50 protein-coding genes (1 of these 50 cut by a window edge) are annotated in these 57,304 nt (G+C 67.7%); 28 read left to right on the top strand and 22 right to left on the bottom strand.

Translation table 11 applies throughout. From position 1 onward, the window contains the following. Positions 1-230: 230 nt before the first annotated feature. Positions 231-1,571 carry a sigma-54-dependent transcriptional regulator gene (locus tag D1604_RS05070; protein WP_119412750.1) on the bottom strand — a complete coding sequence of 447 codons (1,341 nt, stop codon included), beginning with the start codon at positions 1,569-1,571 and terminating at the stop codon, positions 231-233. 14 nt (positions 1,572-1,585) lie between these two features. Next, positions 1,586-3,406, bottom strand: a complete 1,821-nt coding sequence (locus D1604_RS05075) for a sensor histidine kinase (protein ID WP_119412751.1) — start codon at positions 3,404-3,406, stop codon at positions 1,586-1,588. 250 nt (positions 3,407-3,656) lie between these two features. On the opposite strand from D1604_RS05075, the gene D1604_RS05080 reads away from it, so the two are divergent. From D1604_RS05080 to D1604_RS05120, 9 genes are all read left to right on the top strand, one after another. Continuing rightward, positions 3,657-5,012: a dicarboxylate/amino acid:cation symporter gene (locus D1604_RS05080; protein WP_024355231.1), complete on the top strand. Its 1,356-nt coding sequence runs from the start codon at positions 3,657-3,659 to the stop codon at positions 5,010-5,012. A gap of 56 nt (positions 5,013-5,068) precedes the next feature. Next, on the top strand, positions 5,069-8,104 hold the full coding sequence (locus D1604_RS05085) for a TonB-dependent receptor domain-containing protein (protein ID WP_119412490.1): 3,036 nt from the start codon (positions 5,069-5,071) through the stop codon (positions 8,102-8,104). A gap of 18 nt (positions 8,105-8,122) precedes the next feature. Continuing rightward, the gene (locus D1604_RS05090) at positions 8,123-9,445 is read left to right on the top strand and encodes a hypothetical protein (RefSeq protein WP_119412491.1); all 1,323 of its coding nucleotides are present in this window, start codon (positions 8,123-8,125) and stop codon (positions 9,443-9,445) included. Between the two features lie 122 nt (positions 9,446-9,567). Beyond that, positions 9,568-10,809, top strand: a complete 1,242-nt coding sequence (locus tag D1604_RS05095) for a putative DNA modification/repair radical SAM protein (RefSeq protein ID WP_119412492.1) — start codon at positions 9,568-9,570, stop codon at positions 10,807-10,809. Then, positions 10,809-12,236: a UdgX family uracil-DNA binding protein gene (locus tag D1604_RS05100; protein WP_119412493.1), complete on the top strand. Its 1,428-nt coding sequence runs from the start codon at positions 10,809-10,811 to the stop codon at positions 12,234-12,236. Before D1604_RS05095 ends, D1604_RS05100 begins: the two co-directional genes overlap by 1 nt. Positions 12,237-12,309: 73 nt before the next feature. Next, positions 12,310-13,338, top strand: coding sequence for an Ldh family oxidoreductase (locus tag D1604_RS05105; protein WP_119412494.1), 1,029 nt, complete (start codon positions 12,310-12,312; stop codon positions 13,336-13,338). Between the two features lie 131 nt (positions 13,339-13,469). Then, complete coding sequence (locus D1604_RS05110; RefSeq protein ID WP_119412495.1) at positions 13,470-14,399, top strand: dihydrodipicolinate synthase family protein; 930 nt, start codon at positions 13,470-13,472, stop codon at positions 14,397-14,399. Positions 14,400-14,411: 12 nt separating this feature from the next. Continuing rightward, complete coding sequence (locus D1604_RS05115) at positions 14,412-15,410, top strand: 4-hydroxyproline epimerase (RefSeq protein WP_119412496.1); 999 nt, start codon at positions 14,412-14,414, stop codon at positions 15,408-15,410. Positions 15,411-15,494: 84 nt separating this feature from the next. Next, positions 15,495-16,163 (top strand): GntR family transcriptional regulator, encoded by a 669-nt coding sequence (locus D1604_RS05120; protein WP_035303194.1) that lies wholly within the window; start codon positions 15,495-15,497, stop codon positions 16,161-16,163. A gap of 39 nt (positions 16,164-16,202) precedes the next feature. On the opposite strand, the gene D1604_RS05125 is transcribed toward D1604_RS05120, so the two are convergent. After that, the gene (locus tag D1604_RS05125; protein WP_119412497.1) at positions 16,203-17,081 is read right to left on the bottom strand and encodes a TSUP family transporter; all 879 of its coding nucleotides are present in this window, start codon (positions 17,079-17,081) and stop codon (positions 16,203-16,205) included. A 98-nt stretch (positions 17,082-17,179) separates the two neighbouring features. Between D1604_RS05125 and D1604_RS05130 the strand changes: the two genes are divergently transcribed. From D1604_RS05130 to ligD, 3 genes are all read left to right on the top strand, one after another. Beyond that, entirely contained in the window at positions 17,180-18,349 is a 1,170-nt protein-coding gene (locus D1604_RS05130; protein WP_119412498.1) for a M24 family metallopeptidase, read from the top strand. Then, complete coding sequence (locus D1604_RS05135; RefSeq protein ID WP_119412499.1) at positions 18,346-19,596, top strand: NAD(P)/FAD-dependent oxidoreductase; 1,251 nt, start codon at positions 18,346-18,348, stop codon at positions 19,594-19,596. Before D1604_RS05130 ends, D1604_RS05135 begins: the two co-directional genes overlap by 4 nt. 63 nt (positions 19,597-19,659) lie before the next feature. Beyond that, complete coding sequence (gene ligD / locus D1604_RS05140; RefSeq protein WP_119412500.1) at positions 19,660-22,194, top strand: DNA ligase D; 2,535 nt, start codon at positions 19,660-19,662, stop codon at positions 22,192-22,194. A gap of 3 nt (positions 22,195-22,197) precedes the next feature. On the opposite strand, the gene ku is transcribed toward ligD, so the two are convergent. Further along, positions 22,198-23,043 (bottom strand): non-homologous end joining protein Ku, encoded by an 846-nt coding sequence (gene ku, locus D1604_RS05145; RefSeq protein WP_119412501.1) that lies wholly within the window; start codon positions 23,041-23,043, stop codon positions 22,198-22,200. A gap of 210 nt (positions 23,044-23,253) precedes the next feature. On the opposite strand from ku, the gene D1604_RS05150 reads away from it, so the two are divergent. The 8 genes from D1604_RS05150 to mnhG all read left to right on the top strand — a co-directional run bounded on the left by D1604_RS05150 (position 23,254) and on the right by mnhG (position 33,745). Then, positions 23,254-25,776 carry a TonB-dependent receptor gene (locus tag D1604_RS05150; RefSeq protein WP_119412502.1) on the top strand — a complete coding sequence of 841 codons (2,523 nt, stop codon included), beginning with the start codon at positions 23,254-23,256 and terminating at the stop codon, positions 25,774-25,776. 11 nt (positions 25,777-25,787) lie between these two features. Continuing rightward, on the top strand, positions 25,788-27,467 hold the full coding sequence (locus D1604_RS05155) for an alkaline phosphatase D family protein (protein WP_119412503.1): 1,680 nt from the start codon (positions 25,788-25,790) through the stop codon (positions 27,465-27,467). Positions 27,468-27,657: 190 nt separating this feature from the next. Next, positions 27,658-30,612, top strand: coding sequence for a monovalent cation/H+ antiporter subunit A (locus D1604_RS05160; protein ID WP_119412504.1), 2,955 nt, complete (start codon positions 27,658-27,660; stop codon positions 30,610-30,612). Continuing rightward, a complete protein-coding gene (locus D1604_RS05165; RefSeq protein ID WP_003169848.1) occupies positions 30,609-30,953 on the top strand; it encodes a Na+/H+ antiporter subunit C in 345 nt (114 codons plus the stop codon). Before D1604_RS05160 ends, D1604_RS05165 begins: the two co-directional genes overlap by 4 nt. Then, a complete protein-coding gene (locus tag D1604_RS05170; RefSeq protein WP_119412505.1) occupies positions 30,950-32,545 on the top strand; it encodes a monovalent cation/H+ antiporter subunit D in 1,596 nt (531 codons plus the stop codon). The genes D1604_RS05165 and D1604_RS05170 overlap by 4 nt, the downstream gene beginning before the upstream one ends. Further along, on the top strand, positions 32,542-33,039 hold the full coding sequence (locus D1604_RS05175) for a Na+/H+ antiporter subunit E (RefSeq protein ID WP_029673695.1): 498 nt from the start codon (positions 32,542-32,544) through the stop codon (positions 33,037-33,039). The genes D1604_RS05170 and D1604_RS05175 overlap by 4 nt, the downstream gene beginning before the upstream one ends. Further along, positions 33,036-33,317, top strand: coding sequence for a K+/H+ antiporter subunit F (locus D1604_RS05180; protein ID WP_003169845.1), 282 nt, complete (start codon positions 33,036-33,038; stop codon positions 33,315-33,317). The genes D1604_RS05175 and D1604_RS05180 overlap by 4 nt, the downstream gene beginning before the upstream one ends. Further along, entirely contained in the window at positions 33,314-33,745 is a 432-nt protein-coding gene (mnhG, locus tag D1604_RS05185) for a monovalent cation/H(+) antiporter subunit G (RefSeq protein WP_024355212.1), read from the top strand. The genes D1604_RS05180 and mnhG overlap by 4 nt, the downstream gene beginning before the upstream one ends. Here mnhG and D1604_RS05190 read toward each other — a convergent pair. The 5 genes from D1604_RS05190 to D1604_RS05210 form a co-directional block, all read right to left on the bottom strand. Continuing rightward, entirely contained in the window at positions 33,705-34,001 is a 297-nt protein-coding gene (locus D1604_RS05190; protein WP_024355211.1) for an HPr family phosphocarrier protein, read from the bottom strand. The two genes, mnhG and D1604_RS05190, sit on opposite strands and share 41 nt — an antisense overlap. Then, positions 33,998-34,402: a PTS sugar transporter subunit IIA gene (locus D1604_RS05195; protein ID WP_024355210.1), complete on the bottom strand. Its 405-nt coding sequence runs from the start codon at positions 34,400-34,402 to the stop codon at positions 33,998-34,000. Before D1604_RS05195 ends, D1604_RS05190 begins: the two co-directional genes overlap by 4 nt. A gap of 77 nt (positions 34,403-34,479) precedes the next feature. Further along, positions 34,480-34,929, bottom strand: coding sequence for an HPr kinase/phosphorylase (locus tag D1604_RS05200; protein ID WP_119412506.1), 450 nt, complete (start codon positions 34,927-34,929; stop codon positions 34,480-34,482). Next, entirely contained in the window at positions 34,926-36,536 is a 1,611-nt protein-coding gene (locus tag D1604_RS05205; protein ID WP_119412507.1) for an ATP-binding protein, read from the bottom strand. The genes D1604_RS05200 and D1604_RS05205 overlap by 4 nt, the downstream gene beginning before the upstream one ends. Then, positions 36,505-37,212 (bottom strand): response regulator transcription factor, encoded by a 708-nt coding sequence (locus tag D1604_RS05210; protein ID WP_024355207.1) that lies wholly within the window; start codon positions 37,210-37,212, stop codon positions 36,505-36,507. The genes D1604_RS05205 and D1604_RS05210 overlap by 32 nt, the downstream gene beginning before the upstream one ends. Positions 37,213-37,421: 209 nt before the next feature. On the opposite strand from D1604_RS05210, the gene D1604_RS05215 reads away from it, so the two are divergent. Next, on the top strand, positions 37,422-39,146 hold the full coding sequence (locus tag D1604_RS05215; RefSeq protein WP_119412508.1) for a hypothetical protein: 1,725 nt from the start codon (positions 37,422-37,424) through the stop codon (positions 39,144-39,146). A 12-nt stretch (positions 39,147-39,158) separates the two neighbouring features. Here the strand turns inward: D1604_RS05215 and D1604_RS05220 are convergent, their stop codons facing one another. Next, entirely contained in the window at positions 39,159-40,382 is a 1,224-nt protein-coding gene (locus D1604_RS05220) for an NAD(P)/FAD-dependent oxidoreductase (RefSeq protein ID WP_119412509.1), read from the bottom strand. A 38-nt stretch (positions 40,383-40,420) separates the two neighbouring features. After that, positions 40,421-40,729: a GNAT family N-acetyltransferase gene (locus tag D1604_RS05225; RefSeq protein WP_119412510.1), complete on the bottom strand. Its 309-nt coding sequence runs from the start codon at positions 40,727-40,729 to the stop codon at positions 40,421-40,423. A 76-nt stretch (positions 40,730-40,805) separates the two neighbouring features. On the opposite strand from D1604_RS05225, the gene D1604_RS15725 reads away from it, so the two are divergent. Next, a complete protein-coding gene (locus D1604_RS15725) occupies positions 40,806-41,177 on the top strand; it encodes a hypothetical protein (protein WP_158584916.1) in 372 nt (123 codons plus the stop codon). A 176-nt stretch (positions 41,178-41,353) separates the two neighbouring features. Here D1604_RS15725 and polA read toward each other — a convergent pair whose 3' ends face one another. From polA to nepR, 7 genes are all read right to left on the bottom strand, one after another. Continuing rightward, positions 41,354-44,248, bottom strand: coding sequence for a DNA polymerase I (polA, locus tag D1604_RS05230; protein ID WP_119412511.1), 2,895 nt, complete (start codon positions 44,246-44,248; stop codon positions 41,354-41,356). A 51-nt stretch (positions 44,249-44,299) separates the two neighbouring features. Further along, positions 44,300-45,355, bottom strand: a complete 1,056-nt coding sequence (gene obgE, locus D1604_RS05235) for a GTPase ObgE (protein ID WP_119412512.1) — start codon at positions 45,353-45,355, stop codon at positions 44,300-44,302. Between the two features lie 48 nt (positions 45,356-45,403). Next, the gene (gene ald, locus D1604_RS05240; protein ID WP_119412513.1) at positions 45,404-46,522 is read right to left on the bottom strand and encodes an alanine dehydrogenase; all 1,119 of its coding nucleotides are present in this window, start codon (positions 46,520-46,522) and stop codon (positions 45,404-45,406) included. A gap of 142 nt (positions 46,523-46,664) precedes the next feature. Continuing rightward, positions 46,665-46,802 (bottom strand): entericidin A/B family lipoprotein, encoded by a 138-nt coding sequence (locus D1604_RS05245; protein WP_024355200.1) that lies wholly within the window; start codon positions 46,800-46,802, stop codon positions 46,665-46,667. A 47-nt stretch (positions 46,803-46,849) separates the two neighbouring features. Further along, positions 46,850-48,535: a sensor histidine kinase PhyK gene (phyK, locus tag D1604_RS05250; protein WP_233551906.1), complete on the bottom strand. Its 1,686-nt coding sequence runs from the start codon at positions 48,533-48,535 to the stop codon at positions 46,850-46,852. An 80-nt stretch (positions 48,536-48,615) separates the two neighbouring features. Then, positions 48,616-49,224: a sigma-70 family RNA polymerase sigma factor gene (locus tag D1604_RS05255; RefSeq protein WP_003169827.1), complete on the bottom strand. Its 609-nt coding sequence runs from the start codon at positions 49,222-49,224 to the stop codon at positions 48,616-48,618. Beyond that, the gene (gene nepR / locus D1604_RS05260; RefSeq protein ID WP_024355198.1) at positions 49,221-49,427 is read right to left on the bottom strand and encodes an anti-sigma T factor NepR; all 207 of its coding nucleotides are present in this window, start codon (positions 49,425-49,427) and stop codon (positions 49,221-49,223) included. The genes D1604_RS05255 and nepR overlap by 4 nt, the downstream gene beginning before the upstream one ends. Positions 49,428-49,623: 196 nt before the next feature. Between nepR and phyR the strand changes: the two genes are divergently transcribed. Beyond that, positions 49,624-50,415 (top strand): anti-anti sigma factor/receiver protein PhyR, encoded by a 792-nt coding sequence (gene phyR, locus D1604_RS05265; protein WP_024355197.1) that lies wholly within the window; start codon positions 49,624-49,626, stop codon positions 50,413-50,415. Positions 50,416-50,484: 69 nt separating this feature from the next. Here phyR and D1604_RS05270 read toward each other — a convergent pair whose 3' ends face one another. Next, complete coding sequence (locus D1604_RS05270; RefSeq protein WP_119412515.1) at positions 50,485-50,790, bottom strand: hypothetical protein; 306 nt, start codon at positions 50,788-50,790, stop codon at positions 50,485-50,487. A gap of 348 nt (positions 50,791-51,138) precedes the next feature. Here D1604_RS05270 and D1604_RS05275 point away from each other — a divergent pair, with 348 nt between their 5' ends. Both D1604_RS05275 and D1604_RS05280 read left to right on the top strand, forming a co-directional pair. Beyond that, positions 51,139-52,161 (top strand): NADP-dependent oxidoreductase, encoded by a 1,023-nt coding sequence (locus tag D1604_RS05275; protein WP_119412516.1) that lies wholly within the window; start codon positions 51,139-51,141, stop codon positions 52,159-52,161. Between the two features lie 17 nt (positions 52,162-52,178). Beyond that, positions 52,179-52,586, top strand: coding sequence for a MaoC family dehydratase (locus D1604_RS05280; protein WP_024355194.1), 408 nt, complete (start codon positions 52,179-52,181; stop codon positions 52,584-52,586). 159 nt (positions 52,587-52,745) lie between these two features. Here D1604_RS05280 and D1604_RS05285 read toward each other — a convergent pair whose 3' ends face one another. Next, positions 52,746-53,534 (bottom strand): SapC family protein, encoded by a 789-nt coding sequence (locus tag D1604_RS05285; RefSeq protein WP_119412517.1) that lies wholly within the window; start codon positions 53,532-53,534, stop codon positions 52,746-52,748. Between the two features lie 152 nt (positions 53,535-53,686). On the opposite strand from D1604_RS05285, the gene D1604_RS05290 reads away from it, so the two are divergent. The 3 genes from D1604_RS05290 to D1604_RS05300 are packed head-to-tail and all read left to right on the top strand — an operon-like array spanning position 53,687 to position 55,933. Then, entirely contained in the window at positions 53,687-54,181 is a 495-nt protein-coding gene (locus tag D1604_RS05290; protein WP_024355192.1) for a Fur family transcriptional regulator, read from the top strand. 5 nt (positions 54,182-54,186) lie between these two features. Further along, entirely contained in the window at positions 54,187-55,074 is an 888-nt protein-coding gene (locus D1604_RS05295; RefSeq protein ID WP_199683715.1) for an alpha/beta fold hydrolase, read from the top strand. 34 nt (positions 55,075-55,108) lie between these two features. Beyond that, on the top strand, positions 55,109-55,933 hold the full coding sequence (locus D1604_RS05300) for a hypothetical protein (RefSeq protein ID WP_119412519.1): 825 nt from the start codon (positions 55,109-55,111) through the stop codon (positions 55,931-55,933). Positions 55,934-55,936: 3 nt separating this feature from the next. On the opposite strand, the gene D1604_RS05305 is transcribed toward D1604_RS05300, so the two are convergent. Further along, positions 55,937-57,100 carry a kynureninase/PvdN C-terminal domain-containing protein gene (locus D1604_RS05305; protein ID WP_119412520.1) on the bottom strand — a complete coding sequence of 388 codons (1,164 nt, stop codon included), beginning with the start codon at positions 57,098-57,100 and terminating at the stop codon, positions 55,937-55,939. A 136-nt stretch (positions 57,101-57,236) separates the two neighbouring features. After that, positions 57,237-57,304: the 3' portion of a preprotein translocase subunit SecA gene (gene secA / locus D1604_RS05310; RefSeq protein ID WP_119412521.1), read on the bottom strand. 2,785 nt of this gene lie beyond the right edge of the window; the window shows 68 of its 2,853 coding nt (coding positions 2,786-2,853); the start codon falls outside the window, past its right edge; its stop codon occupies positions 57,237-57,239.

Genomic DNA, 57,304 nt, shown 5'->3' on the forward strand with positions numbered 1-57,304 from the left:
AAGAAAAAATAAACCCCCAAAGCGTAAGCTGCGGGGGTTTTCTGCTGTTGGGTTCCGCTCAGAAGCGCCGAGTTGCCTTGCTGCGATCTGCGCAAGGCGTCATCGGCACCTGACGGATGCAAAATTCCTGACCTGGAGATCGTTGTTCTTCAATAGGTGGCTTCGAATGAGGCGCGGTAACGCAGAGGCCAAGTCTGTCGCGGCGGGCGCGAACCGATGGTGCAGCCTGCTCAGCTCCTGCGGAAATCGGCCGGCTTCAGGTTGTGGCGTTTCAGCTTGTCGTAGAGGGTCTTGCGGGGAATCTTCAGTTGCGCCAACGCCTCGCTGACGTTGCCGCCCAGGGTTTCAAGCGTGTCCTGCAATATGCGTTTCTCGAAATCAGCGACGCGGTCGACAAGGCCGCGCGCGGCGCCGGCGGCTTGGTCTTCGCGGCCTTCAAGGCCAAGGGCGAAGCGTTGGGCGAAGTGCGACAGCTCGCGGATGTTGCCTGGCCAGGGGTGTTCCAGCAGGCGGGAGCGGACTGCGTCCGTGATGACGGGCGGTTCGGCGCCGGGGCCCACCGGGGCGCGCGCCACCAGGCTGGCGAACAGCAGGGGGATGTCGTCGCGGCGTTCGCGCAGAGGCGGCACGCGCAGGCGCACGACATTCAGCCGATAGTAAAGTTCTTCGCGAAGTCGGCCGCTGACGAGGGCCTGATCGAGATCCCCCGTCGCAGAGGCCAGCACGCGAATGTCGACGGCGCGGGGTTCCGATGCGCCGATCGGGTGGATTTCGCGCTCTTCCAGCACGCGCAGCATCTTGACCTGAGCAGCGGTCGGCATGCTTTCGACGGCGTCCAGAAACAGCGACCCGCCGTGTGCGCGCTCGACGTGGCCGACGCGGCGACGCAAGGCCCCGGCGAAGGCGCCCAGCTCATGACCGAACAACTCGCTCTCGATCAGTCCGTCCGGCAGGGCGCCGCAGTTGACCGCCACGAAAGGATGCAATCGGCGGCGGCCGCCGTTGTGCAGGGCGCGGGCCACAGCTTCCTTGCCCACGCCGGTCTCTCCCTCGATCAGCACGTCCATGCGGGCGTCGGCGATCTGGGCGATGGTGGCGCGCAGCGAGCGGATCGCCGGGCTGTCGCCCAGCAGCGGCAACTCCAGCCCCGCCTCGGACGACAGGGCGACAAGGCGTCGGTTGTCCAGCACCAGGGCGCGCTTTTCCAGCGCGCGCGTCAGGCTTTCGGACAGGCGCTCAAAGGCGAACGGCTTGGCGACGAAGTCATAGGCCCCGCCGTGCATGGCGGCGACCGCCTCGGCCACGTCACCGTGCCCGGTGATCAGGATGACGGGCAGGGCGGGATCAAGGGCCTGAAGCCGGTTGAGCGCCTGGCGGCCGTCCAGCCCCGGCATCCGCAGGTCGGTCACCACTACGCCGGGGAAATCGGCGTCGATCTCTGTCAGCGCCGCCTCGGCGGAACGATAGGCGCGCACGCTCAGGCCTTCGACCTCCATCCTTTCGGTCAGGGCGTTGCGGAAGTCGTCGTCGTCCTCGATCAGGGCGACGGTCTCAAGACGCGGGAACTCCATGACGCGCGCCTCCATCACGCGGCTTTCAGGCTGATGACGAAGGCGGCGCCGAGGGTGGCCGGACGCAGGTCCAGCTCGCCCCCGAACCCGGCCACGATGTCGCGGCAGATGACCAGTCCCAGTCCCAGACCATTGGCCTTGCTGGTCACAAAGGGAGTAAAGAGCTGGTCGCGGATGTCGTCGGCCACGCCAGGGCCGTTGTCGGCGACGCGCAGTTCGACATGGTCTGCGACCCGCTCCACTGTCAGGGTGATCTGGCCGTCGGCCCGGCCCTCCAGCGCCTCGGCGGCGTTCTGCATCAGATTGACGATGACCTGCTCCAGGCGGAAACGGTCGGCGACGACCAGCAGATTCGCGCCGCGCGGACGCGTCAGGCGGACGCCGCCCTGGCGCAGTCGCCCGCCCAGCAGCAGCAGGGCGCCGTCGATCGCGTCGTTCAGCGACACCGTGCCCAGTTGCGGCTCGGCCTTGCGTGAGAAGGCCCGCAACTCCTGTGTGATGGCGCCGATGCGGGCGGTCAGATCGCCGATGCGGCCCAGAGCCCGCGCGGCCTTGGCGCCCTGCTCACGCTGCAGATAGGCTGAGGCGGTCTCGGCCTGGGTGCGGATGGCGGCGACGGGCTGGTTGATCTCATGGGCCACCCCGGCGGCGATCTGGCCCAGAGCCGCCAGCTTGCCCGCCTGCACCAGTTCGTCGCGCAGAGCCTCGCGGCTGGCTTCGGCGCGCATCCGCTCGTCGATCTGGCGGTTCAGGGCGATGTTGGCCTGGCGCAAGTCGTGGGTCCGCTCTTCGATGCGGCGCTCCAGTTCCAGCCGGGCCGCCTCGGCGGCGCGCTGCCGCGTTGCGGCCTGCTGGCGACGGCGCAGCAGCACGGCGGCGACGCCGAAAAGGAGCGTGGCGATCAGGGCGGCCAGGGTCCGGGCGTTGGCGACGTTCGTCTCTATGACGCCCCGGTCGGGGGTCAGCAGGTGCAGCGTCCAGCCCGGCGTCATGGTGTCGATGCGGGCGTGCATCCAATGGCGATCGGCGCCCTCCAGCGGCGCCTCGACCAGCCGGGTCGCGCCGTCCTGCGGCGTGCGGAAGGGCAGGGGCGCCAGGGCGCCGTCGGCCAGGGTCTGGTCCGCCAGCGTCAGGCGGCGGCTTTCGGCGTCCATCGGCCGCAGGGTCCGGAACCGCCAGCTCGGGATGCTGGTGATCAGCACCACCCCGCCCGGATCGACCACATAGGCGGGCTCGCCCGAGGCGCGCCATTCGGCCTCCAGGGCGTCGAACTCGACCTTGACCACCACGACCCCGATCGGGAGGCCCGCATTGACGACGCGCCGCGCCAGGAACAGGCCGGGTTTGCCGCTGACAGTGCCTAACGCGAAGAACTCGGCCGAGCCGTCACGCATCGCCTTGATGAAATAGGGCCGAAAACTGTAGTCGGAGCCGACGAAGCTGACCGGATGGTTCCAGTTGCTGGCGGCGCGGGTTACGCCATCCGCGCCGATGACGTAGATGGCCGAGGCGCGGATCTGTTCGGATAGCGCCTCCAGCCGTTCATTCAGCGGTTTTGCGTCGAAATGCGGGGTCGTCAGCAGCCGGGCGACATCGGCGTCGGTCGCCATGGCCGGCGCCAGGGCGCGGTATTTCTCCAGTTCGCTGCGCAGGACGGCGGCGTGCAGGGCGGCTGCGGCTTCGGACTGACGCGCCAGCTCGGCCGAAGCCTCCGTCCGCGCGGTTTCGCCCAGCCCATAGGCGCCCGCTGTCGCCGCGATCAGCCAGCCGAGCGTCAGGGCGACCCACAGGCCGATCTGTCGCCGGTCAGTGCGATCATTGGGAGCAGGCGGCATGGCGCGGTTCATGTCTTTAGTGTGCGATATTCCGCACTTTTGAGCCAGAGATCGGGGCGATAAATCGCACATACTGGTCCCGTCTAGATCGCGCTTCTGTAGTAAATTTATAAAAAACAATAGGTTATATTGCGTAGGGGCAGGCGTTTTCTCTTGCCCTCGTCATGGCCACACTGAGGTCGAAGCGTGGCGAAGATCGCGCCGAGAGGAAATCCGCGAGCCGCATGCTCGCCATCAGGAGCGACCTTCTTTGTCCCCTATCGCGTCACAGACGGCGGCGGTCATTCGCCGCCCCTTCTATCAGCATCTCTATTTCCAGGTGCTGGTCGCCATCGTGCTGGGTGGCGCCATCGGCCACTTCTGGCCGAACGTAGGCGAAAGCCTGAAGCCGCTGGGCGACGCCTTCATCAAGCTGGTGAAGATGGTGATCGCGCCGGTGATCTTCCTGACCATCGTTACCGGCATCGCCGGGATGCGCGACATCGGCCGCGTCGGCCGGGTGGCGGCCAAGGCCTTTGGCTATTTCCTGGTCTTCTCGACCCTGGCGCTGATCGTCGGCCTGATCATCGCTAATGTCGTGCGTCCGGGCCACGGCCTGAACATCGATCCGGCCACCCTGGATAAGGGCGCGGTGGCTCAATACGCCCAGGCGGCGCATGAAAGCACCATCGTCGGCTTCCTGACGGGCATTATTCCCGACACGGTGGTCAGCGCCTTCTCGACCGGCAATATCCTGCAGGTCCTGTTCGTCTCCATCCTGTTCGGCATCGCCCTGGCCATGATCGGCGATCTGGGCAAGCCGGTGATGACCTTCCTGGAGTCGGTCAGCGCGGCCTTCTTCAAACTGGTCGCCATTCTGATGAAGGCCGCACCGATCGGCGCCTTCGGGGCCTTCGCCTTCACCATCGGCGCCTACGGCATCGCCTCGGTCGCGAACCTGTTCGCCCTGATCGCCACCTTTTACCTGACGTCCGCCATCTTCGTGGTCGGGGTGCTGGGTCTGGTCGCCATCGCCAACGGCTTCAACATCCTGAAGCTGATCCGCTATTTGAAAGAAGAGCTGCTGCTGGTGCTGGGCACCTCCAGTTCCGAGGCCGCCCTGCCCAGCCTGATCTCCAAGATGGAGCGGGCGGGCGCCGCCAAGTCGGTGGTCGGCCTGGTCGTGCCGACCGGCTATTCGTTCAATCTGGACGGCACCAATATCTATATGACGATGGCGGCCCTGTTCATCGCCCAGGCGCTGAACATCGATCTGAGCCTGCAGGATCAGATTCTGCTGCTGTTGGTGGCCATGCTGTCGTCCAAGGGGGCGGCGGGCATTACGGGGGCGGGCTTCATCACCCTGGCGGCCACCCTGTCGGTGGTGCCCTCGGTGCCGGTGGCGGGCATGGCCCTGATCCTGGGCATCGACCGCTTCATGAGCGAATGCCGCGCCCTGACCAACTTCATCGGCAACGCGGTGGCCACCATCGTTGTCGCCCGCTGGGAAGGCGAACTGGACCGCGATGCGCTGAAGGCCGCGCTGGACGGCGGGCCTCAGCCCCTGGCCGCCGCCCCTGATCCCGCCGCCGGACCGGGCGACGACCTGGTGCTGGCCGACGACTGACCCTGAACCACGACCTCAACGACATGATCGCCGCACACGGCGACTGGGAGAGAGACATGAGAAACCCATCCAAGATCGCTCTGATGGCGACGACCGCATCGACCGTCCTGTTCGCCGGGGCCGCTCTGGCCCAGGAGGCCCTGCCCGCCGAGCCCACACAGGTGGAGGACATCGTCGTCGTCGGCACCAACATCCGCGGCGCGCGCACCACGGCGGCCCTGCCGGTGGTGGTGGCCGACCGTGAGCAGATCGAGGCCACCGGCGCCACGACCGGCGACGAACTGATGCGCACCATCCCCCAGATGGGCGACGTCCTGTTCGATTCCGCCAATAACCCCCAGACTTCGAACTCGGCGCGCGGCGATGTGAACTCGGTCAACCTGCGCTCGCTGGGCGTAGGCAACACCCTGGTGCTGCTGAACGGTCGTCGTCTGGTCCAGCACCCGACCAGCCAGGGCACCTCGGACACCGGCACGGTGCCGGTGCTGAGCTACAACTCCAACGCCATCCCCGTGTCGGGGCTGGAGCGGCTGGAAGTGCTGCTGGACGGCGCCGCCGCCATCTATGGCGCGGACGCGGTGGCGGGCGTGGTCAACACCGTCCTGCGCGACAACATCGACGGCCTGACGGTCAGCGCCCGCTATGGCGGGGCCGAAGGCACGCAGATGCGCGACACCGAGTTCAACCTGTTCACGGGCAAGAACTTCGATCGCGGCAACGTCTCCCTGTTCGCAAACTACGCCCAGCGCACCGCCCTGTGGGCATCGGATCAGGACTTCACCCGCTCGGACGACCTGCGTCCGCTGTTCGCCGACCATCCCGATTTCGCTGACGTCCAGTCGCTGGACGGCCGCTCGTCGCACACGCCGTGGGCGCGCCTGTCGGTCGGCTCGCGCCCGGTGATCCGCTCGAACGGCGTGGCGGTGACCAACACCGCCGGAGCCTTCCGCTTCCAGCCGTCCAGCTTCGGCTGCGGCGTGGACATGGGCGGCGACATCTGCCTGTCCAGCGGCAACCACAACTTCAACACGACCAACCGCGACATGCGGTACGACACCCGGCATGAGACGACGGTCCGTCCGTCGGTCGAGCGGCTGAACCTGTTCCTGACGGGACGTTACGACCTGACCGACAGCGTCGAGGCCTTCGGCGAGGTCGGCTATTACAGCGCTCACAGCCGCGCCGTGCAGCCGCCGGTGGTCAACCTGAACCAGATCTGGATTCCGGCCAGCAACTACTACAACCCGTTCGGCCCCATGACCTTCGCCGACGGCACGCTCAATCCGAACCGCCTGCCGGGTCTGACCGGGGTTCCGGCTGAGGGCCTGCCGGTTCTGATGACCAACTACCGCTTCGTCGACACCGGCTTCCAGGTGGTGAAGGTCGACAACTATCAGGCCCGCCTGCTGGGCGGCCTGCGCGGCGAGTGGCGCGGCTTCAACTGGGAGACGGCGGTCGTCTATTCCGAGGCCGAGGCCAAGGACGTCTCGCCCAACGTCAATATGACGGCCCTGCAGAAGCAGTTGGCCCTGTCGACGCCCGACGCCTACAACCCCTTCAGCGGGGGCTGCGTCGCCACCACCAGCTACGGCGACTGCTCGCCCAGCTCTCAGGCGGCGATCGACGCCATCGTCTTCGACCTGCGCCGGGTGTCGCGCACGACCCTGACCATGGCGGACTTCAAGCTGTCGCGCGGCGATCTGTTCCAACTGCCGGGCGGGCCGGTCGGCATGGCCTTCGGCGTCGAGGCGCGCCGCGAGACCCAGAAGGACGACCGCGACGCCAATCTGGACGGGACCTTCACCTTCACCGACATGGTCAGCGGCGAGACCAACCTGTCCAACGTTTCGGCCGTCAGCCCCAACCCCGACACCTCGGGCAGCCGCGAGGTCTTCTCGACCTATGTCGAGTTCGCCGTGCCGGTGGTCTCGCCCGAGATGAACATTCCTCTGGTCTATCAGCTGGATGTGCAGCTGGCGGGCCGTTACGAGCACTATTCGGACTTCGGCTCGGTGGCCAAGCCGAAGATCGCCGCGGCCTGGGACGTGGTTCCGGGCGTGCGGGTTCGCGGCTCCTATTCGCAGGGCTTCCGCGCGCCGAACCTGGAGCAGACCCACGCCACGGAATACGCCCGTCTGGCCAGCGGCACGGACTATGTCCGCTGCGAGGCTGACCTGCGCGCCGGCCGTATCAGCAATTTCTCCCAGTGCGCGCAGAACACCTCGGGCGCCTCTCTGCTGGTGGCGGGCAACCCGGATCTGGAGCCGGAAGAGAGCACCAACACCTCCTACGGCCTGGTGCTGCAGCCGTCCTTCATCCCCGAGCGTTTCGGCGCCTTCACCTTCACTATCGACAAGTGGCGGATCGAGCAGGAGAAGATCGTCGGCCTTCTGGGCGCCCAGACGGCGCTGGCGCTGGACTATCTGAACCGCGTCGAGGGCGGCTCCAATCCGCTGGTCAACCGTCGCGCGCCGACGCCCGAGGACATCCTGCTGTTCCAGGGCACGGGCCTGACCCCGGTGGGCGAGGTGGTATCGATCAACGACCGCTTCATCAACCTTCAGCCCCAGACCGTCAGCGGCCTGGATCTGGCCATGAACTGGTCGCTGCGTCGCACCAAGTACGGCACCTTCATCGTCAATGTGAACGCCAGCAAGCTGGACGAATTCACGCGCGATCCGGGCGACATCGTCAATGAGCTGTACGCCGCCCGCGAAGCCGGAACGATCAATGCCGGGACGACCCTGCCGGACTCCTCGCAACTGGTGGGGCAGAACGGCCGTCCCGAATGGCGCCTCAACGCCAGCCTGACCTGGCGCAAGGGCCCCTGGCGCGCTGGAATGACGAGCCAGTACGTCAGCGACTTCCAGCAGCCCGGCCTGCTGGGCGCCTCGGGCGATCCGTGGGTCGTTGACGCCCGCCAGACGGTCAACGCCTATGTGGACTATGAATTCCCGGCCGAGACCCGCGTGCGTCTGGGCGTGCGGGATCTGACGGATGAAGGCCCGTCGCTGGCCGACAACGGCTATCGCGGCACGGTTCACAGCCCGTGGGGTCGTTACTGGTACGTCACCGCGACCAAGTCGTTCTGATCTGAGGAGGCGAGAGGGATGCGTCTGTTTTCGATGCTGGCGGCGGCTTCCGCCGTCACGCTAACCGGCGCGCCCTTCGCCGCCGCCCAGGATGCGCCGGCGACCCCGTCGCCGGCGCCCGTCCCGGCCGTCTGTCCCGATTTTCTTCCTCAGCAGGCGCACTGCTGGTCGGGGCGGGCGGCCAAGGGCGGTTACTACTGGATCGCCGTGCCGGAGAACTGGAATGGTTCGCTGGTCGTCCACGCCCACGGCGGGCCGCGCACGGCCGCCCCCAAGGCCGATGATCCGCTGGAAGATCTGGAGCGCTTCTCCATGACGGTGAAGGAGGGCTTCGCCTGGGCGGGGTCGACCTATCGCCGGGGCGGCTACGGCGTGCGCATGGCGGCCGAGGACACCGACGACCTGCGCCAGATTTTCTGGGACGCCTTCGGTCGGCCCCGCCGCACCATTCTTCACGGCCAGTCCTGGGGCGGCAATGTCGCAGCCAAGGCGGCCGAACTCTATGCGCGCGACGCCGAAGGCCAGGTGGTCTGGGACGGCGTGGTCCTGACCAGCGGGGTGCTGGCGGGCGGGACCGAGGCCTACAGGTTCCGCGCCGATCTGCGTGCGGTATATCAATATTACTGCCAGAACCATCCGGCGCCCGACGAGGCGCAGTACCCGGTCTGGCAGGGTCTGCCCGAGGGCGCTCGCCTGACCCGCGCCCAGCTGGCGCAGCGGGTCAAGACCTGCACCGGCGTCGGCCTGCCCGAGGCGGAGCGCTCGCCTGAGCAGAAGCAGCGCCTGGCCGACATTCTCAACGTCGTGGGGATCGGCGAGGGACAACTGGTGTCGCACCTGGCCTGGGGCACCTTCCTGTTTCAGGACCTGGTGCAGAAGCGCCTGGACGGCCTCAATCCGTTCGACAACAGCCGGACCGTCTATCAGGGCTCGCACGATGATGCGGCGCTGAACGCGGGGGTCGAGCGGTTCGTCGCCGATCCGATGGCGGTGGCGCGTCTGGCCTATGACGCGGACCTGTCGGGCATGATCGTCGCGCCGACCGTCACCATCCACGGCAAGGACGATCCCACAGCCTTCGTCTGGCACCAGGACGTCTATCGCGACCGCGTGGCGGCGGCGGGCCGTGCCGACCTGCTGGTCCAGACCTTCACCGATGAAGCCGAACACAGCGCCCTCAGCCCGCCGGAATATGTCGCGGTTTTCGAGGCCTTGATGGGCTGGATCGACCTCGGGGTGAAACCGGACGCCCGCTCTGTCGTCGCCCTGTGCGAGGCGGCGCGTCCTCGCTACGACGCTGTCTGCCTGTTTGATGAGCACAGGTTGAGGGGAAACGACTGAGCCCTCCGACGGCCGAGCGCAGATGCGCCGGCCGTCCCTGCCTCGCCGGTTGTGTCCTGTCCTGCTGCGAAAGCCTTTCGGCCAAGCTGGACCTGTTCTGCAGCGGAACATATCATGAACGAATGGCTCAGATCGATCTTCGACGAAAGCTGGCGGTTCTGGCGGACGCAGCGAAATATGACGCCTCCTGCGCCTCGTCCGGCACGACGAAGCGGGATTCAATGGGCGGGCGCGGGATCGGCTCGACCGAGGGCATGGGCATCTGCCACGCCTATACGCCGGACGGTCGGTGCGTCAGCCTGCTGAAGATCCTGCTGACCAACTTCTGCATCTACGACTGCGCCTATTGCATCAACCGGGTGTCGTCCAACGTCGAACGGGCGCGCTTCACGGTGCAGGAGGTCGTCGATTTGACCCTGGCCTTCTATAAGCGGAACTACATTGAGGGGCTGTTCCTGTCGTCGGGCGTGATCCGCAACGGCGACTATACGATGGAGCAGTTGGTCGAGGTCGCGCGGCGCCTGCGCGAGGATCACGACTTTCGCGGCTATATCCACCTGAAGCTGATCCCGGAGGCGGATGCGCGGCTGGTGGAGCTGGCGGGTCTCTATGCCGACCGACTGTCCGCCAATATCGAACTGCCCCGCGACGAGGCTCTGGGCCGTCTCGCTCCGGAAAAGGACGCGCGGACCATCCGTAGGGCGATGGGGCAGGTGCGGCTGAAACTGGAAGAGGCCAAGCCCGAAAAGCGCGCCCGCAAGCGCCCGCCCGCCTTCGCCCCGGCCGGTCAGTCGACCCAGTTGATCGTCGGCGCCGACGGCGCGCCGGACACGGAGATCATGGCCCGCAGCGCCGCCCTTTACGGCGGCTATGGCCTGCGTCGGGTCTATTATTCCGCCTTCAGCCCGATACCCGACGGCTCCAGCCTGCTGCCGCCGACCAAGCCGCCGCTGATGCGCGAACACAGGCTCTATCAGGCCGACTGGCTGATGCGGTTCTACGGCTTCACCGCGCCCGAGATCGGCGAGGGGACTGACGACGGCATGCTGGATCTGGCCGTCGATCCCAAGCTGGCCTGGGCGCTGCGGCGCCGCGAGGCCTTCCCCGTCGACGTCAACCGGGCGGCGCGCGAGACCCTGCTGCGGGTGCCGGGCCTGGGGGTGAAGGCGGTGGACCGCATCCTGTCGGTGCGGCGGCATCGCACCTTGCGGCTTGAGGACGTCGGTCGGCTGACGCGGTCGATCGAGGCCGTGCGGCCGTGGATCACGGCGCTGGACTGGACGCCCGGCGGCCTGACCGATGCGGTCGATCTGCGCGCGCGCCTGGCGCCCCAGCGCAAGCCTGAGCAGTTGAGCCTGTTCTGATGCGCACAGCGGTCCTGTCCGACCCGCTGGATTTCGACGGCTGGCGCAAGGCGGCGCGGCGCCTGCGGCTGGCGGGCGAGGAGCCCGGCCGGGTGAAGTTCGTCGTGGGCGCGACTGCGGGCGGCCTGTTCGATGAGGGCGGCGCCCTGTCTGAGGTCGAAGGCGGGTTCACCGCGCCGCGCGCCTTTCTGGACGCGGCGGCGCAACTGATCCAGCACCGGTCCGAGGATCGCTTCGACCTGATGTATCGCCTGCTGTGGCGGCTGAAGGATCAGCCGAACCTGATGGCCGTCCTGTCCGACCGCGACGTGGCCGAGGCGGCGGATCGGGTGAAGGTGGTGCGCCGCGCCGCCCACAAGATGAAGGCCTTCGTGCGCTTTCGACAGACGCAAGACGAAGCGGGCGAGCGCTGGGTGGCGTGGTTCGAGCCGGCGCATCGGGTGCTGCAGGCGACGGCGCCCTTCTTCGCGCGCCGGTTCAGCGCCATGCGGTGGTCGATCCTGACGCCGGACGGGGCGGCGCATTGGGACGGAACGCTTCTGACTTTCGGCCCGCCCGCCGATCAATCACAGGCGCCCGCCGAGGACGCGGTGGAGGATTTCTGGCGCACCTACTACGCCTCGACCTTCAATCCGGCGCGGCTGCGGCCTCAGGCGATGCGGTCGGAAATGCCCAAGCGTTACTGGAAAAACCTGCCGGAGGCCGGGCTGATCCCGGAACTGACCGCCGCCGCGTCGGTTCGCACGGATGCCATGGTGAACCAGCCTACGCCCACGCCCAATGACAGGTTCCAGCGTGTTCGCGCGCCGGTGGTGGATCGCGCGGCGACGGATGATCTGGTCCCCGACAGTCTGGACGAGCTGGCGCGCGGCGTTCAGGGCTGCCGCCGCTGCCCATTGTGGCGCGACGCCACCCAGGGCGTCTGCGGCGAGGGGCCGAGGCGCGCGGCTCTGATGGTGGTCGGCGAACAGCCGGGCGATCAGGAGGACCTGGCCGGTCGGCCCTTCGTCGGCCCCGCCGGGCGCATTCTGGATGCGGCGTTTGAAGAGGCGGGGCTGGATCGTCGCGACCTCTACCTCACCAATGCGGTCAAGCATTTCAAGCACGAGCCGCGCGGCAAGCGCCGTCTGCACAAGACGCCCAATGCGGGCGAAGTCCAGGCCTGCCGCTGGTGGCTGGACCATGAACGGCGCCTCGTCAGGCCGCAGCTGATCCTGGCTCTGGGCGCGACGGCGGGGCTGGCGGTGCTGGGACGAAAGCCCGCCGTTCAGGCCGAACGCGGTCGCGTTCTCACAACCAAGGATGGCGCGCGCGTGCTGCTGACGGTTCACCCGTCCTACCTGCTGCGCCTGCCCGATGCGGCGCGACGCGCCGAGGAGCGGACCCGTTTCCTGACTGATCTGACCGTGGCCCGCGACGCGCTCTAAAAAACGGACGCCAAACGGCTTGAAGTTTTCGCCTGCGTCCATATCGTATACGATTGTGCTGCGGGAGAGCGATATGAGCGTGTTTGAGGCCCAGGAAACGGTCGCCTTGTCCATCGACGAGGTGTTCGCCCTGTCGCGACGGGTGCTGACGGGGGCGGGACTGTCCGTTCCGCACGCCGAGGCGGTGGCGCGGGCCATTACGGCGGGCGAGCGGGACGAGTGCGCCTCGCACGGGCTTTATCGTCTCCCCGGCTGTGTGATGACCATCCGCTCGGGCAAGATGTCGCTGGACGCCGAGCCGGTCATCACCGACGCCTCGCCCGCCCTGGTGCGCGCCGACGCCCGTTACGCCTATTCCCTTCTGGCTTTTGAGCGGGCGGCGCCCTTGCTGGCGCAGAAGGCCAAGGAGGTCGGTGTGGCTGCGCTGGTCATCAACAACTGCTTCCATTTCTCGGCCCTGTGGCCCGAGATCGAACAACTGACCAGTATGGGCGTGGCGGCTCTGGCCATGACCCCCAGCCATTCGTGGGTGGCGCCGGCGGGCGGCCGGCGGGGCCTGTTGGGCACCAATCCGATCGCCTTCGGCTGGCCGCGTCCGGGGCCGCACCCCTATGTCTTCGACTTCGCCACCAGCGCCATCGCGCGCGGGGACATGGCGTTGCACGACATCGCCGGCAAGCCGATCCCCGAGGGCTGGGGCGTCGACGCCGAGGGTCAGCCGACGACGAATGCGCGCGCCGCTCTGGACGGCGCCATGCTGACCTTCGGCGGGCATAAGGGCTCGGCCCTGTCGACCATGATCGAACTGATGGCGGGCCCGTTGATCGGCGATCTGACCAGCCGCGAAGCGATGGCCTTTGATGACGGCGCCAAGGCGGCGCCCATGCATGGCGAACTGATCCTGGCCTTCGATCCCGGCCTGATGGGCGGCGGCGACGCGGAGGCGAACGCTGCGCGGGCCGAGGCCCTGTTCGCCGCCTTCGCCGACCAGGGCGCGCGCCTGCCGTCGCAGCGCCGTTATGAAGCCCGTGCGCGCAGTCTGGCCAACGGGGTGCGCACTCCCAAGGTCCTGTACGACCAGATCATGGCCCTTGGATTCTGACGCGAGGCGGCCAGGCCGACCAGCAGGCGTGAGAGCGGATTTTTAAAGGTCCTTCAGGGCCTTGATCGGTCATCGCTTCCAGCCTAATCATATAACGTATACGAAATTAGCCAGCTCGGGAGGAGCAGCAAATGGCGGGAATGAAGTTGGATTGGACCGGGGTGATCCCGGCGGCCACCACGCAGTTCAATGAGAGCCTGGGGGTCGATTTCGACTCCACCCAGAAGGTTCTGGACGGCCTGATCCGTGATGGCGTCGACGCCATCATTGTCATGGGCACGGTCGGCGAGAACAACTCGCTGGAACCGGAAGAAAAGCGCGCTGTCCTCAAGGCGGCGGTCGAAGTCGTCGATAATCGCGTGCCGATCATCACCGGCGTCAGCGAACTGACCACGGCGCGCGCCGAGGCCTACGCCAAGGACGCCGAGGACATCGGCGTGGACGCCCTGATGGTGCTTCCGGCCATGGTCTACGTGCCCACCGCGGCGGAGCTCGAAGCGCACTTCCGCGCCGTGGCGGCCGCCAGCGGCCTGCCGAACATGCTGTACAACAACCCGCTGATGTATCGTCAGACGCTGAACAACGACGATCTGCGCCGTCTGTCGGACGTGCCGAACATCGTGGCCCTGAAGGAAAGCGCCCCGGATTCGCGTCGCATCACCGACATCTTCAACGAGCTGGGCGACCGCTATTCGGTCATGGTCGGCCTGGACGATGTGGCGCTGGAAGGCATGATTCTGGGCGCCAAGGGCTGGGTCTCGGGTCTGACCAACGCCTTCCCCGAAGAGTCGGTGGCCCTGGTCAAGGCGGTCCAAGCCGGCGACATCGCCCGCGCCCTTGAAATCTATCGCTGGTTCATGCCGCTGCTTCACCTGGATTCGGTTGCGGATCTGGTGCAGTCGATCAAACTGTCCGAGATGATCATGGGTCGCGGCAATGAACGGGTCCGGATGCCGCGCATGCCGCTGGCCGGCGCCCGCCGCGCCGAGGTCATCGCCATGGTCGAAAAGGCGGCGGAAACGCGCCCGATCGGCTCGGGCAAGGCCATCAAGATCACCTGATCCGGAGCCCAGATGCGCGACGTCTTTTTCTGCATCGACGGTCATACCGCCGGCAACCCGGTTCGCCTGGTCGCCGGCGGCGCGCCCCTGTTGTCAGGGGCCAGCATGGCCGAGCGGCGGCTCGATTTCCTGAGCCGCTACGACTGGATTCGCACCTCACTGTGTTTCGAGCCGCGCGGCCACGACATGATGAGCGGCGGCTTCCTCTATCCGCCGACCCTGCCGGATGCAGACGCGGGCATCCTGTTCATCGAGACCAGCGGCTGCCTGCCCATGTGCGGCCACGGGACGATCGGCATGATCACCTTCGGGCTGGAGCACGGCCTGATCCGGCCACGCACGCCGGGTCGGTTGAAGATCGAGGTCCCTGCGGGCGTTCTGGACATCGCCTATGAGACTGAGGGCGATAAGGTGACCTCGGTGCGCATCCGCAATGTCCCCGCCTATCTGGCGGCGGAAGGCATCGAGATCGACGTGCCGGGCCTCGGCCCGCTGAGCGTCGACGTGTCCTACGGCGGCAACTACTACGCCATCGTCGAGCCGCAGGGCGCCTACACGGGCCTGGACGATCTGGGCGCCAGCCGCATCATCGAGTTGAGCGGCCTGGTGCGCGAGCGGGTGCGGGCGGCCTTCCACCCGGTGCACCCGGACGAACCCTCGATCAACGGGGTCAGCCACGTGCTGTGGGCCGACAAGCCCAAGGGCGACGGCGCTGACGGCCGCAACGCTGTCTTTTACGGCGACAAGGCCATCGACCGCAGTCCCTGCGGCACCGGCACCTCGGCGCGGCTGGCTCATCTGCACGCCAAAGGGCGGCTGAAGGTCGGCGACGCCTTCGTCCACGAAAGCTACATCTGCAGCCGGTTCATCGGCCGCGTCGAAGCCGAGACCACGGTGGGCGACCACAAGGCGATCGTGCCCTCGATCGAGGGTTCGGCCGTCGCCACCGGCTTCAACACCATCTGGGTGGACCGCAAGGATCCCTTCTGGGCGGGCTTCCAGGTCGTCTGAGCGACTTGCGCGTCGTAATTGCGTTCGGCGCGCGTTATGGCTGGGTCGGGCGACCGGCCCAGCCTTTTCGACTCGATGAACCGCATGGCCGCATCTCCGCTTGAAGTCCGCACCCTGTCCGACCGCCTGATGGAGGTGGTGCGCGACATGATCCTCTCAGGCGCGATCGCGCCGGACGTGCCGATCCGTCAGGACGCCCTGGCGGCTGACCTCAACGTCTCAAAGATTCCCCTGCGTGAAGCCCTTGTCCGGCTGGAGCAGGACGGGCTGGTGGTGTCGCACGCCAACCGGGGCTTCTTCGTGCGCGGCATGAGCGCGGCCGAGGCCGAGGAAATTTACGAACTGCGCCTCAAGCTGGAGCCGGAGGCGGCGGCCGAGGCCTGCCTTGTCGCTGATGAGGCCCGGCAGGACGAGGCCCGGCGGGTGCTGGCGCAGCTGAATGCGGCGGCGGCTGGGGGCATGCCGACGGTCGGCCCCCTGAACCGCGCTTTCCACATTGCCCTGGTGCAGCCGGGCAAGCGCGCCCTGACGACAGAAATCACGACCCGCCTTCATGTCATGGCCGACCGCTATGTGCGCAAGCACCTTGAGCACAAGGGGCGCCATCTGACGGCCGAGGCCGAGCATCAGGACATCCTGCAGGCGTGGCTGGCCCGTGACGCCGCTACGGTGCGCCGTCTGGTGGCCGACCACCTTCAGCACACTCTGTCCGACCTGCGCGAGGAGTTCGCACAGGGCGACGGGCAAGGCTGATCGCCAGCCTTGCCTCCAGTCTTAGCCTTGCCCGAAACCTCAGCCCTGTTCGGCCGGAACGGGCGCCTGACGGGCCTTCAGGGCGGTCATCAACAGATTGACGGCGGCGTAGAGCACCACCACCACCACGCCCCAGCGCAGGACGGTCAGCGGCAGGGAGGTGATGACGAAGGCGGCCAGCAGCACTGCCGGTATCCCCCCGATGGCCATGCCCAGCACCAGCCGCAGATCGATGCGCTGGCTCTTGATGAAGCGCAGGCTCGACACCGGCATCAGGAAGGCGCAGGCGCCCATCATGATCGGGAAGGCCGCCGTGGGGTTCATGCCCATCAGGCTGAGCATGATCAGCGAAGGCGCATAAAGCCCGATGCCGAAGCTCATCAGGGCGCCCATGAGCACATGGGCCGCGACGGCGATCAGGAAGATGTTTCCGTCCAGAGAGAGCGCTTCGCCCCCTGCGGGCATCAGGTTCAGATTGGTCATGGCGTAAAGGGCGGCTGCGATCAGCAGGGCCGCGCCGACCACCATCTGAACGGCGCGCACCGGCAGGCGCAACACGATGGGCGCGCCGATCACCGCGCCCAGGATGGAGGCGCCGATACAGGCGATCAGCAGCACCGGGTCGACCTGGATCAGCTTCATGAAGACCAGCCCCTGCATGACCGTCGGCAGGCAGTGTCCGGCGTTCAGCACCGCCGGAAGAAAGCTGTCCGGCACCAGTTTACGGAACCGCAGCCAGGCCGTGGTCGGGGCAAAGGAGCCGATGCCCAGCGCATCGAAGAAGTTGGCGACCGCGCCGATGGCTATGCCTTCGGCCTTGGGCTTCAGCGCGCCGCGCGCCTTGGCGGTGCGGACCAGTTGGATGGCGTAAAAGGCAGCCAGCAGCGCCAGCGCCGTCAACAGAACGGCTATAATCATAATGTTTCCCTCCCCCGAGGTCCTCGCCGCCCTTTACGAGCGATCCGAGGGATGAAAGAAAACATGACTAGAAATCAGATACAATATACATTCGTTCCATGACCTTTCTTCCGCCCAGCGCCCCGCCCATCACCGTCGCCGAACGACAGGACCGCGTCGCCGCCTTGGCCGCGCGATTGAAAGCTAAGGGACTGGCGGCCCTGCTGGTCGGGCCCACGGCGTCGTTGCGCTATTATACGGGTCTGGACTGGCATCCGTCCGAGCGGCTGACGGGCGCGCTGATCCATGCCGATGGCCGGGTCCAGTACATCTGTCCCCGGTTTGAGCTGGACAAGGTGGCCGGGCTGACGGCGGAGGCCGTCGCAGGCGACATCCTGACCTGGGAAGAGGAAGAAAGCCCCTATGCGCTGGCGGCGGCCAGCCTTCCCGAGGGCGGCGTGCTGGCGATCGACGATCAGGCGGCGGCCTTCATCTGGCTGGGCCTCAGCCGCGTTCTGGGCGCCGATCGCGTCACGGACGGCGGCCCGCTGATCGTCGCCCAGCGCAGCATCAAATCGGCGGCCGAGATCGCTCTTCTGACCCGCGCCAAGGCCATCACTCTGGAAGTCCAGCGCCGCACCCGCCACTGGCTGAAAGCGGGCGTCCTGACGTCCGAGGTCAAGGCTTTCATCGATGCCGAACATTGCGCGCTTGGCGGTGAGGGCGGCTCCTGGTTCTGCCTGGTCTCCTTCGGCGACGACACCTGCCTGCCGCACGGGGGCGAGGGCGACCGCGCCCTGGCGGTGGATGATGTGGTGCTGATCGACACCGGGACCCTGGTGGACGGCTATCACTCGGACATCACGCGCACCTATGTCTTCGGCCAGCCGACGGAGGACTTCCGCCGCGTCTGGACGCATGAGAAGGAGGCGCAGGCCCGCGCCTTCGCCGCCGCCGCCGTGGGAGCAACCTGCGCCAGCGTGGACGCCGCCGCGCGCGATTATCTGACCGGCCTTGGCTATGGCCCTGATTACCGGCTGCCGGGCCTGCCCCACCGCACCGGCCACGGCATCGGCCTGGACATTCACGAAGCGCCCAATCTGGTGCGCGGCGATGTTACGCCGCTGGCGCCCGGCATGTGCTTCTCGAACGAGCCGATGCTGGTCATTCCCGGCCGGTATGGCGTGCGCCTCGAAGACCATTTCTACATGACCGAGGCCGGGCCGGTCTGGTTCACCGAGCCGTCGCACAGTCTGGACGACCCGTTCGCAGAGGGCGCGGCGGCATGACGCCAGCCCAGCGCTGGGCCGTCGTCGGCGGAGGGCTGGTTGGGGCGGCGACGGCGCTTCGGCTTCAGGCGGCGGGTTTTGAGACCGCGCTGATCGACCGGGGCGACCCGCGACGCGGCGCCTCCTTCGGCAACATCGGCCATATCGCCGCCGAGCAATGCGAGCCCATGCCCTCGCCCGCGACGCTCAAGGGCGCCGTGGGGCGGCTGTTCGCCTTTGGCGGGCCGCTGGACTTTCGTGCGCGCGATGCGTCCTTGTGGGGGCCATGGGCGCTGCGGTTTCTGGCGGCGTCCCGTCCGGCGGCGGTTGCTCACGGCGCCGAGGTTCTGGCGCATCTGCTGGATGATCCGGTCGGCGCCTGGATGCGTCTGGCCGCCCTGGCCGAGGCGCCAGACGGACTGATCCGGGCGACCGGCCATTCTGTGGTCTGGTCCACGCCTGAAGCGGCCCGGCGCGGGCTGGCCGGCTGGAGCGCCGCGCGCACGGGCGGGGCGCGCTTCCGCGTGATGGAGGCTGAGGAACTGGCCGCCTATGACGCCGTCCTGCGTCAACGCCCGGCAGGCGGAATCCGGTTCACCGGCACGGGCCAGGTCAGCGAACCGCAGGCGGTGCGCGACGCCCTGCTGGCCGCCTTCTCCGCCAAAGGCGGGCAGACGATCCACGCCGATGCGACCGCCGTCCGGCCGGTGGCCGACGCCGCCGAGGTCGCCCTGTCGGACGGAACAGTCATCGACGCTGATCGCGTCGTCGTCGCGGCCGGGGCCTGGTCGGAGCGTCTGATGACGCCGTTGGGCGTGCGCGCGCCTCTGGTCGGCGAGCGGGGCTATTCGGTGCAGTCGGCCCAGCATGACTGGCCTGACGACCTGCCTCTGACCGTATTCGAGGACCGGGCCCTGGCGGTCGCCCGCTTCGACGGGGGCCTGCGCGCCTCCAGCCATGTCGAGTTCGGCGCCCCTTCAGCCCGGCCCGATCCGCGAAAATGGCGCAGCATCGAGGCGCATCTGCGCGATCTGGGCGTGGCCTTTTCGGCGCAGCCTGACCGGTGGTGCGGTCCCCGGCCGACCCTGCCGGACTATCTGCCCGCCATCGGACGGCTGAACGCTCACCCTCAGGTGCATTACGCCTTCGGCCACCAGCACCTGGGCCTGACGACGGCGGCGCGGACGGCGGAAATCATCGAGCAGATGGCGCTGGGCCGGCCTGCTCCCGACTGGACCGACGCCCTGCGGATCGAACGCTTCGGCTGACTTCAGGCCGGGTGCGGACGCTGTCGCATCGCAACGGTTTTCACGCGGACGGATTAAGCGTCCATGCGCGGCGAACTGAAGACCTATCAGGCCAAGCGGCGTTTCGAGCAGACGCCGGAACCCAAGGGCGCTCGGCGAACCGGGAACGAGGACGCGCGGCGTTTCGTGATCCAGCGCCATGCGGCGACGCGGCTGCACTACGACTTCCGTATCGAGGCGGACGGTGTGCTGAAGTCCTGGGCCGTGACCAAGGCCCCGTCGCGCGACCCGGCGGTCAAGCGGCTGGCCGTTGAGGTCGAGGATCATCCGCTGGACTATGGCGGGTTCGAGGGGACCATCCCGGCGGGCAACTACGGCGCAGGCACGGTGCAATTGTGGGATGTCGGAACCTGGGAGCCGCAGGAGCCGGACCTTGAGGCGGCCTGGGCGCGCGGCCAGATCAAAATGATCCTTCATGGCGAGCGGCTGAAAGGCAAATGGGCGCTGATCCGGCTGAAGAGCGACCGGGGCAAGCCCTCCAAGCGCAACAACTGGCTGCTGCTGAAGGAAAAGGACGAGCACGCCGTCGCCGGCGAAGGCGACGCCCTCGCGCAGATCGACGCCTCGGTGACAAGCGGCCGCTCCCTGGCTCAGATCGCTGAGGGCGACGCGCAATGGACATCCTCCAAGCCGACCCGCCGCAAGGCGCCGCCGAAGCCTGCGCCGTCCAGGGCGGCGTCCAAGGCGAAGCAGCCGCACGCCTTTGTCCCGATTCAGCTGTGCAAGGCGGTCGACCATCCGCCCTCGGCGGCGGGCTGGGCGCATGAGATCAAGTTCGACGGCTATCGGTTGCAGATCGGGGTCGGCGGCGGCCAGGCGGTGCTGCGGACCCGCAAGGGCCTGGACTGGACCGATCGTTTCCCTGAGCTGGCGGCGGATGCGGCGGGCTGGCCCGATGCGGTGATCGATGGCGAACTATGCGCGCTCGATGATGATCATATGCCGGACTTCAGCGCCCTTCAGGCGGCGATATCGGAGGGAGAGACGGACCGGCTCGTCTATTTCGCCTTCGACCTGTTGTTCGACGGGGCGGAGGATCTGCGCAGGCTGCCGCTGTCGCACCGCAAGGCGCGGCTGCAGGCCTACATCGACCGCATCGGCGCTAAGGGCGCCGCGCGTCTCCGCTACGTCGAGCATTTCGCCTCGACGGGGCAGGCGGTGCTGGAAAGCGCCTGCCGGATGCATCTGGAAGGCGTCATCTCTAAGAAGCTGGACGCGCCCTACCACCCGGGCCGGTCGTCAAGCTGGGTGAAGTCCAAATGCCGGGGCCGCGATGAAGTCGTCATCGGCGGCTGGTCGTCGGAAGGCGGCAGCCGGTTCCGCTCGCTGCTGGTCGGGGTGCGCGAGAAGGGCGGGCTTAAATACCTCGGCCGGGTCGGGACGGGTTTCGGCGAGACGGCCACGCGGCTGCTCATGCCCGCACTGAAGGCCGAGGCGGCGGACAAGAGCCCCTTCGTCGGTCCCGGCGCGCCCAAGGGCGGCAAGGACATCCATTGGGTGAAGCCGAGGCTGGTCGCCGAGATCGAGCACGGCGGCTACACCGAGTCCGGCGCCTTGCGGCAGGCGGCGTTCAAGGGCCTGCGCGACGACAAGGCCGCCGAGGACGTCACGGACGCGCCGCAGGCGCCTGCCGTGTCGCAGGCGCCGCGCAAGAGCGGCAAGGTCACGGTGGCGGGCGTCGCCATCTCCAGCCCAGACAAGGTGCTGTGGCCCGGCGCTGATGGGCGCCCGCCGATCACCAAGGCCGAGTTGGCGCGCTATTACGAGGCGGCGGCTGAGCGGCTGCTGGCCCATGTGGCGGACCGGCCCGTCTCCATCATCCGCGCCCCGAACGGCATAGAGGGCGAGACCTTCTTCCAGCGTCACGCCATGGCCGGGTCGAACCCGCGGCTCAAGCTGATCGACGTCAAGGCGCGCACGCCCTACGTCGCCGTCATCGATGTCGGCGGTTTGGTGGCCATCGCCCAATCCGGCGGGCTGGAGCTGCATCCCTGGGGCTGCAAGCCGGGCGATCCGGAGACGCCTGACCAGATCACCTTCGATCTGGACCCCGACGTGGGGCTGGACTTCGACGACGTGATCGCCGCTTCTCTCGTGGTGAGGGCGAAGCTGGAGGCGTTGGGCCTCAATCCCTTCGTCAAGACGACGGGCGGCAAGGGGCTGCATCTGGTCGTCCCGATCCGCGCCGACGGGCGTTCGAGGGTGAGCTGGGATCAGAACAAGGCCTTCGCCAAGGCTGTGTCCGAGGCCATCAAGTCCGAGGCGCCGGACCGTTTCACCACCACCCTGGCCAAGAAGGCGCGGGGCGGAAAGATCTTCATCGACTATCTGCGCAACGGCCGGATGGCGACCGCCGTGGCGCCCTGGTCGCCGCGCGCCCGGCCGGGGGCGGGGATCGCCTTTCCCCTGTCGTGGGATCAGGTGAAGCCGGGGCTGAACCCGGCCGACTACAATCTGTGGGTCTGGCCCGAGTTGCTTGAGCGGCCCGACGCATGGGCCGATTTCCGCGACGGCGCCGTCAGCCTGAGGCCCGCCCTGCGAAAGATGGGCGTGGACTGACTCTCAGGCGGTCTTCTTGCGCGGCGCCGACTTGGCGGCGGGCTTCTTCGCCGCCGGTTTGCGCGCGCCGCCGGCCGAACCCTTCAGACTGTTCTTCAGCGCCGCCATCAGGTCGATGACGTTGGTGTCGTCCGGCTCGGCCACGTCGACCAGACCCTCGCCGCCCTTGGTCTTGGCCTTGATCATCTCGCGCAGGGCGTCGTCATAGCGATCCTTGAAGGCGGTGGGGTCGAAGTCGGCTTCCTTCTGGGCGATGATGCGGGCGGCGATCTCGACCATGTCGGCGTCGGCTTTCACCTTGGGTATGTCGTCGAAATAGTCGTCGACGTCGCGCACCTCGTCATGGGCGCGCAGGGTGTAGGCCAGCAGGCCTTTGCCCCTCACCTCCAGCGCCAGCTGACGTTCCTTGCCGCGCAGGACCAACTGGCCCAGCGCCACCTTGCCCTGCTTCTGCATCGCGTCGCGGATCACGGCGAAGGCCTCGACGCCCGCCCCCTTTTCGGGGACGACGAAGAAGGGATCGTCCCAGTACAGACGGTCGATGTCGGCCTCGTCCACGAACTTGTCGATGGCGATGGTCTTGGTGCTGTCCAGCCGCACCTTGTCGAAATCGGCGTCGTCGAACAGCACGTATTCGTCCTTCGACACCTCATAGCCGCGCACCAGATGGCTGCGCTCCACCGGCCCGGCGTCGGGGTCGGTCGGCACCATGCGGATGCGGTTGTGGGTGTCCGGATTGATCAGGTGAAAGCGCACGTCGGCGGCGCTTGTCGTCGCGGTGTAGAGCGCCACCGGACAGGTGACGAGCGACAGTTTCAGATGTCCTTGCCAGGTCGGGCGAGCGGCCATGTGATCCTCCATTGTCAGATGGAATGCGCGGCGACGACTTGCGTTCGCCCGAGGCTGCGGATCGCCGGGCGATCGGACGGTGGTAATAGGCCGTGGGGCGAAGGAGTTTCGCCTAACCGCCGCCGCAGCTTCATCGCGCCGTGACGGCGCCGTCGCGTCTACGACATTGCGCGCCTCTAGGTCTGTCCCGCTTTCTCAAGGGGTAGGATCATGAAGCCGATCAGTCTCAAGCGGGGATTTCTGGCGGGCGTCGCCGTCGCTGGTTTGATGGCGGCTGGGGTCGCGCACGCCCAGACCGCATCGCCTGCCGAAGCGACGACCGCCGTGGACGACATCGTCGTGACCGCCCAACTGCGCGCCCAGGATCCGATCGAGGTGCCCTTCGCCCTGACGGCCTACAGCGGTTCCTTCCTGGAAAGCCTGGGCGTGCAGGAGTTCGATCAGTTGTCGGCCTTCGTGCCGGGCTTCCTGGTGCAGAACCAGTCGCCGAACAATCCGGGCTTTGTGATGCGCGGCATCACCTCGGACTCGGGCGCCGCCACGGCCGAGCCGCGCGTGTCCGTCTATCAGGACGGGGTGTCGATTTCGAAGTCGCGCGGTTCCTATGTCGAACTGTTCGACATGGAGCGTATCGAGGTGGCCAAGGGGCCGCAGTCGACCCTGTATGGTCGCGGCGCCCTGATCGGCGCGGTGAATCTGGTGCAGAATCGCGCCCGCCCCGGCCAGTACGGCGCCGCCGCCCGCATCGAGGCGGGGGACATGGATTATCGTTCGGTCGAGGGCTTTGTGAACGCCCCGCTGGGCGAGACGGGCGCACTGCGTCTGGCCACGCGGATGAAGACGCGCGACGGCACGGTCGAGAACCTGCTGGGCGGCGAGAACTACAACTCCATCGAGACGAAGGCCGTGCGCCTGTCAGGAGCCTGGGCGCCGACCGAAGACCTGTCGTTCGACCTGATCGCCAACTATCAGGTCGATGACGCCTCGGCGACGTCATTCAAGTCCATCGCCTATAACCCGGCCGACCCGAACACCGGCGCCGTGCTGGGCGGACGTGATCCGTGGGAGGGCGCGGCCCTGACGCCGGGCGCCGACTTCGACGGCGGCGTGGGTCTGGGACTGGATCGGGAAGTGTGGGGCGTGACGGGGCTGGCCAGATGGCGGCTGTCGCCGTCGCTGACGCTGAACTCGACCACGGCCTACCGCACCTTCGACTCGACCGAGGTTTTCGACCCGGACGGCCTGTCTCTGCCGCTGCTGACGGCGGCCGAGCACGCCCACGGCAAGCAGTGGAGCCAGGAACTGCGCCTGAACTACGACAACGGCGGGCGCGTCAGCGGCTTCGTCGGCGCCGGCTGGTTCCGCGAGGAAGGCTTCCAGCGGATGCCGACCCAGTTCGACGAACGTCTGGCGCTGGTGCAACTGGCCGGGCTGCTGGACGGCAGCCCGACGGACGTGGGGCGCAACACCCTGCCGATGGCGGCCTATCCGACGCTGGCGCGGCTGGCTCTGGCGCAGATGCTGACGCCGCTGGGCGGAGGCGCTTTGGCCGGCCCGATCGCCGATAATCTGAAGTCGGCTCATATCGAGACCTCGACCAACTTCGGCGAGTTGACCTCGTGGGACGTGTTCGGGGATGTGACGGTGCAGGTCACGGACCGGCTGGAGGTCGCGGGCGGCCTGCGCTGGACCACCGACGACAAGACGACGGGCTATTCCGCCGCCGTGCTGAACGGGCGCTCGACGTTGGGCGGCCTGCTGGCCGTGGCGCAGGGGGCCGTGCCGCCCGCACAGGTTCCGGCCCTGCTGGCGGCGCTGGCCAACCCGATGTACGGCCAACTGCCCGAGACGATGGTTCCTCTGTTCGGCATCACCAGCCAGCCGACGGCGGGCAATGGCAGCCGCATCGACGCGGATCACAAGGACGACGGCTTCACTTGGCGGCTGAACGCCCGTTACGCCCTGTCGGAAGACGCCAGCCTGTACGCCAACTATGCGCGCGGCCGTCGCCCGGAGGTGCTGGAAGTGCGCGGCCCCTCGGCTCCGCTGGGCGCGCCCCAGTTCCAGGTGGTCGCGGCCGAAACGGTCGACAGCTTCGAGGTCGGCTATAAGACGGCGCTGATGGATCGGCGCCTGCGTCTGGATGCGGCGGTCTTCCACTACGCCTATGACAACTTCCAGACGACCGAGCAGGACGGGACCCGCTTCGTCACCATCAATGCGGGCGAGGCCAGCGCCTATGGTTTTGAAGGTCAGGCGGCCTTCGCCGTGGCGCCGACGTTCGACCTGTTCGCCTCCTATGGCTACAACCACTCGCGCTTCGACAGCGGGGCGCGCAAGGGCAACCGCTTCCGCCTGTCGCCGGATCACATGGCTTCGATCGGGGCGACCTGGCGCCTGCCGGTCGAAGGCGGGGCGTTCGAGGTCCAGCCGACCTATACGTGGCAGTCCAAGGTCTTCTTCGACGACGACAACGACCGCCCGGACCTGCAGACCGGTAACTTCGTGCCCGACCTGATCCAGGACGAGTATCAGGACGGCTATGGCCTGCTGAACCTGCGGGTGCGCTACGCCCCGTCGAGCGGGAACTGGGGCGTCGAGGCCTTCGGCGACAACATCCTGGACGAGAAATACATCAAGGATGCAGGCAATACCGGCGATGCGCTGGGTCTGCCGACCTTCATCGCCGGGCGCGGGGCCAGCTACGGCGTCGCCTTCACCCTGCGTTACTGAGGGCCGCGAGGATGAGCATGAACCGTCGCGGCCTGCTGGGCCTGTTTGGTGCGGGGGCGGCGGCCGGTTGCGCCACGCTTCCTTCCGGTGAAGACGTCGCTGTCGCCTTCGCGCATGGCGTCGCTTCCGGCGATCCGGCGACGGATCGGGTCATCCTGTGGACGCGGGTGACGCCCGAGATCGGACAGGCCGGGCCGGTGTCGGTCGTCTGGCGCGTGCTGGAAGGCGAGGACGACCGCGTGGTCGCCACGGGCCACGTCATGACGGGGCCGGAACGCGACTATACGGTCAAGGTGGATGCGGCCGGGCTGAAGCCGGGCCGGGATTATCGTTACGATTTCGCTGTCGGCGAGACGCAGTCGCCTTTGGGTCGGACCCGGACGCTGGCGGCGGACGGCGTGGCGCCAGTCAATCTGGCGGTGGCGTCATGTCAACTGCACCCCGGCGGACTGTTCAACGCCTATGAGGCCATCGCCGCCCTGCCGTCATTGGACGCCGTGGTCCATCTGGGCGACTACATCTATGAATATGGGGCGGAAGACGACGCCTATGGCATGGCGACGGGGGCGAAGCTGGGTCGCGAGCCGCAGCCGCCGCATGAGATCGTCACCCTGGCCGACTATCGGCTGCGTCACGCCCAGTACAAGACCGACCCCGACCTTCAGGCCGCTCACGCCCGCGCCCCTTTCATCTGCGTCTGGGACGATCACGAGACGGCCAATGACGCCTGGATGCACGGCGCGGAGAACCATCAGCCCGAGACCGAAGGCGACTTCGCACAGCGCAAGGCGGCGGCGCTGAAGGCCTATTACGAGTGGATGCCGATCCGCGAGGCTGAGCCCGGCGCGCTGAAGGAGGCGATCCACCGCAGCTTCCACTTCGGCGACCTGGCCAGCCTGATGATGGTCGAGACGCGGCTGACCGGCCGCACCGAGCCGCTGGACTACGCCAAGGATCTGACGGCCATGGAGGGACCGGACGGCGAGCCGGTGCTGGACCTGGACGCCTTTCGCGCCAAGCTGAACGACCCGGTGCGCGATCTGATGGGCGCCCAGCAGCGCGACTGGCTCAAGCGCGAACTGTCCGCGTCAAAGGCCACGGGGCGGCCGTGGCAGGTGCTGGGCAATCAGGTCGTCATGGCGCGCGTGGCCGGGCCCGACGTGTCGCGCACCCTGACCGAGGCCGAGGTTCAGGGCCTGATGGCCCGGATTCCCGAGGCTTACCGCGACCAGTTCGAACAGGCCCTGTTCCTGTTCAAGATGGGGTTGCCGTTCAACCTCGACGCCTGGGACGGCTATCCGGCCGGCCGCGAGCGCCTCTACGCGGCCTTCGCCGAGGCGGGGGTGCACCCCATCGTCCTGTCCGGCGACAGCCACGCCTTCTGGGTCAATGAACTGAAGGACGCGGGCGGCGCGCGTCGTGCGATCGAGTTCGGGACCAGCGCGATCTCCAGCCCCTCGATCGGCGACGCCATCGGCGGCTTCCCTCTCGGCGCGGCCCTGATGCAGGCCAATGACGAGGTGCGCTTCTGCGACCAGTCGGCCAAGGGCTTCATCCTGCTGACTCTGACCGAGGATCGGGCCGAGGCGGCGCTGATGCAGGTCTCGACCCTGTTCGCCAAGCCGTTCGAGGTCAGCGCGCTGAAGCAGGTCGTGGTGATTCGCGCAGACGGGGCGATAACAGGCGTCTGATCGCCAGGGCAGGGGCCGGCCGAAGGGGCGGCGCTGCGGTTCGGCGGGCGCTAAACCGTTCCTGCTACGGTCACAATCGCGCCAACTCGTCGCTTTGACGCAAGGGCGTCATTTCCCTTAGGAAAAAGTCTGGCAGAACGGTGAGGCGCGTGGGGCGTCCTCCGCAGCGCCGTCCCACAACCTATCGGAGATGATCGACACGCCCGTGCCCGCCAGCTTCCTCCTGCTAATTATACTCGTCCTGCCCTTCGTCGGGGCCATGATCGCCTCGGGGCTGCCGCGTCACGCGCGGACCTCTGCGGCTGCTCTGTCGTGGATCATCGCCCTGATCAGCGTCGGCTGTCTGGCGGTGCTCTGGCCCCGATTCCAGGACGGCGAGGTGTTGAAGCTGACGCTGGCGTGGCTGCCGTCCCTGGGGGTGAATTTCACCATTCGGCTGGACGGCCTGTCCTGGGTGTTCAGCGCGCTGATCCTGGGGATCGGCGCCCTCGTGGTGCTGTATGCGCGCTACTACATGTCGCCGAAGGATCCGGTGCCGCGCTTCTTTTCCTTCCTGCTGGCCTTCATGGGCGCCATGCAGGGCGTGGTGCTGTCGGGCAATCTGATCCAACTGGTTGTCTTCTGGGAACTGACCAGCCTCTTTTCCTTCCTGCTGATCGGCTACTGGCACCAGAACGCTTCGGCGCGCGAGGGCGCGCGCATGGCGCTGACCATCACCGCCACGGGCGGGGTGGCCCTGCTCGTCGGCATGATCCTGATCGGCCGCATCGTCGGCAGCTATGAGCTGGACGCCGTCATCGCCGCGCGCGACGTCATCCTGGCCAGCCCCCTCTATCCGGTCGCTCTGGGTCTGATCCTGATCGGGGCCCTGACCAAGAGCGCCCAGTTCCCCTTCCACATCTGGCTGCCGCGCGCGATGGCGGCGCCGACCCCGGTCAGCGCCTATCTGCATTCGGCGACGATGGTGAAGGCGGGCGTCTTCCTGCTGATGCGGTTCTGGCCCGTCTTCGGCGAGACCGAGATGTGGTATTTCGTGGTCGGCGGCCTGGGGCTGACGACCCTGCTGGTCGGGGCCTGGTGCGCCATCTTCCAGCACGATCTGAAGGGCCTGCTGGCCTATTCGACCATCAGCCATCTGGGCCTGATCTGTCTGCTGCTGGGGCTGGGGTCGGACCTGGGGGCCATCGCCGCCATCTTCCACACCATCAACCACGCCACCTTCAAGGCCTCGCTGTTCATGGCGGCGGGCATCATCGACCACGAGGCCGGGTCGCGCGACATGCGCAAGCTCAGCGGCCTGATCCGCTTCATGCCGATCACCGCCACCCTGGCCATGGTCGCCGCCGCCGCCATGGCGGGCGTGCCCCTGCTGAACGGCTTCCTGTCCAAGGAGATGTTCCTGGCCGAGGCCCTGGCCAGCACCCAGACCTCGGCGCTGAATCAGGCCCTGCCGGTGCTGGCGACCCTGGCGAGCGCTTTCAGCGTCCTGTATTCGCTCCGCTTCATCCACACGACCTTCTTCGGTCCGCCGCCGACCGAGCTGGATCGCGTCCCGCACGAGCCGCCCGCCTGGATGCGGCGCCCGGTCGAGGTGCTGGTGGCCCTGTGTCTGCTGGTCGGGGTGTTTCCGGCGGTCACCGTCGGCCCCTTCCTGCGCAGCGCGGCCGTGACCATGCTCGGTTTCGACCTGCCCTATTACAGCCTGGCCCTGTGGCACGGCTTCAACCTGCCGCTGCTGCTCAGCGTCATCGCCATGGCGGGCGGGATCGGCCTCTATGTCGTCTTCGGCAAAGCGCTGAACGCCAATCCGCGCGGCGGTCCCTGGGGCATGAAGCGGCTCAACGGCGGTTATCTGTTCGAGCGCTCCCAGGTCATGCTGATGGACCTGTCGCAGTGGATCATCCATCGACTCGGCGCCCAGAGGCTTCAGCCGCAGCTGCGCCTGATCGTGCTGACGGCCCTGCTGTCGGGAGTGGTGGCGGCGGCGGGCGGTTTCGTCCTCACCTGGCCCGAGTTCCGCGTACCCCAGGCGCACAACCTGGCCTTCGCCGCCCTGTGGCTGGCGGGCGGAGCCTGCGCCCTGGCCGCGGCCTGGCAGGCCAAATACCATCGCCTAGCGGCCGTCATTCTGATGGGCGGGGCGGGGCTGGCCAGTTGCCTGACCTTCGTCTGGCTGTCGGCGCCGGATCTGGCCCTGACCCAGCTGGTGGTCGAGGTGGTGACCACGGTGCTGCTGCTGCTGGGCCTGCGCTGGCTGCCCAAGCGGCTGGCCGAGATCCATGTACCCGAGTCCGAGAAGCGCCGTGCGCGCTGGCGTCGTCGGCTGGATCGAGGCATCGCCATCTTCGCCGGGGCGGGCGTGGCTCTGATCTCCTGGGCCGTCATGGTGCGGCCGCCGGTCGAGGGGGTGTCGCGCTTCTTCGTCGAGAAGGCCTATGAGGAGGCGGGGGGCCGCAACGTCGTCAATGTCATCCTGGTGGACTTCCGGGCCTTTGACACCTTTGGCGAGATCACCGTCCTGGGCGTCGTCGGCCTGACGGTGCTGGCCTTGCTGCGCCGCTTCCGCCCGGCCAGCGACAGCCTGTCCCAGCCGATGCAGAAACGCGTCCAGGATGCGTCTGACCGCGCCCGCGAAGGCCGCAGCGAGGGCGACACCCTCAGCGACACCATGCTGATCCCCGGCGTGGTGATGCGCTGGCTCTTCCCCTTCATCATCCTTCTGGCCGTGCATCTGTTTCTGCGCGGGCACGACCTGCCGGGCGGGGGCTTCGCTGCAGGGGTTGCGCTGTCGATCGCCTTCATCCTGCAATATATGGCGTCTGGCGCCCGCTGGGTGGAGGAGCGGCTTGAGATCCGCCCGATCATCTGGATCGGCGTCGGTCTGTTGATCGCCGCGATCAGCGGCGCCGTGGGCTGGATTTTCGACCAGCCGTTCCTGACCTCCTATTTCCAATACGCCGACCTGCCGCTGCTAGGCCGCGTGCCGCTGGCCAGCGCCGTGCTGTTCGACCTGGGCGTGGTGGTGCTGGTGGTCGGCGCCACCGTTCTGGTGCTGGTCGCCCTGGCTCACCAGTCGCTGCGCCGCGCGCGCATCGAGGAAGCCGAGGCTGAGGCAGAGGCCGAGCAGAAGGGAGGGGCGCAATGACCCAGATCGTCCTGGCCCTGGCCATCGGCGTGCTGACCGCCTCGGGGGTGTGGCTGATGCTGCGCCCGCGCACCTTTCAGGTCGTCATCGGCCTGTCGCTGGTCTCCTATGCAGTCAACCTGTTCATCTTCTCCATGGGGCGGCTGCGTTCGGGCGCGGCGGCCTTCACCAGCAAGGGCGCCGAGGATCCGGCCCTCTACGCCGACCCGACGCCTCAGGCTCTGGTGCTGACGGCCATCGTCATCAGCTTCGCCCTGACGGCCCTGTTCCTGGTCGTGCTGCTGGCCTCGCGCGGCGAGACGGGCAGCGACCATGTCGACGGCCAGGAGACGCCCGAATGACCGATTGGCAGGAACATCTGATCATCGGGCCGATCGTTCTGCCCATGGTCATCGCCGCGGCTATGCTGCTGTTTGACGAGCGGCGCCGTCTGCTGAAGGGCGGCCTCAGCCTGTTCGCCATGGCCGCCATCCTGGTCATGGCCCTGGCCCTTCTGCATGAAAGCGCGACCGGGGCGGCGGGCGGCGGCGACACCGCCCGCGTCTATCAACTGGGCGACTGGCCGGCGCCGTTCGGCATCGTCCTGGTGGCGGATCGTCTGTCGACGCTGATGGTGGCCCTGACCAGCGTGCTGGGCGCCTGTTCAATGATTTTCGCCCTGGCGCGATGGGACAGGGCCGGGCCGCGTTTCCACGCCCTGTTCCTGCTGCTGGTCATGGGCGTCAACGGGGCCTTCCTGACCGGCGACCTGTTCAACCTCTTCGTCTTCTTCGAGATCATGCTGGCGGCTTCCTACGGCCTGGCCCTGCATGGTTCGGGCGAGGCGCGGATTCGCGCCGGGCTGGCCTATATCGCCGTCAACCTGACGGCTTCCATGCTGTTCCTGATCGGGGTCAGCCTGATCTACGGCGTGACCGGCACCCTCAACATGGCCGATCTGGCTGTGCGCATCCCCCAGATCGCCGCGGCGGACCGGGGCCTGTTCCACGTCGGGGCGGCCGTGCTGGGCGTGGCCTTCCTGACCAAATGCGCCATGTGGCCGCTCGGCTTCTGGCTGACCACCACCTATTCGGCGGCCAGCGCGCCGGCGGCGGCCGTCTTCGCCATCCTGTCCAAGGTCGGCGCCTATGTGATCATCCGTCTCAGCTTCCTGCTGTTCGCGCCCGACAGCGGCGACTCGGCCGGGTTCGGCCAGTTGTGGATCCTGCTGGGCGGGCTGGCGACCATCGGCTTCGGCACGGCAGGCATGATCGCGGCGCGCGACCTGTCGATCGCGGCGGCCTACGCCGTCATCGTCTCTTCGGGCACGGTGCTGGCGGCGGTCGGGACCGGTAACGCCGACGTCTTGGGGGGAGCGGTTTTCTATCTGGTCGGCTCGACCCTGGCCTGCGGCGCCCTTTTCATGCTGGCCGAGGTGCTGAACAGAGGCCAGGACCTGGGCGCCCGCTCGGGCCGCGCCGTCTTCGACGATGAATATTTCGATCCCTTTGACGACGAAGAGCGCAATGAGCCGGGTCTGGTCATTCCCGCGGCGGTGGCGGCTTTGGGCGGAGCCTTCCTGATCTCGACCCTGATGATCGCCGGCCTGCCGCCGCTGGCGGGCTTCATCGGCAAACTGGCCATGATGGAGGCCCTGTCGGGTCTCGGCGGCTGGGCTGGGTACGGAGTGATCGCGGCCCTGTCCTTGGCCTCTCTGGGCGCGCTGATTGGTCTGACGCGGCTGGGCATGGCGGCGCTGTGGGCGCGCGATGACGACGCTGAGCCGGCGATCGTCGTCGGCGCCGCCGAGGGCGTGGCCATTGCGGGCCTGCTGGCGGCCTGCCTGTTCCTGGCGGTTTTCGGCGAGGCGGGCTTTACCTACGCCGACCACACCGCCGATTGGCTGGTGCGGCCTGACGCCTATATCCGCGCAGTGCTGGGAGGCGGCGCATGATCCGGGCGGTTCTGCCTCACCCCATACTGTCACTGGGACTGTTCGGGGCCTCGCTGCTGCTCAGCGGCTCGACGGCGCCGCCGTCCCTGGCTCTGGCCCTGCTGATGGCTCTGGCGGCGCCTCAGATCATGCGCGTGCTGGATGTCGAGCCGGTGCGGCTAAGAAAGCCGCTGACTTTGCTGAGCTTCGCCGTGGTCGTCACGCGCGACATCATCCGTTCCAACTGGGAGGTGGCGCTGGTCGTACTGGGTCTGAACCCGTCGGGCGACAAACGCGTCTCGGGCTTTGTTCACATTCCGCTGGAGATGCGTGATCGCTATGGCTTGGCGGTTCTGGCGGTGGTCATCACCAGCACCCCGGGCACGATCTGGGTGGAGTATGAGGACGCGACCGGCGTGCTCCTGCTTCACATCCTCGACCTTCAGGATGGGGACGACTGGGCGGAGCGCATCAAGAATCGTTATGAGCGCCGTCTGATGGAGATTTTCGAATGAGCGGCGCCGTCTTCTACTGGGCGCTGGTCGTGGCGCAGCTGTTTCTGGCGGGCGCGGCCCTGATCGGGGTGTGGCGCATCGCCAAGGGTCCGCGCGCCCAGGACCGCATCCTGGGACTGGACACCCTTTATCAGGCCGGGATGCTGCTGATCGTCGCCTTTGGCGTGCGGACGGGAACCCAGCAGTATTTCTATGCGGCCGTGATCATCGGCATGCTGGGCTTCACCTCTTCGGTCGCTCTGGCCAAATTTCTGATGCGCGGCGAGGTGATCGAATGAGCGGCTTTCCGGCCAATGTCCCGGCCTGGGCGGCCCTGCTGGCGGCGGGGCTGGTGCTGTTCGGCGCCGGGCTGACCTTCATCGGCGCGCTTGGTCTTGTGCGGCTGCAGACCTTCTATGAGCGGGTTCATGCCCCGACTCTGGGGGCGACGCTGGGCATGTTCGCGGTCTTGTGCGGCTCGGTCGTCTATTTCACCGGGGCCGAGGGGCGGTTCATGCCGGTGGAACTGCTCGCGGCGGTCTTCTTCACGGCGACGACGCCGGTGACGCTGATCATTCTGGCCCGTGCGGCTCTGTTCCGCGACCGCACGGATCGGTCAGGCGACGGCGTCAGGGTGCCGCTGGAAGGCGAGTGCGCGGGCGTGGTCCGGACGCCGCCGGACGTGATTACTGATCCTCGTCGAAGCGACGCGCCACAAGATCGGTAAGGGCGGCCACGGCCTCCGGGGCGTCGCGCCCCTGTGCCTTCACCTCCACGTCGCAACCGATCCCCGCCCCCAGCATCAACAGGCCCATGATCGAGCGGGCGTCCACGCTCACCCCGTCGCGCGTGACCTGAATCTCGGATTCGAATTCCGAGGCCAGCTTGACGAATTTGGCCGAGGCGCGGGCGTGCAGACCGCGCTGGTTGCAGATGTTCAGGGTCGCCGTCGCGCTGGAGGCTGGATCGGCCGTGTCGGTCATTTTTCGCCCGCCAGGACCCAGGAGGCGACCGAGATATATTTGCGCCCGGCGTCCTGAGCATGGGCCACGCAGGCCTCAAGGCTTTCGCGGCCGCGTACGCTGGCCAGTTTGATCAGCATGGGCAGGTTCAGCCCGGCGATCACCTCGGCGCCGGTCTGCTCCATCACGGAGATGGCCAGATTGGACGGGGTGCCGCCGAACATGTCGGTCAGCAGGATCACGCCCTCGCCCTCGTCGACGGCGGCGGCGGCGTCGACGATGTCGCGGCGGCGCCGCTCCATGTCGTCTTCGGGGCCGATGCAGATGGCGGCGACGCCGCGCTGCGGCCCCACCACATGCTCCATCGCCGACAGGAATTCAGAGGCCAGGCCCCCGTGGGTGACGATCACCAGCCCGATCATATAGGCTTCACCAAAGACATCCCCTGCTCGCCTGCGCGAGCGACAAGCCTCATTTCATAGGGCAATCGCGGCGCGGATCAAAGAGCGGGCGGCGCCATCGCGGAAACGGCGTGAAGGGCGGCCGTTGCGACGGCCGCCGCCGAGGCCGGTCGCGGGTCCAGATCAAGCTGAGGCAGGGACACGCCCTCTATGGTCCGCCAGGTCGGCTGCGGCAGACGCTCGACCGGCTCTCGCGTCAGGCGCAGGGCGAGGGCCAGGCGCGTCGAGGGGCGGAAAGGCCGGGTGACGATGCCGACGCCGCGCACCTCCATCCGGCCGGCGATGGTGTCGGGCGCGGCGGCGTACAGGGCGCCGCGACAGGCGAAGACCTCCACCCAGTCGTCGCCGACCAGCCGCCAACCGTCCTGCATCAGCCGCAGCGCCAGGTCGCTCTTGCCTGAGCCCGACGGTCCCTGAATCAGCACGCCGCGCCACCCCTTCGACGTGCGGGCGGCGACGACGCTGGCGTGGACGGGCTCGGGGGTCATGCGCGCTTGCCGACGGCGGGCAGGCTGACTTCGAAGCGGGCCCCCAGCACGGCGCCGTCTTCGCCCTTGCGGTTCTCGGCGCGGACCCGGCCGCCGTGGGCGTCGACGATCTGGCGCACGATGGACAGGCCCAGCCCCGAGTTGGCGCCGAAGGCCGTGCCCTTGGGCCGCGAGGTGTAGAAGCGCTCGAACACCGTCTCCAGATTCTCGGCGGGAACGCCGGGGCCGTCGTCGTCGATGCGGATACGCAGCGGTAGATCGGGCTGGCTGTCGTCACGAGACAGGCTGACGCGCACCTCGCCGTCAGCCGGGCTGAACGAGCGGGCGTTGTCGATCAGATTGCGGAACACCTGACCCAGCGGCACGTCGCGGCCCATGACGCGGGCGTTGTCGGTCGCTGCCGTAAAGCGCACGGTCGGCTCATCGGGTTTTCGACCGGCCTCATAGACGCCGATGATGTCGCCCAGTAGTTCGTTCAGGTCGATGGCGCGTGGTCGGTCGCGCGACAGTTCGGCGTCCAGGCGCGAGGCGTTGGAGATGTCGGTGATCAGACGGTCCAGACGTCGGACGTCCTGTTGCAGCAGATTGGTCAGGCGCGCGCGCTGCTCCTCGGTCTTGACCAGAGGCAGCGTCTCCAGCGCCGAACGGATCGAGGTCAGCGGGTTCTTGATCTCGTGCGACACATCGGCGGCGAAGCGTTCGATGGCGTCCATCCGGGTCGACAGGGTGTCGGTCATCGATTCCAGCGCGCGGGCCAGGTCGCCGATTTCGTCCTTGCGGTCTTCCAGGTCGGGCAGGGAGATGGCGCGGGCGCGTTGCAGACGCACCTGATCCGCCGCCGCCGACAGCCGCATGACCGGCCGGGCCACGAACAGGTGCAGCACCAGGGACGCCAGCAGGTTCACCGCCAGGGCGACCAGGGCGAACGGCATCAGGGCGCGGCGCTGGGCGTCCAGGGTGGCGTTGACGTCGCCGGCCTCCAGCGTCAGCACGCCCAGAACCTGCTGCACATGGCGCACAGGCAGGGAGACGGAGACGACGCGCTCGCCTTCCTCATTGCGACGCAGGGACGCCTGGGGGGCGCCCGTAAGCGCGCGCTCCACTTCGGCCGACAGTTCAGCGTTGGCGCGGGCCAGGCGCGCTTTCTCGCGCGGCGAGGGCTCGTCGGAGGCCAGGGCCGTCCCGGCCGGATGGGCGGGGGGGAGGGGCGCGCCTGGAATGGTGTCGCTGACCCGGTAGGAGTCGGACACCTCGATCCCGTCGACGTCGAACAGCCGGGCGCGCTGGCCGGCCGGAATGAAGTTGTCGCGCAGCCACAATGCGGCCGCCCGATCATCCAGCATGGGATAGGGATCGCCCTGGGTGATGCCCAGTTCGCCCAGAACGTTGGACAGAAGCTCGGCCTGGACGCCGAGGGATTCCTGACGCGCCTCGATCAGCCCCCGCCGCCATTCGTTCAGCAGCAGGGCGCCGCCGAACAGGATCAGCAGGCTGAGAAGATTGAGGGCCAGGATGAATCCGCCCAGGCGCGATCCGCCGAAGCGGAATCGGCGCCGCGCCCGGACGGTTTCAGGTTCAGCTCTCGCGGTAGCGGTATCCGACGCCATACAGGGTCTCGATAGCGTCGAACTCAGGGTCGACCATGCGGAACTTCTTTCGCATCCGTTTCACATGGCTGTCGATGGTGCGGTCGTCGACATAGACCTGATCGTCATAGGCGGCGTCCATCAGGTTGTCGCGGCTCTTCACGAAACCGGGGCGCTGGGCCAGGGCCTGAAGCAGCAGGAACTCGGTGACGGTCAGCTTCACCGGCTTGCCGTCCCAGGTCGATTCGTGGCGCGCCGGGTCCATCGACAGCTTGCCGCGCTTGATCGCCTTGCCGGCTTCGGCGGCGGCCGGGTCGATGGGGTCCAGGCCTTCGACGCCGGCGCGGCGCAGCAGGGCCTTCACCCGTTCGATCAGCAGACGCTGGCTGAAGGGTTTGTGGATATAGTCGTCGGCGCCGAGGTTGAAGCCGAGGATCTCGTCGATCTCCTCGTCCTTCGACGTCAGCATGATGACCGGCAGGGCGGAGGTCTGGCGCAGGCGGCGCAGCACTTCCATGCCGTCCATGCGCGGCATCTTCACGTCCAGGATCGCCAGGTCAGGCGGGGTCGTCTCCAGCGCTTCCAGGCCCGAGGCGCCGTCGTGATAGGCGGTCACCGTGTGGCCGTGGCTTTCCAGAGCCAGGGAGACGGAGGCGACGATGTTCTCGTCGTCGTCGACCAGAGTGATGTTGGCCAAGGGCTTCTCCTTAGTGCGGGCGGGGAACGTCCGGTCCGCCGTCGTCTGCACAACGCACGGCAAGCGTAACTGTTCTACTCGATCGTGGTGACTTTACGTTCACACAAAATGGAGCGCGTCGTCGCGGCTTTCAACCACCGGAGTCAAAAGCGAAACCCGACCTTAAGCTTGGGGGCGCAGGATAGGCGTCTGTGCTTGCGAAGGGCGTCATGGCCGGTCCTGTTCATTACGAAATCTACATCCGCCGCACGGCGCCGGCCGACTGGTCCCTGCATCAGGCGGTGGAGGATCGTCGTCAGGCCGTCGACGCCGCCGAAGACCTGCTGCGGGATCGCGAGGCGGTCGCCGTGCGCGTCACCAAGGAGACGCTGGACCCCGAGACGATGGAGTTCGCCAGCGTCATCATCCTGACGCGCGGCGCGCCGGAACTGTCGCGCAAGCGCCCGCCCGCCGTCGATCAGCGCGGCCCGGCCTGTCGCGGCGTCGGCGACCTGTACGCCCCTCATGCGCGCGAGACCATCGGCCGGGTGCTGGAGGACTGGCTCAACCGTCAGGGCGCGACGGCGTTCGAACTGCTGCACCGCCCCGATCTGGCCGAGCGGCTGGAGGCGTCCGGCGTCGAGCTTCAGCACGCGATTCAGAAGATCGCCGTGCCCGAGGCGCAGGCCACCCCGGGCCAGTCGGTGCACGACCTGATGCGCCACTATCAGCGCCTGGCCGAACAGGCGATCGAGCGGCTGCTGACCACCGGGCGCAAGAAGCAATTTCCCAGCTTTGAGGATCGGCCGGTCGCGGCGACGGCCCTGGCGCTTCAGGGCGCGGCGGACCGGGCCTTTATCATGGGCGGAGCGGTGGCGGGCGCCCTGCGCGGCCTGCCCGGCGCGCGGGCGCGGGTCGAGCGGCTGATGGACATCTGCGATCAGGCTCCGGCCGAAGGCGCTCCGCGCGCCCTGGTGCTGGTGCCGGTGGAGCAGATTCTGTGCGAGCTTCTGGGCTCCCGTCACGGCCTGGCCCAGGTGCTGGGGCCGGGGTTGGATCAAGGCGCCAGCCTGGCGGCGGTGGTGCGCATGGCCGCCCCGCGCGAAGTGGACGCCGTCCTGGCGCAGGACGCGCGCCTCAGCCTTCTGGCCCCGCCGATCGAGGGGCCGGTGCGGCGTCTGGGCGAACGACTGGCGGCGGGCGAGTTTCCCCTGCTGGCCGCCTCTCTGGCGCGCATGGTGCTGCGCGAACTGATGAGCCAGCGCCGCCTGCGGCCCGGCGACGCGGTCGGCGAGATCGAGATCCTGCGCGTCCTGGCGATGGCGCTGACGGCCACGGCGGGGCGTCTGCTGACGCTGGAAGAGGTGCAGACCGCCTTCATCGAGCGGTCGAAAGGGCTGGTCGCGGCCGATTTCGTCGCCGCCTATGTCAAGGATTGCGCCAGCGTCCTGTCGGAAGCCGAGCGGCTGACGCGCCTGTGTGAAAACGTCACCGGCGGCGCCAATAAGCGGGCGGCCGCGCGCTGGCTGGACGCCTGCGTCGCCTCCCTGCGTTTCGAGACGGAAATGCGGGCCCGGACGCCCGGCGCGACGCCGCCGGGACAGCGGCTGATGGCTCTGGCCGAGCTTCAGCGCGGCGTGCGCAAGGCCGGACTGTTCGAGCGCGAGACGCAGGGCGTGGTGGAGGCCCTCGGGGCCGTCGGAGGTTCGATCGAGGCCGATGCCCGGCTCACGGCTCAACTGGCCCGCGCGCCTGCTCCGGTCCCGCAAAAGCTGGCGGTCCTTCTGCGTCTGGCGGCGGGGGAGACGGGGCCGAGCGGACCGGTCGCGGAGCGCGCCCGCGCCGAGGCGCTGCGCCTGATGCGCGCCCCCGACGTCCGCGCCGCCCTCAGCGCCGAGCCGCAGGCGGTTCAGGCCCTGCGTCCCCTGATGCAGGCGGCCGGACTGGCGGCCTGAGGCCTTACTCGATCAGCAGTGTTGGCCCGCCGCCCAGCCCGACGACCAGGCCCACTGGAAGTTGTAGCCGCCCAGCCAGCCGGTCACGTCCGCGACCTCGCCGATGAAGAACAGGCCGGGGACCGCCTTGGCCTCCATCGTCTGTTGATCGAGGGCGGCGGTGTCGACCCCGCCCAGCGTCACCTCGGCGGTGCGATAGCCCTCCGAGCCGACCGGCTTGACCGTCCAGGCGTTGATCGTCTCGGCCAGGGCGCGCAGCTTCTTGTCGCCGACCTCGGCCAGTTTGCCCGACAGGTTTTCGCGCGCGCACAGGGCCTCGGCCAGACGGCGCGGCACGACGCGGCCGACGGCAGTGTGCACGGCCTGCTTGCCGTTCTCGCTCTTGGCGGCCAGAATTTCGGCGGCCGCGTCGCGGTCGGGGGCCAGATCGACGGTGATCGCCTCGCCCTCGCGCCAGTAGGAGCTGATCTGCAGGATCGACGGCCCCGACAGGCCGCGATGGGTGAACAGAAGGCCTTCGCGGAAGACGGTTTCCTTGGCCGGGCGGCCGGGACCCGCCTCCTTGGGCGCCTTGTGGCGGACCACGGCGTCCACCGACACGCCCGCCAGCGGCTTGAGTTGCTCCAGCAGCCCCGGCTCGAACGTCAGTGGAACCAGCGCGGGCCGGGTGTCGGTGACGCGCAGGCCGAAGCGCCGCGCGACCTCATAGCCCCAGCCGGAGGCCCCCATCTTGGGAATGGACTTGCCGCCGCTCGCCACGACCAGAGAGGTCGCCGTCACGCGCGACCCGTCGTCCAGATCGACCTGAAACCGCTCGCCCGCGCGCTCGACCTTTTTGACGCCGACGCCCAGCGACAGGGTGACGTCCGCCGCCTTCATCTCGTCCGTCAGCATGCGGATGATCAGCTTGGCGCTGTCGTCGCAGAACAGCTGGCCCAGCGTCTTTTCGTGCCAGGCGATGCCATGGCGATCGACCATCTTGATGAAGTCGTGCTGGGTGAAGCGCCGCAGGGCCGACAGGGCGAAGCGCGGGTTCTCGCCCAGGAAGTTGGCGCCGCTCGTCCCCAGATTGGTGAAGTTGCAGCGTCCGCCGCCGGAGATGCGGATCTTCTCGCCGGGCGCGCGGGCGTGGTCGATCACGCGCACGCGACGGCCGCGCTTGCCCGCCTCGATGGCGCACATCATGCCGGCCGCGCCGGCGCCGACGATCAGGACGTCGATGTCTGAAGACTTCATCGCCCCGCCCTAGCAGGGGAAGACGCGCGAAGCGACCGTCAGAGGCCCAGCATGGCCCGATAGGTGGGATGCACCTGATCGGCGTATTCCGGGTGCTTCTTCAGATAGCTGGAGAAGAAGGTGCACGTCGGCAGGATCAGCAGGCCCTTGTCCTTCAGATCGGCCAGGACGTGTTTGGCCATGCGGCTGGCGATGCCGCGCCCTTCCAGCGGGACCGGCACGAGGGTCTCGGTGATCAGGCGCCCGCCCGCGACGGGGTTGTAGATGACCACGGCGGTCTCGCCGTCGATGTCCAGCTCGTAACGCTTGGCTTCTTCGTTGTCGCGGATTTCGGGGTCCAGGCTCATGGTTGTGCTCTTGTTCGAGTTGATGAGAATCTAAGTAAGAGTAACGACAGCTGATGATGGGGATGGATTTTGAAACGTGAAAAATATTGATCCGCTCAGGTATGCTTTAGAAATTAATCCTTGGACGCCCGCAGACGATTTGCGTGAAGCTACCCTTTGGCGAGGCGTTATAGTGGGAGCGTGGGGAAGTGTCGAAACGACGCTGAAAGAAATTGCGTTGAGGGCATCAAAAACAGACCCCTATGGCTCGATCGATTGTCGTATCCCGAATAGCAGGTCGGAATTGGTATCTCACCTTAGAGGTGTGTTAATAATTGAAGGCCCTCTTTGCTCCATCAGAAATGAAATTGATGAGCTGCTATCTGGTTATGATCAAGGAGCTAATGATCGAAATTTGCTAGCCCACGCGCATATGGAAGTACTGGGAAATTGGGGGGGCTACCTTTAAAGCGTTTCATGCAAAGCGCGATAAACAAGGGGGCGATCACTTCGTCTACAATCGGATCAGGAAAACGATAGGCGAACTCGATGATATGGCGCGAATAGCCACAGAGCTAAGCCACAAGGTCCAGTTCATTCGAGATCGTATTGATGAAGGCGCTCTTCTGATGTCTATCGGCTGATTTAATGCGCGCCGTCCCAGTTCGGGGCCGCCTTGGCCTCGACGTCCAGGGGCACGCTGAGATCGACGACAGGCAGGGCGGCGCCTTCCATGATGCGGCGGATGACGGCGATGGCGCGGTCGGCCTCGGCCTCGGGGGCCTCGAACACCAGTTCGTCGTGGACCTGCAGCAGCATGCGGGTTTGCAAACCGGCATCAGCCAGGGCGCCGGGCATACGGATCATGGCGCGGCGGATGATGTCGGCGGCCGCGCCCTGGATCGGGGCGTTGATGGCGGCGCGCTCGCCGAACTGGCGCTCGGCGCCGGACTTGGAGTGGATGGCCGGGATGTGGATGCGCCGCCCGAAGACGGTGGTGACGAAGCCCTGCTCCTTCACCAGCGCCTTGGTCCTGTCCATATAGGCGCGGATGCCGGGGAAGCGCTCGAAATAGGTCTTGATGTAGGCTCCGGCCTCGCCCTGATCGATGCCCAGCTGGGCGGCCAGGCCGAAGGCGCTGATGCCGTAGATGATGCCGAAGTTGATGGCCTTGGCCCGGCGACGCGTCTCGCTGGGCATGCCCTCGACCGGCACGCCGAACATTTCGGACGCGGTGGCCGCGTGGATGTCGAGGCCGCTCTTGAAGGCGCGCTTCAGCTCGGGAATGTCGCCGATGTGGGCCAGCAGGCGCAGCTCGATCTGGCTGTAGTCGGCTGAGATCAGCACATGGCCCGGTGAGGCGATGAAGGCCTGACGAATCTGGCGTCCCGTCTCGGTGCGGATCGGGATGTTCTGCAGGTTGGGGTCGGATGAGGCCAGACGCCCCGTGGTCGCCGCCGCCAGCTGATAGGAGGTGTGGACCCGGTTCGTCTGCGGGTCCATCGCCGCCACCAGGGCGTCGGTATAGGTGCCCTTCAGCTTGGACAGCTGGCGCCAGTCCAGGATGGTGCGGGGCAGGGGTTGCGTCTGAGCCAGCTCCTCGAGCACGCTGGCGTCGGTGCCCCACTGGCCGCTGGCGGTCTTCTTGCCGCCGGGCAGGTTCATCTCGCCGAACAGGATCTCGCCGATCTGGCGCGGGCTGCCGACGTTGAACGGGCGACCGGCCAGCTTGTGCGCCTCCTCCTCCAGCTCGGCCATGCGCTGGCCGAAGGTCGAGGACAGGGAGCGCAGCCGGTCGGGGTCGACGCGAACGCCGGCCCGCTCCATGTCGGCCAGGACGGCGGGCATGCCGCGCTCCAGCGTCTCATAGACGCTCGACAGGCCCTCGGCCGCCAGACGCGGCTTCAGCAGGCGGTGCAGGCGCAGGGTCACGTCAGCGTCCTCGGCGGCGTAGCAGACGGCCGACTTCAGCTCGACGTGCTTGAAGCTTTTCTGGCTCTTGCCGGTCCCCGCCACGCTCTTGAAGGTCATCGGTTCGTGGCCGAGGTGCAGGCGCGCCAGTTCGTCCATGCCGTGGCCGTGCAGACCGCCTTCCAGCACGTAGGAGATCAGCATCACGTCGTCGATCGGGCTGACACGCACGCCGCGCCGGGCCATGACAGCGAGGTCGTATTTGATGTTCTGGCCGACCTTCAGCACCGACGGATCTTCCAGCAGCGTCTTCAGCCGCGCCAGCGCCGTCGGCTTGTCGATCTGTTGCAACGGCGGGCGGGCGTCGCCGCCGTCCCCGAAGTCCAGACCGCCGTCGCCGGTCGGCTCGTGCTCATGCGTCAGGGGGATGTAGCAGGCGTCGTTCGGCCCGACCGCCAGCGACACGCCGCACAGCCCGGCGTGGGTTGAGGACAGGGCGTCCGTCTCGGTGTCGAAGCCGACCACGCCCGCCGCCTTGGCCCGCGCGATCCAGCGGTCGAGGTCTTCCAGCGTCTGCACGCACTCATAGCGGCCGTGGTCGATGGCGTGGATTTCGGCCGGGGCCGCAACTTCGGTCTGGCCATAGCGCGGCGTGGCGACCGGCGCCGTCGGCTGGCGCGTGAAGGCGGAGCCTTCCTTCTGCGGCGCCTTGCCGTCGCCGACGCGGCGGGCCAGCGAGCGGAACTCCATCATCTCCAGGAAGGCCGACAGTGTTTCGGGGTCCGGGGCGCGGATGATGAAGTCGTCGATCGGTTCGGGGATCGGCGCCTCGCAGTCCAGCTTGACCAGTTCACGCGACAGGCGGATCTGATCGGCGAAATTGATCAGCGTCTCGCGGCGCTTGGGCTGTTTGATCTCGCCCGCGCGGGCCAGCAGGGTGTCCAGATCGCCGTATTCGTGGATCAACTGGGCCGCCGTCTTGGGGCCGATGCCGGGGGCGCCGGGCACGTTGTCGACGCTGTCGCCGATCAGGGCCTGAACCTCGACCACCTTGTCGGGCGCGACGCCGAACTTCTCGAACACGGCCTCCTCTTCGAGGCGGCGGTCCTTCATCGGGTCATACATGACCACGCCGTCGCCGATCAGCTGCATCAGGTCCTTGTCGGAACTGACGATCACCGCCTCGCCGCCCGCGTCGCGCGCCTTGCAGGCATAGGTGGCGATCAGATCGTCGGCTTCGTATCCGACCATCTCGACGCAGTGGACGCCGAAGGCCTTGGTCGCCTCGCGCACCAGCGGGAACTGCGGCACTAGATCTTCGGGCGCCGGGGGGCGGTGGGCCTTGTACTGGTCGTAAAGGTCGTTGCGGAAGGTCTTCTCCGAATGGTCGAAGACGGCGACCAGATGCGTCGGGCCGTCCTCGCCCTTCATGTCCTTCAGCAGCTTCCACAGCATGTTGCAGTAGCCCTGCACCGCCCCCACGGGCAGGCCGTCCGACTTGCGCGTCAGCGGCGGCAGGGCGTGGTAGGCGCGGAAGATGTAGGCCGAGGCGTCGATCATCCACAGCCGCAGGGGCGGCCCGTCTTGAGTGAGGGGGCGGGCGGGGATTTCGGCGAGCGCGTCGGTCATGGCGCGAACATAGGGGGCGGCGACGCCCCCGTCATCCGGCCATGTGACGGATTAGGGCTGCCAGCCGCCTGGCGTTTCGGGGATGACGTCCTCGCCCTCGTCGGTGACCTCGCCGCGGGTCAGCTTGACCTCCGCCCAGGCGGCGCGCAGCAGATCGGTGACGCCCTCGCCCGAGACGCCGGACACCAGCATGGGGCGTCGGCCCGCGACCGCCTCCAGCGCCGCCGCCTTTTCCTCGCGGGCTTCGGGCGTCAGGGCGTCGATCTTGTTCAGGGCCAGAATCTCGGTCTTGTCGGCCAGACCCTCGCCATAGGCCTCCAACTCGCCGCGGATGATGCGATAGGCCTCGACCACATCGTCCTGCGTGCCGTCGATCAGGTGGATCAGGCTGGCCGAGCGCTCGACGTGGCCCAGGAAGCGGGTGCCCAGCCCCGCGCCCTCGCTGGCGCCTTCGATCAGGCCGGGGATGTCGGCGATGACGAAGCGTTCCGACGGGCTCAGGTCCACCATGCCCAGGTTCGGCGTCAGGGTGGTGAAGGGATAGTCCGCCACCTTGGGCCGCGCCGCCGAGACGGCCGACAGGAAGGTCGACTTGCCCGCATTGGGCAGGCCCGCCAGACCAATGTCGGCGATCAACTTCAGCCGCAGCCAGATCCAGCGCTCCTGGCCGTCCTGGCCGGGGTTGGCGTGACGCGGGGCCTGGTTGACCGGCCCCTTGAAGCGGGTGTTGCCCCAGCCGCCGTTGCCGCCGGACAGCAGCTTCACCTTCATGCCCGCCTCATCAAGGTCGACGAGCACCGTCTCCTTGTCCTCGTCCAGCACCTGGGTGCCGACGGGGACGCGCAGGACCACGTCTTCGCCCTTGGCGCCGTGCATCTGGCGGCCCTGGCCGTGGTGGCCGGTCTGGGCCTTGAAATGCTGTTGGTAGCGGAAGTCGATCAGGGTGTTCAGCCCGTCGGCCGCTTCGACCCAGACATCGCCGCCCTTGCCGCCGTCGCCGCCGTCCGGCCCGCCGTTGGGAATGAACTTTTCGCGGCGGAACGAGACGGAGCCCGCGCCGCCGTTGCCGGAGCGAATATAGATCTTGGCCTGATCGAGGAACTTCATGGGCGCCTTATGGCCCAGAAGCGCGGCGAATTACAGGCGGGTGCGATCTTAGCTGTTCGCCCAGACGCCGAAGGGGTCGCTCCACGCCATGTCGAGAGCTTTGCCGACGGCGGGGTGGGTGATCTCGCCCTTCAGCACGTTCAGGCCGTGGGCCAGATGCGGATCGGTGTGCAGAGCGTCCAGCCCCTGATCGGCCAAGGCCAGACCATAGGGTAGGGTGGCGTTGTTCAGGGCTTCGGAGCTGGTGCGCGGCACGGCGCCGGGCATATTGCCGACGCAGTAGTGGATGACGCCGTCGACCACATAGGTCGGATCATCGTGGGTCGTCGGGCGCGAGGTCTCGAAACAGCCGCCTTGATCGATGGCGACGTCGATCAGGACGCTGTCCTTCTTCATCGACGCCAACTGGTCGCGGCGCACGAGGGTCGGGGCCTCTGCGCCCGGCGTCAGAACGGCGCCGATCACCACATCGGCCTTGGGCAGTTCCTCCTCGATGGCGTGCAGCGAGGAATAGCGGGTGATGACGCGCCCGCCGGTCACTTCGTCGATGTGGCGCATCCGGGGGATCGAGCGTTCCAGCACCACGACCTCGGCGCCCAGACCCACGGCCATGCGCGCGGCGTTCAGCCCCACGACGCCGCCGCCCAGCACCAGCACCCGCGCGGGCGCCACGCCCGGCACGCCGCAGAACAGCAGGCCCATGCCGCCCTTGTGCTTCAGCAGGGTTTCAGCCGCCGAGAAGACGCCTATGCGCCCCGCCACCTCGGACATGGGCGCCAGCAACGGCAGGCCGCCGTTGCGGTCGGTCACCGTCTCATAGGCGATGGCGGCGCAGCCCGAGGCCAGCAGGGCCTTCGTCTGCTCGGGATCGGGCGCCAGATGCAGATAGGTGAAAAGGATGTGTTCCGGCTTCAGCAGGGCGAACTCGGCGGGCTGAAGCTCCTTGACCTTCACGATCATGTCGCTGTCGGCGAAGACGGCGGCGGCGTCGGGGGCGATGCGCGCGCCCGCCTTGATGTAGTCGGCGTCGGTGAAGCCCGCGCCCAGACCGGCGCCCGTCTCGATCAGGACGGCATGGCCGTGGGCGACGTATTCGCCGGCGGCGGCTGGCGTCAGGCCGACGCGGTGTTCATTGGTCTTGGTTTCTCGGGGGGAGCCGACGCGCATTTTTCTTTCAGTGTCCTGGCCACGACGTGGGGCGGGCGGACGCTAAACAAGCGGGCCATGCTGCACCAGAGAAAAATAAAACCCCGCGGACAGAAACGTCCGCGGGGCTGAAAAAGGGTTCGCCCGATCCGGGCGGGGACCTTTAGTTCTTGGCGTCGCGAGCAGCGCCTTCGACCGCCTGGCCGGCGGCCTGGGTGTCTTTGCCGACGCCCTGAATGGTGTTGCAGGCGGCGGTGGTCAAAGCTGCAGCAGCGACGGCCAGAATGATGAGTTTGCGCATAGGAGGCTCCTGTTGGTTCGGGCTCCGCGCCCGTCCTCCATACAACGCTACGCTTGGGGTGCGGTTCCGCTGAGACGGAAGGCTGCGACCTCTCGGACATGGGCGGCTTCGCGGGCTTCGGGGGTGACGAAGGTCAGCCGTGCGATCGAGCCGCCGCCGGGCGCGGGAACGATCCGGGCCTCGCCGCGCAGTTGTTTGGCGAAGGCCATCATCAGGGTGCGGCCGACGCCCGCCTCAATGGCGTCATCCAGACCGGGACCGTCATCCTCAACTTCTAATACGCTAGTGTCGCCATTGACCTTGAAGCGCACCTTCAGTTCGCCGCCGCGTCCGGCGAAGGCGTGTTTCTGGGCGTTAGAAACGGCCTCGACCAGCCACAGGGCCAGGGGCGCCAGCTTGTCGGGGTCGATGATCAGCGGATCGGCCTCGATGGAGGTGGTCACCAGCGGTCCGCGCACCGCCTCGCTTGCGATCAACTGACCGACCAACTCGCGCAGGAAGGTGTCGGCGTCGGCCTCGCGGATATCCTCGCTCTGATAGAGGACGCGATAGATCTGGGCCAGGGCGGTGATGCGCTGTCGCGTGTCGCCCAGGGCTGAGCGTGCTCCGGGGTCGGTCACCGCCCGCTGCTGCATCGACAGCAGGGACGAGATGATCTGCAGATTGTTTTTCACGCGGTGGTGGATTTCGCGCAGCAGGGCGTCCTTCTCCTCCAGCGCGTCCAGAATGTCCTTGTCGCGACGGGTGATGGTCTCGCCCAGATGACCCAGGGTGCGGGCCAGGGTGCGGATTTCGGCCGGGGCGTGCTCGGCCTGGACCGGGCGAATGGAGAAACGACCCCGCGCATAGATGGCGGCCACCCGCTCCAGATAGTCGAGCCAGCGCACCACGATCCGCTCGGACAGCAACATGACGGCCGCAAACGCGGTCAGCCATGCCGCCAGAGGCAGCAACAGGGTGCCGAACGGGTTCAGCCGCGCCCAGGACAGCAGTCCCGGCGCCGGAGCCGACAGCAGGACGAAGACGTCCTGTCCAGCCAGGGGCGCGCCTCCATAGACATGGCGTCGTCCCTGGGCGTCGCGCGCTTCGAACATGACGGCGGCGCCGTCGCGCGCCCGTTCGGTCCAGCCTTCAGCCTGGCGCGCGCGTTTCAAGGCGAAGGGCGCGGGGTCGGTGGCGATCAGAATGTTTCCGGCTCCATCCGTCAGCGCCGCCTGAGAACCAGGGGGCAAGGCGGGGTCGCGGATGTCCGGCTGGAGCACGCGGAAGGGAACTCTCGCCGCCAGCGCGCCTTGAAAGGCGCCCATCGGGCGCTCCCAACGGACGGCGACGATCAGGGATTCTCCGTCGGCCGAACGCTGCATCACAACGTCCTCACCCTCGCTCAGGCGCTGATGCCAGACCTGACCCAGGACGCTTTCGTCCTCTTGCGCCTGACCGGCGTTGCGTGACGCGCAGACGGGAGCGCCTGTCGCGCCGTAGCGCGCCAAGCTTGTAATTCCGTCCATCCGGGCGGCGAGGGCGGTCAGGCGCGCTTCGCAGAAGAAGCCGACCCCTTCAGGCGTCAGGGCCTGAAGCAGCACGACGGTCGAGTTGATCCGGGCCTTGGCGTCGGAGGCGCTGCGTTCGGCCGCCAACTGAAGGTCGATGCGTCGTTCCTGCTCCTGTTTGCGGAACTCCGCCTCGGTCTGGATCACGCCGAGCAACAGGATGGGCAGCAGACCCAGGGCCATAGCCAGGCCCAGGCGGAATCGGATGCCCTGGACGCTGCGGCGCCCGAGCTTTCGGCCCAGAACCCGGCCGACCCTCACCGCTATTTGCGCCCGGCGCCGCTTAGTCTGTCCGCGTCGGCCAGAATCGAGCGCATGGCGTCGCCCGCCGATTGGCCGTCGCGCGCATAGCCGCCGCGCTCCAGCGTGGCCTGCAGCGCCTTGCGCGCTCGCGACACGCGGCTCTTCACCGTGCCGACGGCGCACTGGCAGATTTCAGCGGCTTCTTCATAGGCGAAGCCCCCTGCGCCCACGAGGATCAGGGCTTCACGCTGCTCTTCCGGCAGGGATTTCAGCGCCTGACGCAGTTCGTCCAGGGCCACGGGCGCTTCGGGGTCGTCGACGGCGATCAGGGTGCGCTCCGCGGCTTCCTGGTCCAGTTGGGTCTGGCGCCACGAGCGGCGCTTTTCAGAATAGAATTGGTTGCGCAGGATCATGAAGGTCCAGGCCTTCATATTGGTGCCCATCTGATAGCTGGCGCGGGCGTCCCATGCCTTCATCATGGCTTCCTGGGCCAGGTCATCGGCGGCCGTCGGGTCGCCGGTCAGGGTCCGGGCGAAGGCCCGCAGGTGGGGGATCAGGGTGACGAGTTCAGCTTTGAACGCGTTGTCGTCTGATGACGAGGGCCGGGCGGCGGGGGTCGTGGTGGTCACTGCCCCTCCTTGGCGGATGCGCCCTGATCGGCGCGGCGAAGGATTTCCAGAAATTCGTCCGGCACCGGCTCGTTGACGACTTCGTCGAACATATGGCGCAGCTTCACGCCGATGGCTTGCTGACGCAGACGGACCTCTTCGAGATCGCGTTCGTTCGAGGTTGACCCGCTTTTACGCGCGGGGTTGTCCTTAGGTTCGATCATGGAGTGTCGGCCGCCGCCCAAGCCTTATGAAGTCGTTCATAGAGACGCAGAACGCCGCCTCGCCAATAGAGTTCCTACGCCGTTGCGGTTTTATGCTCAAGCTGGACGACGCTCACGGAACCGTGGCGTGTCTGGTACGTTGTCGTCCTCTAAGCCTGTCTCATCAGTGGAGACGGGCGCCGTCGGGGAAATACATATGAGTCTTCTGGCCAGACTTGCGCCGCATCTGCCCTATGTTCGCCGTTACGCTCGCGCCCTGACGGGCGATCAGAGCACGGGCGACAACTATGTCCGCGTCGCGCTTGAGGCGCTGGCGGCGGGCGAGCGGCAACTGCCCGCCGACATGACGCCGCGGGTGGCGCTCTATCACGTCTTTCACACCATCTGGTCCAGCACCGGGGCCCAGCTGGAAAGCGGCGGAGCGGCCGAAGGCGATGACGCATCGCGTCGCCTGCTGCGCATTGCGCCCCAGTCGCGTCAGGCCTTCCTGCTGACGGCGCTGGAGGGCTTTACGCCGTCCGAGGCCGCCCAGATCCTGGCCGTCGATCCGCGCACGGTCGAGCGCCTGATCTCCGAGGCCCAGTCCGACATCGACGCCGAACTGGCCACCGACGTGCTGATCATCGAAGACGAGGCGATCATCTCGGCCGACATCGAAAGCCTGGTGAAGGAGCTGGGCCACCGCGTCACCGGCACCGCCACCACTCACGATGAGGCCGTGGACGCGGTTTCGCGGCATGCGCCGGGGCTGGTTCTGGCCGATATCCAACTGGCGGACGGGTCTTCGGGCATCGACGCGGTCAAGGATATCCTGCGCAAGTTCGACGTGCCGGTCATCTTCATCACCGCCTTCCCTGAGCGGCTGCTGACCGGCGAAAGGCCCGAGCCGACCTTCCTGATCACCAAGCCGTTCCAGCCGGAAACGGTGAAGGCGGCGATCAGCCAGGCGCTCTTCTTCCATCCCTCGCGCCAGAAGGCGGCCGCCTGAGCAGGGCGGCGCCCCCGACCCCTTTGAAGGGCTCCGCTGCGGCGGGGCCCTTTTTTGCCGGGCGGAAGCTCAGGCGGCGGGAGAAGCGTCGACCGGCGGCGGCGTCGCCTCCGGGCCGGCGCTGCGGGCGGCCCGGTCGGTGTCCACGACGGGCGGCGCCTCAGGCGTCATGCTGGCTTCCTCGGCGGTTTGACGCAGGCTGGCGTTGTTCACCGCCCAGAGGCCGAGCAGCAACACAGCGGCCGCCCCCGCCGATATGATCAGCAGCATGAGGATGCGCCGTCCGCCCCGGCCCTGGCGTACATACTGGGCCTCGACGGCGTGATGGGTTTCCACGGCGTCGGCGGAGTGGGAGTGCGGGTCTTGATGCGTCATCGGCTCGCGTCCTTGTCTATTCGTCTTATCGGCGGTGTCCCAAGGCGAACGTCGCGGGCGCCCGGCCGTTCCGCTCCAATCCAATCCGGCGGGTTCAGGCGGATTCGACGACGGGAACTGACTCGCCTGCGCGCCGTTATCTGATCGCCGAGAGCGATTCCCCCGCCGACCGCATGGTCGGTCTTTGCTCTCGCCTCATTCTCGATGATGCGACTCCTGGCGGATCCCCAAAAAAGGGTCCGCCTTCTTTTTTGCCTGAGGATCAGGCGTCGCCGTTCGCCGGCTTGCTCTGCGGGCGAGAGGCGCCACTATGGGTTCTGAAAGAAAACCCTGATGGGAGACAGACTGATGAGCTTGCGCAACCGACAGTGGATCCTGCGTCGCCGACCGCATGGGCTGATTCAGGAGGGTGATCTGGAACTGGCCGAAAGCGTCGTGCCCAACCTGAAGGACGGAGAGGTCCTGGTCCGCACGATCTATCTGTCGATCGACCCGACGAACCGCACGTGGATGAATGATTCCGAAGGCTATCTGCCGCCGGTGGGGTTGGGCGACGTCATGCGCGGGCTGACGCTGGGGGTGGTCGAGCAGTCACGCGGCGAGCGGTTCAAGGAAGGCGATCTGGTCACGCCTCTGTCCGGCGCCTGGGCCGATTACGCCGTCGTGGCCGAGGCGGGGCTGCGCCCCGTCCACCGCGCGCCGGGCCTGCCGCTGACCGCCAATCTCTCCGTCCTGGGGATGACCGGCATGACGGCCTATTTCGGCGTCACCGACGTGCTGAAAGCCAAGGCGGGCGAGACCCTGGTCATCTCGGCGGCGGCGGGCGCGGTCGGCTCCATCGCCGGGCAGGTGGCCAAGCAGCGCGGCTGCCGCGTCATCGGCATCGCCGGCGGCGCCGAGAAATGCCGCTGGCTGACCGAAGAGCTCGGTTTCGACGGCGCCGTTGATTACAAGAGCGAGGATGTGGGCGACGCCCTGGACCGCCTGGCGCCCGACGGGATCGACCTCAATTTCGAGAACGTCGGCGGCGACATCATGATCGCCGTCTGGAACCGGCTGAAGGTGCACGGCCGCATGGCCGTCTGCGGCCTGATCTCGGCCTATAACGCCACGCGGATGCCGCCTTCGCCCAATTTCTCGCGCATCATCACCCACCGTCTGGACGTGCAGGGCTTCCTGGTCCTCGACTACGCCCACCGCGCCAAGGAAATGGTCGCCGAAATGGGCCCGTGGCTGGCCGACGGCAAGGTCCAGTGGAAGGTGCACGTCGACGACGGCCTGGAAGGGGCCGTCGGCTCGCTGAATCGCTTGTTCACCGGCGACCATGACGGCAAGCTGATGGTCCGGGTGTCGGAGGAGCCGGCGGCCTGAGCGAGGAAGAACCGCGCATGACCGAACCGTTGCATGTCCATTTCGAGGATCTCGAGATCGGCCAGGTCATACCGCTGGGCGCTTGCGCCGTCGATGCGGCGGCGCTGGACCTGTTCGCCGAACGCTTCCTGCCGGGGTGGGACGTCGCCTATGGCGCGCCCGAGGCCATGGTCTACGCCCTGTGGAGCCGCCTGTCCGCCGACCGCATGGGCGGCTGGGCGGGGTCCAAGACCCTGGCGGTGGATGGCCTGCGCTTCCTGCGCAATCCTCCGGCGGGCGAGTTGCTGCGCGGACGGCTGACGGTGATGGGCAAGGACCCGGTCGGCGACGAAAAGGGCGTGGTCATCGCCCAGCAGGACATTCTGGACGAGGCGGGCCGACTGGTCTTCTCCTGCCTGACCCGCGCCCTCGTGGCCCGCCGCTAAACCCCTTTTCCCCTTGTGGCATAGCCGAAAAACGCCCCGCCAGCAGCCTGACGGGGCGTCTTCATTTCATCGCTTTATCCGGGCCTCAAGCAGCGCGAATGCGCGTTAGGCCCGCTTCAAAGAAGCCTCAAGCAGCGCGAATGCGCGTTAGGCTCTTAATCAAGCGTTGGCGGCGACCGGCTGCGAGGCGGAGCGGGTCAGGGCCATGGCGATCAGACGGTCCCAGCCCAGCAGCGACACCAGATGGGCGTAGATCTGGCCCAAGGCGCCGTTGTCGCGCAGTTCGGCCAGCTTCTCGACCGGCAGGGCCTTCAGCTTGTCTTCCGACACGGCGAAGTATTCGGCGATCTTTTGAGGCGCGCCGGGCGAGCCGTCGGCGTTGCGCGGGGTGAAGGTGGCTTCACGCACCTCGAACAGGTCCAGTTCCTTGAGCAGGTTGACGAAGGACTCGGTGCGTGCGCGCTCCTGCTCGAAGTTGTTGCAGAACTCCATGCCGAAGTTGACGTAGCCGCTGGGCTGGCCGTTTTCGAACAGGGGCGTCTCGCCGCCTTCGACAACAAAGGGGGCGGCGCGGTCGATGCACAGCACCATGCGCTTCTGCTCTTCGTCATTGGCGAAGACGAAGGGGTAGCGGCGGACATAGGCCGGGATATAGGCGTCGGGGCGGAAGTCGCCGTTCTCGATGAACAGGTTCTCGGCCTGGTTCAGGCCCATGGCGGCGACCGGCTGCTTGGCGTCGCCGACGAAGATGATCGGATAGGACAGGGCGGCCGGGGCGAACTCCGTCACCGTCAGCGGCACGACGTGGGTCTGGGCCACGAAGGCGTAGGGCTTGTCCGCGGGCGTCACGCCCAGCTTGCCGTGCACGTCAGCCGACAGCGGCTCGGGCTGGGAATAGAACAGGACAGTGCCCGACAGGGGGCTGTTCGCTTGGGTCGCGTCGGTCATGAAATAGGGTCTTCTGAACAGAAAGGACGGTTCTTCTAGCCCAAGGCCGGGGCCGCCGCAAACGCCGCTGTTTGGCCACAATGAGCCCCGATCGAGCCTGCGGCGCGCGGTCCCGGTTGCGGCGCGGCTCCGGACCCCCTAGCTCTTAGCTCATGGGCGACGCCTGCGATCATGATCATATCGACAGCCGACCCGGCGCCGCCGAGGTCGAACGGGCGATCGCCGCCGTCGAGGCGCGGTTTTCGGCCGATGGCGACCGTATGACCGCCCCGCGCCGCCGCGTGCTTGAACTGCTGCTGTCGGCCGCCGAGCCGGTCAAGGCCTATGACCTGATCGCCCGCTATGGCGTCGATGGTCAGGCGGCCAAGCCGCCGACCGTCTATCGCGCCCTTGAGTTCCTTGAGAAGCGAGGTCTGGCCCACCGCATCGCCTCCATCAGCGCCTACGTCGCCTGCACGGCCGACGCCTGCGCGCCAGGCGGCCATGCGGCGGCCTTCCTGATCTGCGACTGCTGCGGCGCCACCGAAGAGGTGGCGGTCCCCGGCGCCGATGTGATCGCCCAGGCGGCCGCGAAGGCGGGCTATGCGATCGAGCGCACCACGATCGAAGGCCACGGCCGGTGCGGCGCCTGCCGCGTGGCGGCCTGAACTCGATGGACGCCTTGGCCCTGTCGGCGCCGCGCCGGATCAGCGTGCCGATCGACAATCGCTGGGGCGCGGGCGACATGGCCGTGCTGGACTTCGGCGATCCCAAGCGGCCGGTTGACCTGATCTTCGTCCACGCCAACGGCTTCAACGCCCTGACATACCGCTCCCTGCTACAGCCGCTGTCGGGCGCGCTGCGCATCTGGGCGCCGGATCTGCGCGGTCACGGCCGGACGCGTCTGCCCGCTCTTCCCGACGGCCGCCGCAGTTGGAAGGATCATCGCGACGACCTGATCTGCCTTCTGGAGGCGATCGACGGCCCGCCCGTCGCTCTGGCCGGCCATTCCATCGGTGGGACCAGCGGCCTGATGGCCGCCGCCGAGCGCCCGGATCGGGTCTCGCGTCTGTTGCTGCTCGATCCTGTCGTCTGGCGTCGCGAGATGGTGTGGGCGATGAACCTGCCGCTCGCCGGCCTGCTGTCCCAGCGCTTTCCCATCGTCGCCAACACCCTGCGCCGCCGCGCCCTGTTCGACAGCCGTGAACAGGCGATGAGCGCCTATCGCGGACGCGGCGCTTTCAAGGGCTGGCCGGACATGATGCTGGCCGACTATCTGGCCGACGGTCTCGTCGAGACGGATCGCGGGCTGGAGCTGGCCTGCGACCCGGCCTGGGAGGCGTCCAACTACGCCGCACAGGCGCACGATCCCTGGCGGGCTCTGGCGAGCTATCCGGGCGCCGTGCGGATTCTCAAGGCTGAGACAGGGGCCTTGTGCGCCGTCGCGCCGTCGTCGCGCCGCCGGAATGTCGAGGTCGAGACCGTGGCGGGCGGCGGCCACCTGTTCCCCATGACCCATGTCGAGCTGACGCGCGACGCCCTGCTGGATCTGGCGGTCTGACAGCCGCGCCATTCGGTGCTAGGCCTTGGCGGCGATGACCTCCGCCGCCCTGAACTCATCCTCTCATACGGACTGGCCGCGCCTGCTGCTCGGGACGCTGATCGGCGTCGTGCTGGGTCTGCTGTTGCTCGGCGTGGTTCTGGCGGCCTGGTGGCTGGGCGTGGCGCGGCACGATCTTCAGCGCCTGACGCCGCCTGAAGGGCTGGAGGCGCGGCTGGAGCAGGCGGCGGGTCCGGCGGCCTTCGGCCTGACACCCGTCTATGTCTACGACCCGGACGGCGCGGGGCGGGACTGGCTGGCGCAGACGGCGCCGCTATGGGAGGCGCAGGGGCATGAGGTCCGCGCCATCCCGGCCGCCGCCGATGAGGCGTTGGAGAAGAATCTGGCCGGCCTGGCCCAACGTTGGGCCGAGCCGCCGCGCCGACCGCTGATCCTGTGGCGCGAGGGCGAGGATCTGGTTCTGTGCCGTTGCGACAGCCCCCGCGCGCGAACCCAGGCGCGTCAGGCGCTTGAGGCCCCGTCGCTTGAGGCCCCGTCGCCTGACGCGGAAGCCGTGCTGACCGCCCCGGCTGCGGCGCCGCCCGCGCGCCGCCCGCGCCTGCCGCCTGCGCCGAAATATCCGACGCTGGGCCCGCCGCCGAAAGCCGAGGCGAGCGCGCCGCCGCCGCCAGCAGCCGCCGCGCCGACCCCACGTGCGACCCCGACGCCACGACTGCCGGGCGACCCGGCGCCGACAGCGACCGCACAGCCTGCGCGGGCGACGCCGCCTGCCTCAGCCCCGGCGCCCCGCCGCGAGCGTCAACCGCGCCGTACCGATCCGCCCGAGGCTCGCCGAGACGCCGACAGCCTGTTCTTCTGAAACCTAGTCCAGCCGGGCGCAGGCGTGGATCAGCCGCTCCACGTCTTCCTCGCTCTGATACAGGCTGAAGCCGAAACGGATGACGTCGTCGCGCACATCAGCGATGACGTTCATCTCCTGCAGTGCCGTCTTCCAGGGCGGAGCGTCGGCGTGGCGAAGGGCCAGGAAGCGGGCGCGGGGAGCCTCGCCGTCGACCGGGTTCAGGATGTCGGCCTGTGACAGGCCGCCCGCTTCTCCGCCTTCAATCGCCGCCTGGAACCGCGCCTGAAGGCCGCGCGCGTGGTCGGCGATCATCGCTGTGGTCAGGCCGTGCTGATCCAGCATCGCGCGCACGGCGTTGAAACGGTAAAGTGCGCTGGCGTCGAAGGTGGCGCCCCAGAACCGGCCGCCGTCGGTGCGGTATTGAACGCCGCCGGGCGGGCCTTCCAGATGGCCGAACTCGGCGAACCAGCCGGTCACGACGGGGCGCGGCCCGAAGCCGGGCGGGGCGTGCAGGAAGCAGGCGCCTTCACCCGCCATGGCGTATTTATAGCCGCCCGCCAGATAGAAGATCTTGTCCGCCACAGTCGACAGGTCGGTCGGCGTCGCCATGAAGCCGTGATAGCCGTCCACGACGACCCACGGCCCCGCCGGGTCGGCCAGTTCCGCCAGTTCGGCGATGCGATCGAACAGGCCGCCGGTACGGAAGAAGACCTGGCTGACGAAGATCAGATCGTGCCCGCCCGCTTGCGCCGCCGCGACGAACCGCTCGGCGAAGGTCTCGAACGGGCCCAGGGGCACGCGGGTGACGACGGCCTGACCGGCCTCTTCCCAGCGCTCCGACTGGCGGCGGAAGGAGTGGAACTCGCCGTCGGTGGCCAGGATGCGCACGGGCGCCTTGTCGACCGCTGAGACGATGCGCAGCAGGATCTCATGGGTGTTTGGTGCGAAAATCAGGCTGTCGGGAGAGGGCAGGCTTAGCTCGCGCGCGACGTGTCCCTGAGCCTCGGGGATGACCTCGCCGAAGATCAGGTCCCATTTGCGATCGGCGAAACGATTGGCCTCGGCCCAGGCCCGGACCTGGCCGTCGAAACTGGCGTCAGGCCACAGATGGTGGCTGTGGGCGGCGAAATGCAGGCGCTCGGGATCAAGACCGAGCGCGCGCGAGAACAGGGGCTTGTAGTTCATGAGGGCAGGCTAACGCGCATGATGGGCCGCGTCACGGGCCAAAGAAAAAGGCGGGCCGCCTGCGCGAACCCGCCTCTCTCAACTCAGCCTTCGGCGCTCAAGCAGCGAGCGTAGCGCCGCGCGCGTCAGCGCGCCCTTAAATCAAACTGCCGTGGCAGTGCTTGAACTTGCGGCCCGAGCCGCAGGGGCAGTCGGCGTTGCGGC

This window comes from Brevundimonas sp. LPMIX5, from assembly GCF_003576505.1.
GTDB lineage: Bacteria > Pseudomonadota > Alphaproteobacteria > Caulobacterales > Caulobacteraceae > Brevundimonas > Brevundimonas naejangsanensis.

Coding starts and splice junctions, on each gene's coding strand:
- D1604_RS05070 (WP_119412750.1), bottom strand. CDS start 1,571: ATGGAGTTCCCGCGTCTTGAGACCGTCGCCCTGATCGAGGACGACGAC.
- D1604_RS05075 (WP_119412751.1), bottom strand. CDS start 3,406: ATGCCGCCTGCTCCCAATGATCGCACTGACCGGCGACAGATCGGCCTG.
- D1604_RS05085 (WP_119412490.1), top strand. CDS start 5,069: ATGAGAAACCCATCCAAGATCGCTCTGATGGCGACGACCGCATCGACC.
- D1604_RS05090 (WP_119412491.1), top strand. CDS start 8,123: ATGCGTCTGTTTTCGATGCTGGCGGCGGCTTCCGCCGTCACGCTAACC.
- D1604_RS05095 (WP_119412492.1), top strand. CDS start 9,568: ATGGCTCAGATCGATCTTCGACGAAAGCTGGCGGTTCTGGCGGACGCA.
- D1604_RS05100 (WP_119412493.1), top strand. CDS start 10,809: ATGCGCACAGCGGTCCTGTCCGACCCGCTGGATTTCGACGGCTGGCGC.
- D1604_RS05105 (WP_119412494.1), top strand. CDS start 12,310: ATGAGCGTGTTTGAGGCCCAGGAAACGGTCGCCTTGTCCATCGACGAG.
- D1604_RS05110 (WP_119412495.1), top strand. CDS start 13,470: ATGGCGGGAATGAAGTTGGATTGGACCGGGGTGATCCCGGCGGCCACC.
- D1604_RS05115 (WP_119412496.1), top strand. CDS start 14,412: ATGCGCGACGTCTTTTTCTGCATCGACGGTCATACCGCCGGCAACCCG.
- D1604_RS05120 (WP_035303194.1), top strand. CDS start 15,495: ATGGCCGCATCTCCGCTTGAAGTCCGCACCCTGTCCGACCGCCTGATG.
- D1604_RS05125 (WP_119412497.1), bottom strand. CDS start 17,081: ATGATTATAGCCGTTCTGTTGACGGCGCTGGCGCTGCTGGCTGCCTTT.
- D1604_RS05130 (WP_119412498.1), top strand. CDS start 17,180: ATGACCTTTCTTCCGCCCAGCGCCCCGCCCATCACCGTCGCCGAACGA.
- D1604_RS05135 (WP_119412499.1), top strand. CDS start 18,346: ATGACGCCAGCCCAGCGCTGGGCCGTCGTCGGCGGAGGGCTGGTTGGG.
- ligD (WP_119412500.1), top strand. CDS start 19,660: ATGCGCGGCGAACTGAAGACCTATCAGGCCAAGCGGCGTTTCGAGCAG.
- ku (WP_119412501.1), bottom strand. CDS start 23,043: ATGGCCGCTCGCCCGACCTGGCAAGGACATCTGAAACTGTCGCTCGTC.
- D1604_RS05150 (WP_119412502.1), top strand. CDS start 23,254: ATGAAGCCGATCAGTCTCAAGCGGGGATTTCTGGCGGGCGTCGCCGTC.
- D1604_RS05155 (WP_119412503.1), top strand. CDS start 25,788: ATGAGCATGAACCGTCGCGGCCTGCTGGGCCTGTTTGGTGCGGGGGCG.
- D1604_RS05160 (WP_119412504.1), top strand. CDS start 27,658: ATGATCGACACGCCCGTGCCCGCCAGCTTCCTCCTGCTAATTATACTC.
- D1604_RS05165 (WP_003169848.1), top strand. CDS start 30,609: ATGACCCAGATCGTCCTGGCCCTGGCCATCGGCGTGCTGACCGCCTCG.
- D1604_RS05170 (WP_119412505.1), top strand. CDS start 30,950: ATGACCGATTGGCAGGAACATCTGATCATCGGGCCGATCGTTCTGCCC.
- D1604_RS05175 (WP_029673695.1), top strand. CDS start 32,542: ATGATCCGGGCGGTTCTGCCTCACCCCATACTGTCACTGGGACTGTTC.
- D1604_RS05180 (WP_003169845.1), top strand. CDS start 33,036: ATGAGCGGCGCCGTCTTCTACTGGGCGCTGGTCGTGGCGCAGCTGTTT.
- mnhG (WP_024355212.1), top strand. CDS start 33,314: ATGAGCGGCTTTCCGGCCAATGTCCCGGCCTGGGCGGCCCTGCTGGCG.
- D1604_RS05190 (WP_024355211.1), bottom strand. CDS start 34,001: ATGACCGACACGGCCGATCCAGCCTCCAGCGCGACGGCGACCCTGAAC.
- D1604_RS05195 (WP_024355210.1), bottom strand. CDS start 34,402: ATGATCGGGCTGGTGATCGTCACCCACGGGGGCCTGGCCTCTGAATTC.
- D1604_RS05200 (WP_119412506.1), bottom strand. CDS start 34,929: ATGACCCCCGAGCCCGTCCACGCCAGCGTCGTCGCCGCCCGCACGTCG.
- D1604_RS05205 (WP_119412507.1), bottom strand. CDS start 36,536: ATGGCGTCGGATACCGCTACCGCGAGAGCTGAACCTGAAACCGTCCGG.
- D1604_RS05215 (WP_119412508.1), top strand. CDS start 37,422: ATGGCCGGTCCTGTTCATTACGAAATCTACATCCGCCGCACGGCGCCG.
- D1604_RS05220 (WP_119412509.1), bottom strand. CDS start 40,382: ATGAAGTCTTCAGACATCGACGTCCTGATCGTCGGCGCCGGCGCGGCC.
- D1604_RS05225 (WP_119412510.1), bottom strand. CDS start 40,729: ATGAGCCTGGACCCCGAAATCCGCGACAACGAAGAAGCCAAGCGTTAC.
- polA (WP_119412511.1), bottom strand. CDS start 44,248: ATGACCGACGCGCTCGCCGAAATCCCCGCCCGCCCCCTCACTCAAGAC.
- obgE (WP_119412512.1), bottom strand. CDS start 45,355: ATGAAGTTCCTCGATCAGGCCAAGATCTATATTCGCTCCGGCAACGGC.
- ald (WP_119412513.1), bottom strand. CDS start 46,522: ATGCGCGTCGGCTCCCCCCGAGAAACCAAGACCAATGAACACCGCGTC.
- D1604_RS05245 (WP_024355200.1), bottom strand. CDS start 46,802: ATGCGCAAACTCATCATTCTGGCCGTCGCTGCTGCAGCTTTGACCACC.
- phyK (WP_233551906.1), bottom strand. CDS start 48,535: ATGGCCCTGGGTCTGCTGCCCATCCTGTTGCTCGGCGTGATCCAGACC.
- nepR (WP_024355198.1), bottom strand. CDS start 49,427: ATGATCGAACCTAAGGACAACCCCGCGCGTAAAAGCGGGTCAACCTCG.
- phyR (WP_024355197.1), top strand. CDS start 49,624: ATGAGTCTTCTGGCCAGACTTGCGCCGCATCTGCCCTATGTTCGCCGT.
- D1604_RS05270 (WP_119412515.1), bottom strand. CDS start 50,790: ATGACGCATCAAGACCCGCACTCCCACTCCGCCGACGCCGTGGAAACC.
- D1604_RS05275 (WP_119412516.1), top strand. CDS start 51,139: ATGAGCTTGCGCAACCGACAGTGGATCCTGCGTCGCCGACCGCATGGG.
- D1604_RS05280 (WP_024355194.1), top strand. CDS start 52,179: ATGACCGAACCGTTGCATGTCCATTTCGAGGATCTCGAGATCGGCCAG.
- D1604_RS05285 (WP_119412517.1), bottom strand. CDS start 53,534: ATGACCGACGCGACCCAAGCGAACAGCCCCCTGTCGGGCACTGTCCTG.
- D1604_RS05290 (WP_024355192.1), top strand. CDS start 53,687: ATGGGCGACGCCTGCGATCATGATCATATCGACAGCCGACCCGGCGCC.
- D1604_RS05295 (WP_199683715.1), top strand. CDS start 54,187: ATGGACGCCTTGGCCCTGTCGGCGCCGCGCCGGATCAGCGTGCCGATC.
- D1604_RS05300 (WP_119412519.1), top strand. CDS start 55,109: ATGACCTCCGCCGCCCTGAACTCATCCTCTCATACGGACTGGCCGCGC.
- D1604_RS05305 (WP_119412520.1), bottom strand. CDS start 57,100: ATGAACTACAAGCCCCTGTTCTCGCGCGCGCTCGGTCTTGATCCCGAG.